This is a genomic window from Fictibacillus sp. Mic-4, assembly GCF_049843615.1.
In the GTDB taxonomy this organism is placed as follows: Bacteria; Bacillota; Bacilli; order Bacillales; family Fictibacillaceae; genus Fictibacillus_A; species Fictibacillus_A gelatini.
Genome location: NZ_JBBHZM010000011.1, coordinates 1 through 57,671, shown reverse-complemented (window position 1 = coordinate 57,671; position 57,671 = coordinate 1). Strand labels below are relative to the sequence as shown.

The 57,671-nt window shown below is 43.5% G+C and carries 43 protein-coding genes and 4 pseudogenes; 30 read left to right on the top strand and 17 right to left on the bottom strand.

The genetic code is table 11. The features are described from left to right. Nucleotides 1–238 precede the first annotated feature (238 nt). From WD019_RS09585 to hxlB, 7 genes are all read left to right on the top strand, one after another. Complete coding sequence (locus tag WD019_RS09585) at nt 239–868, top strand: bifunctional 2-keto-4-hydroxyglutarate aldolase/2-keto-3-deoxy-6-phosphogluconate aldolase (RefSeq protein WP_026678968.1); 630 nt, start codon at nt 239–241, stop codon at nt 866–868. Nucleotides 869–980: 112 nt separating this feature from the next. Beyond that, on the top strand, nt 981–1,988 hold the full coding sequence (locus tag WD019_RS09580) for a LacI family DNA-binding transcriptional regulator (RefSeq protein ID WP_026678969.1): 1,008 nt from the start codon (nt 981–983) through the stop codon (nt 1,986–1,988). Between the two features lie 139 nt (nt 1,989–2,127). Continuing rightward, nucleotides 2,128–2,871: a sugar phosphate isomerase/epimerase family protein gene (locus tag WD019_RS09575; RefSeq protein WP_425711337.1), complete on the top strand. Its 744-nt coding sequence runs from the start codon at nt 2,128–2,130 to the stop codon at nt 2,869–2,871. 18 nt (nt 2,872–2,889) lie between these two features. Then, nucleotides 2,890–3,855: a sugar kinase gene (locus tag WD019_RS09570; protein ID WP_425711336.1), complete on the top strand. Its 966-nt coding sequence runs from the start codon at nt 2,890–2,892 to the stop codon at nt 3,853–3,855. Continuing rightward, on the top strand, nt 3,848–5,137 hold the full coding sequence (locus tag WD019_RS09565; protein ID WP_425711335.1) for an MFS transporter: 1,290 nt from the start codon (nt 3,848–3,850) through the stop codon (nt 5,135–5,137). Before WD019_RS09570 ends, WD019_RS09565 begins: the two co-directional genes overlap by 8 nt. Continuing rightward, nucleotides 5,134–5,766, top strand: a complete 633-nt coding sequence (hxlA, locus tag WD019_RS09560; protein WP_425711334.1) for a 3-hexulose-6-phosphate synthase — start codon at nt 5,134–5,136, stop codon at nt 5,764–5,766. The genes WD019_RS09565 and hxlA overlap by 4 nt, the downstream gene beginning before the upstream one ends. 5 nt (nt 5,767–5,771) lie before the next feature. Further along, the gene (gene hxlB, locus WD019_RS09555) at nt 5,772–6,320 is read left to right on the top strand and encodes a 6-phospho-3-hexuloisomerase (RefSeq protein ID WP_425711333.1); all 549 of its coding nucleotides are present in this window, start codon (nt 5,772–5,774) and stop codon (nt 6,318–6,320) included. 133 nt (nt 6,321–6,453) lie between these two features. Here the strand turns inward: hxlB and WD019_RS09550 are convergent, their stop codons facing one another. Continuing rightward, nucleotides 6,454–7,101, bottom strand: coding sequence for a YpjP family protein (locus WD019_RS09550; RefSeq protein WP_425711332.1), 648 nt, complete (start codon nt 7,099–7,101; stop codon nt 6,454–6,456). Nucleotides 7,102–7,524: 423 nt separating this feature from the next. Here WD019_RS09550 and WD019_RS09545 point away from each other — a divergent pair, with 423 nt between their 5' ends. The 5 genes from WD019_RS09545 to WD019_RS09525 all read left to right on the top strand — a co-directional run bounded on the left by WD019_RS09545 (nt 7,525) and on the right by WD019_RS09525 (nt 12,158). Beyond that, nucleotides 7,525–8,886 (top strand): aspartate kinase, encoded by a 1,362-nt coding sequence (locus tag WD019_RS09545; protein WP_425711331.1) that lies wholly within the window; start codon nt 7,525–7,527, stop codon nt 8,884–8,886. Between the two features lie 148 nt (nt 8,887–9,034). Continuing rightward, a complete protein-coding gene (locus WD019_RS09540) occupies nt 9,035–9,490 on the top strand; it encodes a MarR family winged helix-turn-helix transcriptional regulator (protein ID WP_026678977.1) in 456 nt (151 codons plus the stop codon). Between the two features lie 94 nt (nt 9,491–9,584). After that, entirely contained in the window at nt 9,585–10,538 is a 954-nt protein-coding gene (locus WD019_RS09535) for a ring-cleaving dioxygenase (protein WP_425711330.1), read from the top strand. Next, nucleotides 10,535–11,155 (top strand): alpha/beta hydrolase, encoded by a 621-nt coding sequence (locus tag WD019_RS09530; RefSeq protein WP_425711329.1) that lies wholly within the window; start codon nt 10,535–10,537, stop codon nt 11,153–11,155. Before WD019_RS09535 ends, WD019_RS09530 begins: the two co-directional genes overlap by 4 nt. 25 nt (nt 11,156–11,180) lie before the next feature. Further along, nucleotides 11,181–12,158 carry a ring-cleaving dioxygenase gene (locus tag WD019_RS09525; RefSeq protein WP_425711328.1) on the top strand — a complete coding sequence of 326 codons (978 nt, stop codon included), beginning with the start codon at nt 11,181–11,183 and terminating at the stop codon, nt 12,156–12,158. Between the two features lie 50 nt (nt 12,159–12,208). Here WD019_RS09525 and WD019_RS09520 read toward each other — a convergent pair whose 3' ends face one another. The 3 genes from WD019_RS09520 to WD019_RS09510 form a co-directional block, all read right to left on the bottom strand. Beyond that, on the bottom strand, nt 12,209–12,385 hold the full coding sequence (locus tag WD019_RS09520; RefSeq protein WP_154658038.1) for a hypothetical protein: 177 nt from the start codon (nt 12,383–12,385) through the stop codon (nt 12,209–12,211). 139 nt (nt 12,386–12,524) lie between these two features. Beyond that, nucleotides 12,525–15,329, bottom strand: a complete 2,805-nt coding sequence (gene dacB, locus WD019_RS09515; protein ID WP_425711327.1) for a D-alanyl-D-alanine carboxypeptidase/D-alanyl-D-alanine endopeptidase — start codon at nt 15,327–15,329, stop codon at nt 12,525–12,527. Nucleotides 15,330–15,553: 224 nt separating this feature from the next. After that, entirely contained in the window at nt 15,554–16,267 is a 714-nt protein-coding gene (locus WD019_RS09510; protein WP_425711326.1) for a L,D-transpeptidase family protein, read from the bottom strand. A gap of 541 nt (nt 16,268–16,808) precedes the next feature. Between WD019_RS09510 and WD019_RS09505 the strand changes: the two genes are divergently transcribed. From WD019_RS09505 to WD019_RS09490, 4 genes and pseudogenes are all read left to right on the top strand, one after another. Further along, nucleotides 16,809–21,680, top strand: a complete 4,872-nt coding sequence (locus WD019_RS09505; protein WP_425711325.1) for a hypothetical protein — start codon at nt 16,809–16,811, stop codon at nt 21,678–21,680. 527 nt (nt 21,681–22,207) lie between these two features. Beyond that, nucleotides 22,208–26,602, top strand: coding sequence for an AAA domain-containing protein (locus tag WD019_RS09500; RefSeq protein WP_425711324.1), 4,395 nt, complete (start codon nt 22,208–22,210; stop codon nt 26,600–26,602). A 64-nt stretch (nt 26,603–26,666) separates the two neighbouring features. Beyond that, a pseudogene (locus tag WD019_RS09495) lies at nt 26,667–26,864 on the top strand (YdbC family protein); the annotation flags it as partial. A 395-nt stretch (nt 26,865–27,259) separates the two neighbouring features. After that, nucleotides 27,260–27,484 (top strand): YdbC family protein, encoded by a 225-nt coding sequence (locus tag WD019_RS09490; protein ID WP_425711323.1) that lies wholly within the window; start codon nt 27,260–27,262, stop codon nt 27,482–27,484. Nucleotides 27,485–27,870: 386 nt separating this feature from the next. Here the strand turns inward: WD019_RS09490 and WD019_RS09485 are convergent, their stop codons facing one another. The 6 genes and pseudogenes from WD019_RS09485 to WD019_RS09460 form a co-directional block, all read right to left on the bottom strand. Further along, nucleotides 27,871–28,023 carry a hypothetical protein gene (locus tag WD019_RS09485; RefSeq protein ID WP_425711322.1) on the bottom strand — a complete coding sequence of 51 codons (153 nt, stop codon included), beginning with the start codon at nt 28,021–28,023 and terminating at the stop codon, nt 27,871–27,873. A gap of 54 nt (nt 28,024–28,077) precedes the next feature. Further along, nucleotides 28,078–28,800, bottom strand: a complete 723-nt coding sequence (locus tag WD019_RS09480; protein WP_425711321.1) for a type II toxin-antitoxin system SpoIISA family toxin — start codon at nt 28,798–28,800, stop codon at nt 28,078–28,080. Continuing rightward, a pseudogene (locus tag WD019_RS09475) lies at nt 28,788–29,870 on the bottom strand (sulfate/molybdate ABC transporter ATP-binding protein). The gene WD019_RS09480 and the pseudogene WD019_RS09475 overlap by 13 nt, the downstream one beginning before the upstream one ends. Before the next feature lie 16 nt (nt 29,871–29,886). Next, complete coding sequence (gene cysW, locus WD019_RS09470) at nt 29,887–30,765, bottom strand: sulfate ABC transporter permease subunit CysW (protein WP_425711320.1); 879 nt, start codon at nt 30,763–30,765, stop codon at nt 29,887–29,889. Between the two features lie 13 nt (nt 30,766–30,778). Next, nucleotides 30,779–31,582: pseudogene (gene cysT / locus WD019_RS09465) on the bottom strand (sulfate ABC transporter permease subunit CysT); the annotation flags it as partial. Nucleotides 31,583–31,683: 101 nt separating this feature from the next. Then, nucleotides 31,684–32,746 (bottom strand): annotated as a pseudogene (locus tag WD019_RS09460) (sulfate ABC transporter substrate-binding protein). Between the two features lie 257 nt (nt 32,747–33,003). Here WD019_RS09460 and WD019_RS09455 point away from each other — a divergent pair. Further along, nucleotides 33,004–33,822, top strand: a complete 819-nt coding sequence (locus tag WD019_RS09455; protein ID WP_425711319.1) for an alpha/beta fold hydrolase — start codon at nt 33,004–33,006, stop codon at nt 33,820–33,822. 44 nt (nt 33,823–33,866) lie between these two features. Here the strand turns inward: WD019_RS09455 and WD019_RS09450 are convergent, their stop codons facing one another. The 5 genes from WD019_RS09450 to WD019_RS09430 form a co-directional block, all read right to left on the bottom strand. Continuing rightward, entirely contained in the window at nt 33,867–35,102 is a 1,236-nt protein-coding gene (locus WD019_RS09450; RefSeq protein ID WP_425711318.1) for a multidrug effflux MFS transporter, read from the bottom strand. A 150-nt stretch (nt 35,103–35,252) separates the two neighbouring features. Further along, complete coding sequence (locus WD019_RS09445) at nt 35,253–36,464, bottom strand: NAD(P)/FAD-dependent oxidoreductase (protein WP_425711317.1); 1,212 nt, start codon at nt 36,462–36,464, stop codon at nt 35,253–35,255. Beyond that, nucleotides 36,457–36,801: a (2Fe-2S)-binding protein gene (locus WD019_RS09440; protein ID WP_425711316.1), complete on the bottom strand. Its 345-nt coding sequence runs from the start codon at nt 36,799–36,801 to the stop codon at nt 36,457–36,459. Before WD019_RS09440 ends, WD019_RS09445 begins: the two co-directional genes overlap by 8 nt. Then, entirely contained in the window at nt 36,794–37,069 is a 276-nt protein-coding gene (locus WD019_RS09435; protein ID WP_425711315.1) for a (2Fe-2S)-binding protein, read from the bottom strand. The genes WD019_RS09440 and WD019_RS09435 overlap by 8 nt, the downstream gene beginning before the upstream one ends. Before the next feature lie 187 nt (nt 37,070–37,256). Continuing rightward, a complete protein-coding gene (locus tag WD019_RS09430) occupies nt 37,257–38,951 on the bottom strand; it encodes a sigma-54 interaction domain-containing protein (RefSeq protein WP_425711314.1) in 1,695 nt (564 codons plus the stop codon). A gap of 184 nt (nt 38,952–39,135) precedes the next feature. On the opposite strand from WD019_RS09430, the gene WD019_RS09425 reads away from it, so the two are divergent. The 7 genes from WD019_RS09425 (at nt 39,136) to WD019_RS09395 (ending at nt 46,954) form a co-directional block, all read left to right on the top strand. Continuing rightward, entirely contained in the window at nt 39,136–40,320 is a 1,185-nt protein-coding gene (locus WD019_RS09425; RefSeq protein WP_425711313.1) for an NAD(P)/FAD-dependent oxidoreductase, read from the top strand. Nucleotide 40,321: 1 nt separating this feature from the next. After that, entirely contained in the window at nt 40,322–41,344 is a 1,023-nt protein-coding gene (locus tag WD019_RS09420) for a proline racemase family protein (protein WP_425711312.1), read from the top strand. Between the two features lie 16 nt (nt 41,345–41,360). Continuing rightward, on the top strand, nt 41,361–42,356 hold the full coding sequence (locus tag WD019_RS09415) for a proline racemase family protein (protein ID WP_425711311.1): 996 nt from the start codon (nt 41,361–41,363) through the stop codon (nt 42,354–42,356). A 94-nt stretch (nt 42,357–42,450) separates the two neighbouring features. Continuing rightward, nucleotides 42,451–43,347 (top strand): 4-hydroxy-tetrahydrodipicolinate synthase, encoded by an 897-nt coding sequence (dapA, locus tag WD019_RS09410; protein WP_425711310.1) that lies wholly within the window; start codon nt 42,451–42,453, stop codon nt 43,345–43,347. A 23-nt stretch (nt 43,348–43,370) separates the two neighbouring features. Next, nucleotides 43,371–44,861 (top strand): aldehyde dehydrogenase family protein, encoded by a 1,491-nt coding sequence (locus tag WD019_RS09405; protein ID WP_425711309.1) that lies wholly within the window; start codon nt 43,371–43,373, stop codon nt 44,859–44,861. A 313-nt stretch (nt 44,862–45,174) separates the two neighbouring features. Then, entirely contained in the window at nt 45,175–45,375 is a 201-nt protein-coding gene (locus WD019_RS09400) for a hypothetical protein (protein WP_425711308.1), read from the top strand. Next, nucleotides 45,353–46,954, top strand: a complete 1,602-nt coding sequence (locus WD019_RS09395) for an APC family permease (RefSeq protein WP_425711307.1) — start codon at nt 45,353–45,355, stop codon at nt 46,952–46,954. The genes WD019_RS09400 and WD019_RS09395 overlap by 23 nt, the downstream gene beginning before the upstream one ends. Nucleotides 46,955–47,266: 312 nt before the next feature. Here WD019_RS09395 and WD019_RS09390 read toward each other — a convergent pair whose 3' ends face one another. Both WD019_RS09390 and WD019_RS09385 read right to left on the bottom strand, forming a co-directional pair. Continuing rightward, nucleotides 47,267–47,944, bottom strand: a complete 678-nt coding sequence (locus tag WD019_RS09390) for a YkyA family protein (RefSeq protein WP_425711306.1) — start codon at nt 47,942–47,944, stop codon at nt 47,267–47,269. Nucleotides 47,945–48,076: 132 nt separating this feature from the next. Further along, nucleotides 48,077–49,081, bottom strand: a complete 1,005-nt coding sequence (locus WD019_RS09385) for a polysaccharide deacetylase family protein (RefSeq protein WP_425711305.1) — start codon at nt 49,079–49,081, stop codon at nt 48,077–48,079. Nucleotides 49,082–49,282: 201 nt separating this feature from the next. Here WD019_RS09385 and WD019_RS09380 point away from each other — a divergent pair, with 201 nt between their 5' ends. The 6 genes from WD019_RS09380 (at nt 49,283) to WD019_RS09355 (ending at nt 57,275) form a co-directional block, all read left to right on the top strand. Continuing rightward, a complete protein-coding gene (locus tag WD019_RS09380; RefSeq protein WP_425711304.1) occupies nt 49,283–50,707 on the top strand; it encodes an N-acetylmuramoyl-L-alanine amidase in 1,425 nt (474 codons plus the stop codon). A gap of 460 nt (nt 50,708–51,167) precedes the next feature. Next, on the top strand, nt 51,168–52,385 hold the full coding sequence (locus WD019_RS09375) for a cytochrome P450 family protein (RefSeq protein WP_425711303.1): 1,218 nt from the start codon (nt 51,168–51,170) through the stop codon (nt 52,383–52,385). Nucleotides 52,386–52,556: 171 nt separating this feature from the next. Next, complete coding sequence (locus WD019_RS09370; RefSeq protein WP_425711302.1) at nt 52,557–53,546, top strand: LacI family DNA-binding transcriptional regulator; 990 nt, start codon at nt 52,557–52,559, stop codon at nt 53,544–53,546. Nucleotides 53,547–53,630: 84 nt separating this feature from the next. Then, complete coding sequence (locus WD019_RS09365) at nt 53,631–54,938, top strand: ABC transporter substrate-binding protein (protein WP_026679003.1); 1,308 nt, start codon at nt 53,631–53,633, stop codon at nt 54,936–54,938. 147 nt (nt 54,939–55,085) lie between these two features. Next, the gene (locus WD019_RS09360) at nt 55,086–56,435 is read left to right on the top strand and encodes a carbohydrate ABC transporter permease (protein ID WP_425711301.1); all 1,350 of its coding nucleotides are present in this window, start codon (nt 55,086–55,088) and stop codon (nt 56,433–56,435) included. A gap of 12 nt (nt 56,436–56,447) precedes the next feature. Further along, the gene (locus tag WD019_RS09355; RefSeq protein WP_026679005.1) at nt 56,448–57,275 is read left to right on the top strand and encodes a carbohydrate ABC transporter permease; all 828 of its coding nucleotides are present in this window, start codon (nt 56,448–56,450) and stop codon (nt 57,273–57,275) included. Nucleotides 57,276–57,671 lie beyond the last annotated feature (396 nt).

The following is a 57,671-nucleotide window of genomic DNA, read 5'->3' as shown; positions in this document are numbered from 1 at the left end:
TTTTTACAGGCGAAAATGGATTCTTGAAAATAAGAACTTTCTTAGCTGAAAGGGCACTAGTTAATAAATTTTCTTTTTTTATTTTCCCACTCCATTTCAGGAAAAATACTCCTGTCCTGCTGTTTTGATTTTGACAATTTAGCGAAAATTCATCTATAATTTTACTAAACCGATTTAGTAAAACGTTTATAAAATTTAGTAGAAAAGCTTTAATGTATTGGATTGAAAGGTGAGGGCAATGAATAGCAAATATAAAGTTTTAAAGCAATTAAAAAGGGCAAAGGTTGTAGCGGTCATCAGGGGGGAAGATGCCGATGAAGCTATTCAAGTGTCAAAAGCAGCTGTAAAAGGAGGCATTCAGGCAATTGAACTGACGTATACGACTCCTAATGTCGGCGAAGTTTTTCGTGAACTGGGGCTATCGGATGCCTTATTAGGGGCGGGTTCAATCCTGGATCCAGAAACGGCCAGATTCGCCATCCTCAACGGGGCAAAATTTATCGTCAGCCCTCATTTTAATAGAGAGGTTGCGACCCTTTGCAATCGCTACAGTGTCCCTTATTTGCCTGGATGCATGACCATTAGCGAAATGGTGCAGGCGCTTGAAGCCGGGTGTGATGTATTGAAATTATTTCCTGCAAGTAATTTTGAACCATCCTTCATTCGATCGATTAATGGCCCTCTTCCGAACGTAAGGATCATGCCGACGGGCGGGATCCATCTAAATAATCTTGAACAATGGCTGGAAGCCGGTGCAGTTGCTGCAGGTATCGGCAGTGATTTGAATAAAGCCTATCGAGCTGGCGGATATGAAGCGGTTGTCGAGCTGAGCCAGAAATATATGTCGAAATGTGCTGTGGTGAAATGAAAGTGTCTTTTCGGTGGTATGGCCTGGAACAATGCAGCACTCCGATTGGTCATAAAAAGCGAATATGATATAGTTTAAATAGTAACTTTTCGAATAAAGCAGGAGAACAAAAATGAAAAAAGTAACAATGGCGGATGTCGCTAAAAAAGCGAACGTTTCTAAGAGCACGGTTTCGCAATTTTTAAATAAGCGTTACCAATACATGGGCGAAGAGACGAAAAGAAACATTGAAGAGGCGATCAAAGAACTTGGCTATCAGCCTAATTTTATCGCGAGAAGCCTGAAACAGAAACGAACTTCCACAATCGGTATTATTGTTGCGAACATTATGCATCGCCTTTCGACGGAGGTCAGCAGGGCGATCGAGGATTTTTGCCGTTCCAATGAAATCAATACGATTGTCTGCAATGCGGATGATGATCCGATTAAGGAAAAAAAGTACATTGAAATGCTGAGGGCCAAACAAGTGGATGGCCTCATTATTTTTCCAACCGGCAAAAACCAGGAACTGTATAAAAATATGGTCGATCAACAATATCCGCTTGTTTTTATGGATCGGATTGTATCGGATGTAAAGGTCGACACGGTCGTCGTCAAAAATGAGGAATGGGCTTCAAGAGGCATTCAGCATTTAATCGATAACGGGCATGAAAGGATCGCAATGATTGCCCCGCCTTTAACGATCAGCCCGAGGATTGAACGAGCGGAAGGCTATAAGAAAACGCTGCGCAAAAATGGAATCGACTTGAACCCCCACTATTTCATTTCAACGGAGATAGGCACTGTGAAAAAGGAACTGGCCCGGCTGTTAGCGGGTGATAAGCCTCCTACGGCAATTTTTGCGGCGAATGATTTAGCCTTTCTACAAGTAGCGGAATACGTGAAGGAAAAAGCAATCCAGGTACCGGAGGAATTAAGCATCATTGTCTTTGACAACATTCCGTTTGCCCATATTTCAACCCCGACGATCACAACTATTGCCCAGCCTTCATTTGAAATGGGGAAAAAAGCTGCGGAATTGCTTTTATTGCAAATTGAAGGCGAAGGAACAAAGCCAAGAATCTATGCATTTGACGGGGACCTGATCATTCGTGAATCAAGTGAAAGCAAGAAGGCATGAGCGCCTCTTGCTTTTTTATTTGGAACGATAATGTTTTTGAAAATTCCAGAAAAAATAGATTGAAAAGCGCTTACATTTTGTTTATAATTTTAATAAATCGATTTAGTAAACCGATTTATTAATGAGAGGAGACAAATGGATGAGTGTTATTGTGGTGCCCACATCGGTATTTCATCATGAAGAAGTTCGTTCGCGTGGGCAAGAAGCATTTGCTTCATTAATCAAGCAGCATGGGGGAGCAGGCATTGAAATTCGCAGAGAACTGTTCGCAGATGGCGATTTTCGTTTGAAAGAGCTTAATGCAATCATAAAAAAACATCGATTATTTCCGATTTATTCAGCGCCAATTGAAATGTGGGACGGGAATGGCCAATTCAATCATACGCTTATCGAAGAAGTCATTTCAGAAGCGGAAACAGTTGGTGCCAAAATAATGAAAGTATCGCTCGGAAACTATCAAGCAGGCAAATCTGACCTGGCGGCTTTAAAGCAATTTACAGCCCGCCATGAAGAAATGCAACTAACGATCGAAAATGACCAGACCGCATATGGAGGATGTTTACAAACCATAAGAATCTTTTTTGAAAACGCTGTAAAAATGGGGATTCCCGTGAAGATGACATTTGATATAGGAAATTGGATCATCACCGGAGAAAACCCGATCGAAGCAGCCAAACAGCTTGCTGATTATGTCGTATATGTTCATTTAAAAAAAATGGAACAGCAAAACGGAAAATGGCGAACCTTACCCATCTCCGAAAAAGAGATGGAGTGGAGGAATCTATTAAACTGCTTTCCAAAAGGGGTTCTAAAGGCGATCGAATTCCCAATTGCACGATATGAAGAGACAAAACAGTATGTCAAACTGCTGCAGGATGCATAACGAAAGGGGAACGACAAGATGGTTGAATTGGACGTTGTTACATTTGGCGAGGCCATGGCGATGTTTGTCGCCGAGCAGCCAGGCCCGCTAAATAAAGTGGAGCAGTTTACAAGGCGGTTGGCCGGAGCTGAAACGAATGTAGCCATAGGGCTTGCAAGGCTTGGGCTCACTTCCGGCTGGGTGAGCAAAGTCGGAAAAGACGCTTTCGGCACTTACATTCTTGAAGCATTGAAAAGGCAAAACGTCGATCTCACCCGGGTGAAAATAGACGAGGAATATCCTACAGGGTTTCAATTAAAATCAAAGGTTTTTAAAGGAGATCCAGAAGTCCAATACTTTCGGAAAGGATCAGCCGCAAGCCGGATGGGGATCGAAGATTTTGACGCCGATTATTTTAAAAGTGCCAAACATCTCCATATGACAGGCATTCCGCTCGCGTTATCCGGAAAAACGAGAGATTTTGCGAACAACACTCTTTTAACAATGAAAAGAGCGGGGAGAACCGTTTCATTTGATCCCAATTTGCGGCCATCTTTATGGAGGAGCGAAGATGAGATGATCCGGGTCATTAATGAAACCGCTGCCAAAGCGGACTGGGTGCTTCCGGGCATAGCAGAGGGAGAAGTTTTAACCGGTTTCTCAAAACCTGAAGATATTGCCGCTTTTTACTTAGAAAAAGGTGTTGGTCTTGTCGTGGTGAAACTGGGCGCAAAAGGGGCTTTTTACCAGACTTCGACAGACAGAGGATTAATTGAAGGATTCCATGTTGAACACATTGTCGACACAGTGGGAGCCGGTGATGGGTTCGCAGTAGGCGTCATTAGCGCGCTGCTTGAAGGTTTGCCGATTAAAGAGGCTGTTATAAGAGGTAACGCCATCGGGGCGCTTGCCGTTCAATCGTCCGGTGACAGTGACGGGCTTCCATCAAGAGAGGAACTTGAACGTTTTTTAAATCTATGCAATGAGGTGAGAAAACATGGGTAACGTAAAATTGGCTGCCGCTCGCTGGTCTCGTTTAATTCCAATTGTTTTTATCACATATAGCCTTGCCTATTTAGACAGGGCAAATTACGGGTTTGGAGCAGCCGCCGGAATGGCGAAAGACTTGCATATTACCGCCGGCATTTCCTCGCTTTTAGGCGCGCTCTTTTTCTTAGGGTATTTCTTTTTCCAAATCCCCGGAGCCCATTATGCCGAAAGTAAAAGCGCGAAAAAATTAGTATTCTGGTCGTTGATTCTCTGGGGCGCTTTAGCATCGGCAACGGGGATGGTTACGAACATCAAATGGCTGATCGTCATCCGCTTCATGCTTGGCGTTGTTGAAAGCGCCGTCATGCCGGCCATGCTTGTATTTTTAAGCCACTGGTTTACAAAACAAGAGCGCTCGCGTGCCAATACGTTTTTAATACTTGGCAACCCGGTGACCGTTTTATGGATGTCGATCGTTTCGGGATATTTGCTCCATTCGTTCGGCTGGAGATGGATGTTCATCATTGAAGGAGTGCCGGCGATTATCTGGGCTTTTATCTGGTGGAAGCTTGTCAATGACGAACCGAAAGATGCAAAATGGCTGACGGATTCAGAAAAACGAGCGATCGATGAACAGTTACGCAAAGAACAATCGGGGCTCAAAGAAGTGAAAAATTACCGTGAAGCCTTTCAATCAAGAAAAGTCATCATTCTCAGTGCGCAATACTTTTTCTGGAGCATCGGCGTCTATGGTTTCGTCATGTGGCTCCCTTCGATTATTAAAGCGGCGCCGAACATGAATATCGTGTCAACAGGCTGGCTTTCATCAGTCCCGTATGTTTTGGCCGTCATTTTAATGCTTGTCGCTTCCTACTTTTCTGACAAACTGCTTAATCGAAAAGGTTTTGTTTGGCCGTTCTTGTTGGTCGGGGCCATTGCTTTTTACGCGTCTTATTTAATTGGAACGAGCAATTTCTGGCTGTCATTTACGCTATTAGTCATCGCCGGCGGAATGATGTATGCCCCTTATGGCCCGTTTTTCGCGATTATTCCGGAAATATTGCCACGTAATGTATCGGGTGGCGCGATGGCACTCATCAATAGCATGGGCGCATTAGGCTCTTTCGTTGGCGCGTATATTGTCGGCTATTTGAATGATGTAACAGGCGGATTTGGCGCGTCCTATATTTTTATGGCCGGTTCATTATTGCTTTCAGCGGTTTTGACGATGATGGTCGGAAGCGCACCAAAACGAGTGTTTAATGAAACAACGAGAGTAGGAGTGAATGAACGTTGAAAATTCAACTGGCGTTAGACCGGATGACAATTGATGAAGCGATAGAAATAGCCCGAAAAGTAGAAGAGCACATCGATTGGGTTGAAGTCGGCACCTCATTGATAAAAGAATTCGGGATGGAAAGCGTCCGCCTGATGAAGGAAGCCTTTCCGGGTAAAACCATTGTCGCTGACATGAAAACGATGGATAATGCGGTGTACGAATTTGAAATGTGCTATAAGGCCGGGGCAGATGTAGCGACGGTCATGGGAACAGCTCCCGATGTTTCGATTGAAGCCTGTTTGCAGGTTGCGGCGAAAATGAAAAAGCTTGTGATGATCGATTTATTAAATACGAAAGATGAACGGAAAGTGGGTCTTGCTCAATTGGATGAAGCGTTACTTTGTGTCCATGTGAGCAAAGATGAGCAAGAAAGCGGTCAAGCAAAACGATTGCTTGATCTTCCGGAAAGCCTGCTTCAAAACGAGCAAGTAAGAATAGCCGTTGCAGGCGGATTGACGTTCGAGACGTTGCGGGGACTTGAGGCAAGGCCGTCTGTTGCCATCATCGGGTCGGCCATTACGAAGGCGACTGATCCGATAAAAGCAGCGGCACAATTGAAAAAGTATGCTTCAGGCAAGGAGGAGTAGAGGAAATGAATAAAATAGAAACGATTCTTCATGAAATTGAGTCGGTTCTTGGGAAGATGGACGAGGCGAAATGGAGAGAGGCTGCTGAAATTCTTCTTGGCGGCAGGCGCGTATTTGTCGTCGGCGAAGGAAGGTCAGGCTTAATGGCTAAATCATTTGCAATGAGATTGATGCATCTGGGGGCTGAAAGCTATGTTGTCGGGGAAACGATCACTCCGGCAATTGGTGAAGGGGACTTGCTTGTCGCTATTTCGGGGTCAGGGACAACGAAACAAGTCATTTGGACGGCTGAAAAAGCAAAGGAAAAACACGCTAAGGTGATCGGGATCACAACAAATCCAGAGTCGCCGTTAGCCTCACTGGCATCTTTTCTTTTGCACGTCCCGGCTGCGACGAAATACCGCCTTGAAGCCGAAGTTAAGAGCATCCAGCCATTGGGGTCTTTATTCGACCAATGTGCGCACCTTCTATTTGATTCGATCTGTCTTTATTATGCTGAAAAAAAAGAGATTGACAATGAGAAAGCATTTTCGAAGCATAGCAACTTAGAGTAATCATTCGATAATGTACATTGCATTAAAGCAAATGTTCAATAAGCCGGGATGCTGTTTAACAGTGCCCTGGCTTTTATACGTTGCCAGGACAGAAGCAAATAAAAAAACAAAGCCGCCAGAAATGCAGCTTTGTTCATTGTGCCATCCAGTTCGGCGGCGTGTTTTTATCCCAGTAGAGCCTCCCTAATTCGTGGTGTTTTGCAAAGTTATCGTCTGCGGTATGGTAGTGGAAGCTAAACCAGTATCCCTGCTGTGGCGGATGTTCCCTCCGAACGTGAAAGCGGACAAGGTCCTTTTTCGTTCTTGCGTCATAAATATGAAAAATTCGTTCCCCGGTGCCCGCAGCCGGTCGGTCGGTGATGACAAGGTTCCGCAAATCGTCCGGGTCCATTTTTTTGCTTAACATTTGGATGACGTCTTCCATTTTAGGAAGAACTTGATTCATATAGTCGTCCCCAAGTTTTTGGCTGATTTTTGGCCCGAACTTTTCCATCGTTTGATAATTTGCTTGATAGACCGTATAATCGACAAATTGTGAACTTAACTGTTCGTTATCCTGAAGAGTCGCTGCCACTTCATGCCATGGCAACGAATACATATCCCTTGACGAAAGATCCTCGGTTTGTGGAGGTGTTTCGTTAGTGATCGGTTCTTGCTCAATGACATCCGATTTCGATTTCGCATCTGCATTAGTTGTTATTAAATAAGCCGGCGGAGTAACCGTACCTAGCGTAAAGACTGTTATTAAGACGACAAAGACTTTCTTTAACCAGTTCGGCATGAGACCCATCCCCTGATTACGATTTTCTGACTTAGAGAAAAGACAAGCTTTTCTAAAGCTATCATCTCACGAACCGGACATTTTGTTCAAATAAAAAGACAATTTTTTTTGCTTGCGTGATTCTTTAGAATTTACTACAAAGAAGAAAAAACTTGGTGTAGACATTGATACAATTTTAAAGGCTACTGGCCAAACTTTAGAGGAAATGGAAAGGCTTAAGAAATAATTTCTTAAAGGGCTGACATGAATGAATAATATGTTTATTAAAAAATAGAGAAGAGTAAAGAGTTAGAGTCAATTGTGTTCACCTAAAAAACACAATTGTTCACTCTGAAAAGATTTTTTTCTTGCTTCTTCTTCGAAAATGAGTAATAATAGAAACTAAAATTCAGCGGATTGTCTAAAACAGCGGAGGATGGAGAAATGAAAATCGTAAAGTTTGGCGGCAGTTCATTAGCATCAGGGGAACAAGTGGAGAAGGTATTTCATATCGTCGTATCCGATCCAGAACGAAAAATCGTGGTCGTTTCGGCACCAGGGAAACGATACACCGAAGATATTAAAGTAACCGATTTATTAATTGAGTGTGCAAATGCCTATTTAGCGCACGGAGAAGGGAAAGAACAGTTCGAGGCGATCATCAAGAGGTATGCAAGCATTGCGGATGATCTGGGCCTTTCAGAAAAAGTGATGCAAACTATTCATGACGATTTGCTTGAGCTATTGAATGGAGACCGGAGCCAGCCTGAAAAATATTTGGATGCGGTCAAGGCAAGTGGCGAAGATAATCATGCGAAACTGATCGCGGCTTATTTCCAGCATCAAGGAGTAGAGGCTTCTTACGTTAATCCGAAAGAAGCGGGTCTCATCGTCACTGACGAACCGGGAAATGCCCGGGTGTTGCCTGAGTCGTATGAGGCGTTATACAAGCTGCGAAATCGTCCGGGCATTTTGATTTTCCCGGGATTTTTCGGTTTTAATAAAAAAGGGGAAGTCGTTACATTTTCAAGGAGCGGATCCGACATTACCGGATCGATTCTTGCCAATGGCACGAAAGCGGATCTTTATGAAAACTTCACGGATGTGGATGCCGTTTATTCTGTCAATCCTATGATGGTTGATCGGCCAAAGGAACTGCGCGAACTGACCTATCGAGAAATGAGAGAATTGTCCTATGCCGGATTTTCCGTTTTTCATGACGAAGCATTGATGCCTGCGTTTCGGGCGGGAATACCGGTCAACATTAAAAACACGAACAACCCTCATAAGCCGGGAACGAGAATTGTGAACGAACGGGAAAACACGAATGGGCCTGTCATTGGCATCGCAAGCGATAACGGATTCTGCAGCATATATGTGAGCAAATATTTATTGAACAGGGAAATCGGTTTTGGCCGCAAATTGTTGCAAATTTTAGAGGATTACGGGTTGTCGTTTGAACATATGCCTTCAGGAATTGATGATATTTCAGTCATAGTAAGACAAGATGAAATGGACGCCAGACTTGAAAAGAAAATCGTCAATCGGATTAAGACCGAACTACAAGCTGATGATGTAAAAGTCGAGCACGACCTTGCTATCATCATGGTAGTTGGGGAAGGAATGCGCCATAATGTAGGGACGGCGGCAAAGGCCTCATTCGCCCTGGCACGCGCGGGAGTAAACATCGAAATGATCAACCAGGGATCTTCCGAAGTAAGCATGATGTTCGGCGTGAAGGAAGTCGATGAAAAAAGAGCCGTTCAAGCGCTCTATGAAGAATTTTTTGCAGCTGTTCCGGTTTAAAAAAGCAATAAAGCAGAACTCTAAGTTAAAAAGGGTTCTGTTTTTTTCCTTTTGGAAATGTCTCCTTTTTAAAGTATTTGACAAAACGTAATATTTATTTTAAAATTATCTCGAATTCGAGATAAAATGATGGAAAGGTCTGGAAGTCATGAGTAACGATCAGAAGCACAATGAAAATGACCTATCATTAAAATTGTTTGTTGTTTTGTCGCGGGCATACCGGTCCATCACCGATAGAGTGACGGAAGATATGAAAAGCTATGGGCTAAACCCGACAGAGTTTATGGTACTTGAATTGTTGTATCATAAAGGAGAACAGCCCATCCAGCATATCGGGAAAAAAATATTGCTTGCGAGCGGCAGCATGACGTACGTTGTTGATAAATTAGAATCAAAAAAGCTTTTAGAACGGAAAGCCTGCCCAGAAGATCGACGTGTAACGTTTGCATCGATTACGGAAGAGGGAAGAAAGCTAATGGATGAGATTTTTCCGAAGCACCGAAAAGTGATTCAAAACATTTTTGCTACATTAGATGTCAATGAGCAGGAAACGATGATTACATGTTTAAAGAAACTGGGCATTCACGCAGAAGAACTCATCTAAATTTTTTTACGCATTTATCTCGGATTCAAGATAAATGAAATAAAGATAATACTCGAGGGGAATATATATTATGCAGTTGGAAAGGAGTTTTACAATGGCCAGAAAAGAAACAGCGGGAATTCACCATATTACAGCGATTGTCGGAGATCCTCAGGAAAATGTTGATTTTTATGCAGGGATTCTTGGCCTCAGATTGGTTAAAAAGACCGTCAACTTTGATGATCCAGGAACGTATCACTTGTATTTTGGAAATAAAGGAGGAAAACCCGGAACGATCATGACATTCTTTCCATGGCCAGGTGCCTATAAAGGAAGAATCGGGGGCGGCCAGGTTGGCGTGACAACATTTGTCGTGCCTGAAAATGCGCTTGCGTTCTGGGAAGAGCGCTTTTCTAAATTCAATGTTTTCGCAAAAAAAGAAACGCGCTTTGGCGAAGAATTTCTTCAATTTGAGGATCCGCATGGCCTTCGACTTGAACTTGTCGCTAGAAGCGAAGGGCCAAAAAGTGAGTGGGAGTTTGATGGGATTACAGCAAATGAAGCGATTAAAGGATTTGGAGGCGCCATCCTGCTCTCGGCTTCTCCTTATCAAACGGCAGAATTGCTAGAGCGTGTCATGGGAATGGAACACGTCGGACAGGAAGACAGCTACCTCAGATTTCGTTCTACGGGGGAACTTGGCAATGTCATTGATATTTATTTGAATGCGAGCCCGCGGGGCACAATGGGAGTCGGTACCGTCCACCATATTGCCTGGCGTGCCAGAGATTTTGAAGATCATAAAGAATGGCAAAAACATATAGGGGAAAACGGCTACCATCCGACTGACATTCTTGACCGGCAGTATTTTAACGCGATTTATTTCCGTGAAGCAGGTGGCCTTCTCTTTGAAATTGCGACAGATCCTCCGGGATTTGACCGTGATGAGCCGGCGGATGTTATGGGTGAACAACTCATGTTGCCTCCATGGCTAGAGCCGCATCGTGAAAAAATTGAGGAAATTCTTCTTCCCGTGACCGTTCGCCAATTGAAAGGAGGGCAATCATGAAGCACTTTTTTCATAAAGGAAAGGACATAAATCAACCGACTTTCCTTCTATTGCATGGAACTGGAGGAACAGAAACGGATCTATTGCCAGTTGCAGGCATGATCGATGATTCTGCATCCGTCTTAGGGGTTCGGGGAAATGTAAGCGAGAATGGGATGCCACGCTTTTTTCGCAGATTGGCAGAAGGGGTTTTTGATGAAGAGGATCTTATTTTCCGAACCAGGGAATTAAACGAATTTATTGACCAGGCCGCTGTTTGCCATGGATTTGACCGGGACAATGTGATTGCTATCGGTTATTCAAATGGGGCGAACATTGCCGCAAGCCTTCTCTTTCATTATGAGCACGCTTTAGGCGGAGCCATTTTATTTCATCCGATGGTTCCCCGAAGAGGAATGGATCTGCCGAACTTAACAGGAACTCCCGTGTTTATCGGCGCCGGTACAAATGATCCGATTTGCAAGCCGGAAGAGACGAAGGAATTGGCGGAGCGATTGGAACGCGCCGGGGCAAGCGTTGACATCGGGTGGGAGAATTTTGGCCACCAATTGACGCATTCTGAAGTGCAAAAGGCGGCTGCCTGGTATGCCCGGCTTTTCAAAGGGGAATTGAAATAATTATAAAACGTTTGGAGGGAAATATATGGAATTAAAAGGAATTCACCACGTATCCGCATTAACGGCCAACGCCCAAAAAAATGTTGATTTTTATACAAAAACGCTCGGGCTTCGATTGGTGAAGAAAACGGTCAATCAAGACGATACTTCCGTTTACCATCTATTTTATGGAGATGAAAAAGGGAATCCCGGGACGGAATTGACGTTTTTTGAAATTCCGATGGCTGCTAGAAACCATGAGGGCGCAAGCAGCATATCCGCGACCTCATTGCGTGTCGCAAACGAAGAAGCCATCCATTATTGGAAAACGCGCTTTGAAGAACTCCATGTAGAGCATGGAGAAATCACCGATGTGTCGGGACGTTTAACTCTATCCTTCAACGATTTTGAAGGGCAACGGCTTATACTCGTATCTGATGAAACGAATAAAGGAGTAGAAAGCGGGACTCCATGGGAGAAAAGCCCGATCCCGAAAGCCTTTGGAATCCGCGGATTAGGGCCGGTTAAATTAACGGTACGTTATGCGGACAAAACGATAAATGTATTAACGAAGATGATGGGATTCCGTGAAAAGGGCCACTATCCGTCCTCAGTTCCGGGCCAACCCGATATTCTCGTGCTGGAAACGGGCGAAGGCGGGACCGGTGCTGAAATTCACGTTGAAGAAAGAAAAGATTTGCCGGCTGAAAGGCTTGGCCGGGGCGGTGTCCATCACGTCGCCTTTCGGGTCGACAACAAAGAAGAATTGCGCAGATGGGTGGAAAACATTCAAAACGCAGGATTTCAAAACTCAGGGCTTGTTGACCGTTTCTATTTCCAATCCCTCTATTTCCGGGAACCCAATGGCATTCTCTTCGAATTAGCGACGGATGGCCCCGGTTTTGATACGGATGAGGATATTGAACATTTAGGCGAAAAGCTTGCCCTGCCGCCGTTTCTTGAACCACATCGAGAGGAAATTGAAGCAAAATTGAAGCCGTTAAATACAAAAGCGGATAAGTAAGGAAGTTCCACATTTCAGCCGGTCTATCAACGGGTCGGCTTAATTGCTTTTTAGGATGCCCGCAATGGTTCGGATTGAATCAACTTGCACTCTTTTGACAAACGATGGCTTCCTTGTTGAACTTCGATAATAATTTCATTCAACGTTTCACCACAAGTTAAGCACTCGGTGTGAAACAGATCTTGAATGGTGCAGCATCCGGCACAATAACTCCTCTGATTTTTCATCGATGATCTCCTCCTTTTTTACTCATTATAATTGTGAAATCAGTAATGTTCTATTAGCTTGTAAGGAAATCTGACATTGTTTATTTGAGGCTTTGTTCAATAAGAGTAGTTTGAGGGGGAAATGCCCCCTCGGGCACTATTAGTTCCGCGCCAATTCCTTAAGGATTTTTTGTTCTGTTTCTTCCATGACACGTTCATTTTCAACCCAACCGTTCATCAAGATCGAGACGGCATATGTTTCGCCTGATTTTCCAGTGACGTAGCCTGTCCAGCAGCCAAGGCTCGAGAGCGTTTCGGCGATTCCGCTGCCGGTCGCTTTTTCTGGCAAAGATGAACGAAAGCCTGGATGGTTTTTCATCAGGCCGAGCGTCGCGTTAAGCTGATTGGCGCTCACCTGGTTATAACGCGTGGCACCGGAACCGTCATACAGATCGAATGTGGTGTTGATACCTTTGGCTTTCAGCAAGTCATACATTTTAGCGACGCCGTCACTTGTCCCGGCGACAGCCGCGTTATCTTCTTGCCCTTTTCCAATCGTTTTCGTCAGCATTTCCGCATAAAAGTGGTCGTTCGTTTTGTTCATCGTTGAGATTAACTCGTTTAACGGTTTCGAGCGTACCGCTTCAATTTTTTCGGCATGTTCAGGAACCGAACCGATTTTCACCTTGCTTTTCGGATCAACGTGAATTCCGGCTTCTTTCAATTTGGCTTTAAAGACATAGCCAGTGTAAAGAGCGGGCTGTTCGATTGCGATCGCGATCCGTTTCTTTTTCGCGTTCAATGGCAGTTGTCCCCGTACGGTAATGATATTTTTTCCGCGTTCCCGGTAGGCGGAAAGCGTCTCTTTTCCGCCAGAAGGGACGGTAATGGCTTCATTGACGATTTGGACATCCTCCGTTTTTGGTTCTTGTGATACGACAACTGGTTTTCCTGTATGTTTTCCTGGTTGAATGTTGATGGCGACCGTTCCCCGGTTTACGCTTAATGCGCTTATTTGCGGATATGCGCTATTGTCTTCTTCATCCCACGTCCAGCCGAGCGGATAGCGTTCACTGTCGAAAGCACTTTCGTCAACAACGATATCGCCTTTCACTTTTTTGATTTTTACTTTCTTTAAGGCCAGGGCGAATCGCTTAATCTGTTCCGTTGTCAAAGAAGGGTCGCCACTGCCTTTTAAGATGACATCCCCATTCAGTACTCCAGAACGTCCAGCGTTCTTCGATACATACAAATCAGTTTCGTAGCGGAAATCCGGTCCAAAGTATTCGAGTCCCGCAAGCGTTGGCCAAATTTTTACGGCTGAACCGGGCGTCAGCAGCTTGTCTTCATTTTGCGCATAAAGCACGTTATTTTGCCGAAGCGATTGGATGATGATTCCCATCGTCACCCCTTTTAAACGGGGATCATGAATAATCGGGCCGATCTTTTCTGAAAGTGGGTAGGCAGGGCTTTTCGGCTGAAAATTGGTTTCCGGCGCTTTTAGATCCGGGTATTTGGCGAGCAAGACCCCGACTTTGTCCTGGAAGTCGATCGCATATTTTGATTTATAAATGCCGTTCATCAAGATAGCGAATGCAATCTGGTCGCCATTTTTAGCCTTCACGAACCCGACCATGTTGTTGACGCCTGACATGGAACCGGTTTTAGCTTGAAGATTGTTTTCCGCTTCTGTTTTCTTCATCCGGTTTTTCAACGTTCCGTCCACACCTGCAATAGGAAGAGACTTTTCAACGAAAGGCCAATAGCTTTGTTTTTTGACATAGCGCAAAAAGGCGAGCATGTTGTTCGGTGACACGAAATTTAAACGGGAAAGCCCGGAGCCGTCGACCTGGCTATAGTCGCCTTTCAGTCCCGCTTGTTTTAACAGATCTCCCACGACCTGAACACCTGCCTGAAAACTCCCTTTATTTTCAATTTCTTTGCCGACGGTTTTTAAAAACATTTCCGCGTAAAAGTTATCGCTTTCTTTATTCAAATGGGTAACGAGGTCGCATAGCGGTTTGGAGTAGTGGACGGCATCGGGCCTTTGTTTTTTCGTGACAGTCTTTTTCACTGCTGTTTGGGCGGATAGATGGATATGATGCTTCTCGGTAAGCTGTTTGACGACATTTCCGGCAAATAAAGCGGGATCTTCGATTGTGATGCTTTCGCTTGCAGGATCACTGTCTTTTCCGATCGTTCCGCTAATTGTAATGATATTTTCCGTGCGCTGGCGATTAAATGTCACATCGTCTTTCGATCCATCGACGACGTGTGCCTCATTGACGATTTTTACATTATCGCTCTCCGGTGAGACGCTTACTTCAGGACGTTGGCCGATAGCTTTCCCGCGAGCCGAAACTTCCAGATCGACAACGTTTTCATTGACAGATAAGGCGCTAATTTGTGCACTGTAATACCACGGTTCGTCATCCCACATCCATCCTTTGCCGAGCCGTACATTATCAAAGCGGCTTTCATCGACAAGGATGTTTCCCTTTATCCGTTTCAATCCTTTTTCCTTCTGCAATTGTTCGATCATGCCATCGAGATCTTCTGTTGTAAGGGAAGGGTCGCCGTAGCCTTTAATGATAAGATTGCCATGAAGGGTGCCATTCTGTGACAGCTTGCCATCCAAATAAGCTTCTGTTTTAAATCGATAGTCTGGTTTCAAACGATCGAGAGCGGTCGCTGCGACGAAAAGCTTAAGCGTGGAGGCGGGGACAAACGATTTTTCAGCATTGTGCGAGTAGAGCAGCTCATTTTTTGACAAATTGTATATGGTAACTCCCGCCTGGATGCCTTTGCTGTTTTCGTCATTTTCGAGCTTCAGCAAAAGTTGGTCGATATTGTCCGTTAATAGATGTCCGTCAGACCCAGCAGCCATTGAAGGCACGGCCAAAAGCTGAAGCACGAAGCTGAGCATAATCACAGGAAACAGTGCCAGCCGAACATTCCTTTTCATAATTTTCCTCCCATCTACTATATGTATCACAATATAATCGTTTAATTATTCTACAATAATCGTGTGGTTCCTTTGAAAATTTGGAAATCGGGTAAACAAAAAAAGCAGAGAACAACAGTTCCCTGCTTTTTTAAGTACATATTATTGTGCGGAATAGCCTCCGTCAATGAGCAGGCTTGCATCTGTTAGCCTGTAATATACGAAACCAGACAGCTTCAATTCGCTTATTTGCTCAATGTTGTTAATTGGTCAGCCGTGCCCTGAATGATGACAGGCTTTTTTTCGGGGTCCATCCACTTCAGCAATTTTACAATATTCTCTTCGGATACGGCCGTGCATCCGGCGGTCGGGCTGTTTGGCTCCGGCCAGATGTGAAAGAAGATCGCACTTCCTTTTCCTTTGACAATCGGGTCTTCGTTGTAACGGATAACGGCCGCGTATTTATAAAGCGGAATGTGCAGCTGTTCAAACGACTTCCACTTTTTGTGCGGATCTCCTGTGTAAACTTTCCACTGATTATAATCTTTCGAAGTTACATCATCAACCCAGTAATCGTGTTCCGTCGTCTGTTGATAGGGAAGCTTCATGCCAGAAGGCTTCGCTGCCGTCCCGAAGCTCCGATCAATAAAATAAATGCCGGCTGGAGACTTCATTCCGCCTTCATGCATATCAAACGTAATCCCCTTTTTCCCGATCACAGCAGGCATCGAATACACCTTTTCCCATTTCCCGCTCCGGTATTCGTAAGCGACTAACGAGGCGTGAAACCCGGTTTCCGACTTTGCCGTCACAATGATCGCCTGAGTGGCTTTTTTATCTTTCCGCACCTTTTCCAACAGCCGCTTTTCAACAGCCGGCTTGCCGGATGCTTTAACGATTGGAACAATAATGCCAATAATCAAGATCAACATTACAACCAACGCCATAAAATTCCGCAAAAAAATCCCTCCCTCAACTACTAATAGTATACCAGTCTAAGAGAAGTAGAATGATTCATCTTAAAAATAAAGATTCACAACAAAAGAAATAGGTCTATTTACCTATAAAAAGAGGTTGAAAAAATGGATCTGTTTCTAAAAAACGGATATTTTTTTAAAAAAACTATTAAATATTGACAAAAAGTGTCGATATAAGTGGTGTAACAAAGAAAACGGGAGCTATCTAGCGGGATAAAATGCCTATTTTTATAGAAGTATTTACTAAGATATAGAAAAATATAACTTAAAAATGACGAAAAAAGCTGGCGTTTTATCAGTTTTTGTTATATTATATGAAATGTATTCCAAAGTTACTAGTAAATTACTATTTTTAAATAGTATTTTCCTAGTATAAAAGAACTAGCAACATACAAAGAAATGGTTATGAAAATTGTTGGAAATCCATGTAGTACATACCATATGGCGATTTTGTCCATTGAAATCATGGTAATCTAACAATTTTTACAAAATAACTTCACACAAATGGAAGGGGATTTGAAAAATGGACAAAAAGAAAGCACTGAAGATCGCAACAGCGACTTCCGTAGCAGCAGGTGCATTCGTTTCTGCGGCTCCAGCATCCTTTGCGGCATCTTCTCAATATAAAAAAGCAGACGCTGCCGTTAAGACTGCAGAAAAAGAGGCTGCAAAATTAAAAGAGAAGTATTATCCAAAGTCGAAGAAGTTTAGCTTCACAAAAATTAGCACTACAGCTACTGAGTCTGCTTACTCAAAAGCATACAAAGAAGTGAAAAAGCTAAGCTCAAAAGACGAAAAGAAATTTGAGAAGCGTCTTGCAGGGATTAAGAGCAACATCACTTACGCTAAAGGCTACAACACTGCAATTGACAAAGGTTCTGCACTAGATAAAGCAACTAAAGCTGCTAATGACCTTGTGAAAAAGTATGATGCGAAAAAAGCAGATGCTACATTAAAATCTTTGAAATCGGCAATCGACGCTTTCAAAGGCGCTGTGGCAAAAGGGAAAGTTTACGGCATCCCTACTCGCGATGCATTCAACAAAAAGTACCTGACTCCAGCTGACAGCGCATATAAAGCGTTAGACAAGAAGATTAAAGATGAAAAAGCAAAAGCGGAATATGCGAAAAAATATGCTGCAGCTAAATCTGCAGTAGAAAAGTTAGAAAAAGCAACGGCAGATCTTTCTACTCATAAAAAGGTAGAAGAGGCACAAGCATTGGTAAAACCAGCTAGAACTGCTGTGAAAGAGCTTAATAAAACAGATGCAGCTGCTTTTACAAAAAGAATTGATGCAGCAGAATCTTTGATTAAAGTTGCTCAAGCCGACTACGATACAAAAGTTGCTCACGCTAATGAAGCAGTAAAAGCATTGGAAGAAGCCGCAGCAGATCTTTCCACGAAAGAAAAAATTGATGCGGCTGACGCTCTGATTGGAAATGCTAAAAATGCAGTTAAGCTTCTTGACGAAGACGATGCTGCTGATTTAACAAAGAGAATCGGAGTTGCTGAAGAGAAAGTGAAAGCGGCTAAAGAAGCCTATGCTACTAAACTTGCTAATGCTCAAAAAGCTGTAAAAGCATTAGAAGATGCAACAGCTGATCTTACTTCAAAAGACAAAGTAAAAGCTGCAAAAGATTTAGTAGAACCAGCTAAAAATTCGCTTAAAGATCTAAGTGAAAAAGATGCGGCTGATCTTACGGCTAAAATTGATGCTGCAGTAGAAAAAATCAAGACAGCCGAAGTAACGTTGCTTGTTAATGATGCAGTAAAGGCTGTAAATGAGCTTGAAGCGGCAACAAAAGAATTAAAAACTCAAGAAGCGGTAGATGCAGCAAAAGCAAAAGTTCAACCGGCTAAAGACGCAATTAAAGCATTGCCAGAAGGTAACGAAAACATTGCTACTTTAACAGAAAAAGTTACAAAAGCAGAAGAAGCCATTCAAAAAGCAGAAGCATGGTTAGCTCTACCTGTAGTAGACTCCGCTTCATCTATTAATACCAATACTGTTGAATTAAAAGTCGGTTCTTTACTGACTGAAAAAGATCTTCTAATGAAAAAAGTGTCACTTAAATCCGAAGATAAAACAGTAACCGCAACATATGTAGCAGGAAGCCTTGCTGAAGGAAAAGCGAAGTTCCAATTAGATAATTTTGCTTCTCTAACAGATGCAGCGACTTATACTGTAAGTGCTGATTGGGCTCGTTTCACTAACGCTGACTTTGTTGCGAAAGTAGCAGCTCAATATGCAAAGACATTTGAAAAGCAAACTTCCGAAGTAGTTGCACAAAAAGGTTTGACAAAAGTATACATTGCAGCTAAAAACCAATATGGTGAACCGATTACGCTTGATAGTGCGAACGCAAAAGAGGTTACTGTTAAAGCAACTCTAAACGGAATGCCATTAACTGTTGGAGCAGATAAAGAAGTTAGTTATACTGCAGGGGATGATTATGTAACAGTTAATCATGATTTAGCAGTTAATGACCAACTTGTAATTACGCTTGTTAGCAACAAAGTTGAATCCGTTCTTTCCTATACAGTTGTAAAAGCTCCTGAAAGCGGACTTGTGGCATCAAGCTTACAATTATCCGCTGAAAAGACATCTATCGCATCCGGAAACAGCACGAATGTGAAAGTTACTGTAAAAGACCAATACAATAACCCGGTTGCCGTCGGTAAAGGGGACATTCGCTGGTTTGTTGATGGTGTAGAAGATACGAAACAAACTGGGGCTACCTTTAAGTTTGATAAGACTGCTTCAAAACAATATAAAGTACAAGCATTTTACGCAAAAAATACAAAACTTAGTCAGTCTGTTACGATTAATGTTGGGGCCGCTGAATTGAAATCACTAACAGTTTCTCCAGTTGGTGGGGCAACTGTATATAACAAAGAAGCGGTTAATGCATTTACAGTAACACAAAATGAAGGTGCGCTCTTAACACCATCCGATTTAAAATATGTTGTAACTGCTAAGCCGGAGGGCGCTAAAGATTCTGATGTTGCTGTAACTTTTGCATATGGTTCTACGGATAACCCTGATACTCCGAATGTTGACGAAACCAAAGTTATTTACGCTAACGTGAAATCAGAAGTTGCAGGAACTTATAAATTTAAAGTTTATACCGGATCTGCAGTTGACGCTAAAGACGGTATAGTTTCCGTTGAACAATCCTTTACTTCTTCAGTTCGCCAAGATGTAACGGATATTAATGTTGAAGAATTTGGAACAAATGAACTTACTGCTGAAAAACAAGTGGTAAAACCAATTAAATTCACCAATAAACATGGTGAGGAAGTAAATGTCACAGCTGATCAACTTCAATTAGCAAGTACATCTAACATGACTGTTAAACTTCTTAACAAAGATAAAGAAGTAATCACAACGGATTCTACTGATAAAGTAGTTAAGTATATCTCCTTTACAGGAGCGAGAGAAGGTAAAGATACTGTTACTTTAGTAAAAGGATCTGTATCTAAGCAAATTACTACAACTACACTTGCGAAATCTGCTGTAAGCCGAATTGACGCTTCAGACTTAACTGGCAATAATGCAATTATATCTGGAGATTCCGATGTAAAATATATTGATCTAAATGTGACGGATCAATATAACGTTAAATTATTGGACAAAGATTTACTCAAAGTTGAAGTAAAAGCTCCAGGAGATGATGCATTTGCTACTTCTGATTTAGCTACTTTAGTTTACTTAGATAAAGACAATGAAGTAACAACAGATCAAACAAAAGCGGTAAAAGTTGCTGTTAAAGTTGATCCTTCAAAAGCAACGGTTAAAGCGGGGCTTAAATCTGAAGATTACACAGTAAAAGTTTCTGACAAAGCAACTGGAAAAGTTTCGAAAGAAGTAACAGTTACTGCAAAAGAAGCTCGTAAACTTGACTCTATTACAGCAACTGTAACCAATGCACAATTTGCATTAGGATCAAACGGACAAATTAAGTTTGAAACAAAAGACCAATATGGTCAATTAATTGAACTAAAAGATGCCGATCTTAATAATGTTACAGTTAAATCCGATGAAAGTGGTTCTGGAGTACTAGAAGGAATTACAAAAGATGAAAGTAAAGCTCAGCTTGTTAAAGTAACTAAGAATGGCAAATTCGCAGGATACTCTTATAATGTAACTGCCGCTTCAAAAGGTAATGCGACAATCACCTTTACGATTGGTGGTAAGTCAGTACCTGTAAATGTAAAAGTGGATTCTGTAGGTTCATTAGTAGATAGCGTGAAACTTTCTACTGCTGACGCTCAAAAACCACTATATTCTTCCAAAGGTGAAGTTACGCTTAAAGCTACTGCTTTCACAGCGAGCGGAAGTGAAGTTCCTGTGAGCAATGCTGATTTAAATTGGTCTGTTGATTCAATTAACGGGACTGTATTAGAAAATGGTAAAGAAGTTGCAGCATCTAAAGATTCTGTAACCGTAAATGACGGAAAAGTAGATGTACCAGATAGCTTTAAAGGAAAAGTAACAGTTAAGGTTACAACAGCAAATCTTAAATCTGCTACTCTTGAGCTGAACTTTGATAACGCTCAAGCGGCTCCTGTAAAAGGTTCAACCAAAGTGACTGAAACGGTTGCAAAAGCCCTGGATGCAGATACAGCGACTGCTGGAATCCAGGTTGCACTTGATGGTAAAGGTGAGGTAGACCATGAAGCCAACGGTGCGGTTTCATTCACTTTAGATGCTATTGACCAATACGGCGAAATATTTGATGTTCGGGAGTCTGATGCTATTGTTACAACTGACGATTCTTCCGTATTAACACTCAATAAAGCTGCCGATAAAGTCACCGTAACTGCTAAAGGTGAAGGAAAAGCAAATGTATACGTTCAATACAACGGAGATACGATTGTTTTAAACTTTACTGTAAACAAAGATGCGCTAACTTCCGCTAAAGATTTCGATGCAGCATCTTCTGTAACAAAGCTAATTGAAGCTTTACCAGCGGTTAATCAATTGAAACTAAGTGACGAACAAGCTGTAAATGATGCAAACGCTGCATTTAATAAGTTAACTGATTCTCAGAAACAATTAGTATCTAAAGAGAATCAAAACAAATTAAAAGCAGCAATGCAAAAAATTGATGATCTAAAAGCACAAGCCACTGTAAATGCTGAAGCTGCGAAAATTAATTCTGTGCAAGCTCCAACTCAAGGTGATACGAAGTTAACAATGCCTGAAGTTGCTGAAGGTTTTACAGTAGTAATTAAGTCATCAAGTGATGAAAATATAATTGCTAAGGATGGAACGATTAAAGCTCCAGATGAAAATACTGATGTAACGTTAGTATTCACGGTAACCGATTCTAAAACGGGTAAATCAGCTGATTCAACACCAATTAAAGTAACGGTACCTGTAAATAGTTAACGAAACATTTTTTAAAAAAACTAGTCCTCTTTTCAAAAGAGTTTAAATTTGCACTACTGGATTGTCCGATAAGTCCCAAAAATAAAACCAGTGAAAAAAACGAGTCGTTTTTCTTCACTGGTTTTTCTATTTTTACGATTTTTCTTTGAAAGTAACTGGCGGATACATGTTACTTTCAGTATGTTGTGGGATCATGCTACAATTCCAAACTTGACATGCACCTTACCATAAAAGTTGTGTCTTTATCCGTTTTCCGAATAGCTGTTACGGTCGCCAGAGTTTTCATTTTGTTCTTTATATTTAGCCATCCGTGGTAGGAAGACTTTTTTTCTTTTTCTGGAAGAAGTGTTATAATTGACACACATAAAAGCGTCCTTTCTTTAAAATGTTGTGTGGAAACTCGATCTTAATTTAAGGTCGATTTTTTTGAATAGGTTCTTATTTAACCAACATTTCCCGTTATTATAAAAATTGTACATATGATAAAATCATTATTGTAATTGAGAAAATAGCTAGAGGTGTGTTCAGTGGCATTATCAATAGAAGTATTACCTGAAAAAGAAAAAGCCATAAGACTTTTTACATATTTACGGGAGTTCAAACAGTTGTCCATGGTCTCTGTGAAACATTGGAAAAACTATGAAAATATACTTTGGCTACATTCCATAACAAATGAAAATTATAGCTATACCTTTATCGACCAAAAAAATAGTGTAAATAACGATACGTTAGTTTTGCAAATGAGAAAGCCGATTGCTCCAAAACGCCCTGATCTTCCGGAACAACTTGAAGATTGGATTTATTGGGAATTGACAGAGACTGAGACTGAACCTATTTTGTTGTCAAAACGCTTAGTCAGTGACGCGATGGAAAATGAAGCGGAAGCGGAGAAAAATTATATTTATCTATTAAAAAATCATGCTCATGTTAAGAAAATATGGAATGATTACATAGAAAATGATTGGTCCCCGTGGTATGAAGAGTATAAAGAATATTTAAAAGCTCAAAAAGCCTATTCACAATTATTTGGCGTTTATCAAAAAGTAAAGAAATTAGGGGAAGAATATGAGACGGTATTAGGACTCGGGCTGCTCAATTGGGAACCTGTAAAAAAGAATATAATTTCCAGACATTTATTAACGCATCCTGTAACAATCGAGCTTGAGCCGGAAGATGGGGAGATTTCTGTTGCACTCAATAATGTAGAAGAATCTTCCTTTTCGCTCGAACAGGATATGCTGGACGTTCATGAACGTCCAAATCAGGAGTCTTTGGGAGATATTCATCGGATGATTCGGGAAAATGGCTCAACAATTTCAGATATAGAACCGCTTGTATTAGTACTAAAAAGCTGGATTCAAACGGTTTCAGCTGATGGATATTATGAAAATGCAATTGAATTAATAGATCGCCAACAACCGAACCCGATTGTATCTTTTAGTCCAGCTCTTATATTACGCAAAAGATCTGACCGGAATTTTATTAAAACATATGACACGATCATTCAGCAGCTAAAAGAAGACGAGACGACTTTACCTGAAGGAATTCACCGGATTGTCGAGATCATGGATGACATGGGAAAAGGCGAAAATGCTCTTCAAGCTCAATCAAATCCCAATTTTTTCGAAGGAAAAGAATATTATATGCCTCTTGCCGCGAACGAGGAACAAATGAAAATTGTCGATCAGATCGAATCACGAAATGGGGTAATCGTTCAAGGGCCACCCGGTACCGGGAAAAGTCATACGATTGCGAATTTAATGTCCCATCTTCTCGCAACCGGCAAGAAAATTTTAGTAACAAGCCAGACGCCAAGGGCTCTAAAGGTTTTGAAAAACAAACTGCCTGAAGAACTTCAGCATTTATGTGTGAGTTTACTTGGGAACGATAAAGATGCATTAAGAGATATGGAAAACGTTGTTCAGGGGATAATTGGGAAACAACAATTTTATTCAGAAGATAGAACCAAAAGAGAAATCAAGACTACTGAAGATAAGATAAAGGATTTAAGAAAGAAGAAAGCCGGACTCGAAAAAGATTTGCTCCATCTCATTGAAAAAGAAACATACGAACATCATTTATGTGGAGGAACATACATTGGAACTCTTCAGGAGATTGCTAAAGTTATAAATAAAGAAAGCAGCGAATACCAATGGATGGATGTAGAGCTAAATGAAAATGCAAATTGCCCGCTTTCAAATGATGAAGCTTTAGAGTTTTTAAAGTTAAGAAGGCTATTCCATCCTTTAAAAGAAAGACAAGTGAAACAGGATATCCCTGCTATTGATAAGCTTATGGATGAGGAGCAGTTTCAAAAATTAGTAGAAGAAGAACGTATCCTGGAACAACAATTAGCCAGCTTACAATTGGCCAGTGCAGATGAATGTTTTACTTATTTAAGCGATAAAAACGGTTCAATTGTTCAGGAACTACACCAGCAGCTTGATCGATTAATTAAACAGAAAGAGTCTCTTTCAACAGAAGGTACATGGGTCCAACAGGCGGGAGAAGATATAGTAAACAATCAGCATCATTTATGGATCCAGCTGTATTCAGATTGGCAAGAAAAGCTTGCAACGATAGAACATTATGCAAAAGACATTGGGGATAATGAGATTGAACTTCCTGCAGGTAAAACGAGAAAAAATGTATTAGATGATGCAAGAAAGCTTTATGAGTATTTCAAAGATAAAGGATGGAAGACCGGGATCCCGGGTTTTAGGCCGCAGGTGGTACGTGAACATTGGTATTTCTTAAAAGAAGTTAAATTGAACGGATCAGCTCCTAAATCGATCGATCAATTGGAAATATTGATTCAGACGTTAGATTTTGATTTTAAAGTGGAAAAGATGTGTTCTTCTTTTCAAGAATTAACTCATCAACCTATCCTAATAAAAGAAAATCGATTATTTACTTTAACGGAATTAAAAGTAAAGTTCGAGAGGATGGAAGCTGTTTATCAGTTTTATAGTCAGTTAGAAAAAAAGAATAATCTTCTTCAAGAGCTGAATTTGCCATCTACTGTTTTGCAAAGGAAAGATTTCAGTCTTTTACGGGATGTTTGTGCTGCCGTATTGCTGAATAGGAGAATGCTTGAAGTTCAGAAATGCCTTCAAGCGATCGATGAGCTCATTGCAAAGGGAATGTCTCTTGAGAATAAACACCCAATCTATTATGCACTTGACCGGGCTTATCGAAACCGGGATTACCAGTTATACTTATCTGTTATAGAAGAACTTAAGAATTTGGAAAAATTAAAAGTGGATTATGCGAGGCTCTCTTACTTAGAAGAAAGCTTAAAGAAAGAAATTTCAACTATTGTGGAAGAATGCAAACGGAATCCTTATGATGATTGGGATAAACGGTTCGCTTCATTGAATCAAGCATGGAAATGGGCGCAGGCAAAAACCTGGCTTAAGGAGTTTTTAGCAAAAGATGTTGATCAAGTGAAAAAGGATCTGGCAAAAACAGAGGATTCTATTCGAAAGCATTTGAATCAAGTTATTGCCGATAAAGCATGGAGCTATTGTTTTGAACGGTTAACAGAGAAAGAGCGCCAGCACCTTCTTGCCTGGACAACATCAATGAGAAAAATCGGAAAAGGGACAGGGAAAAATGCCGAACGCTATCGTAGAGATGCAAGAAGCCATATGGACGAATGCAGAACGGCGATCCCGGCGTGGATTATGCCACTGTATCAAGTGGTAGACACCATTATTCCGAGTCAGGAATTATTTGATGTGGTCATTATCGATGAAGCTAGTCAATCAGGCCCGGATGCTTTGTTTTTAATGTATATTGCGAAAAAAATTATTGTAGTTGGAGATGATAAGCAAATTAGCCCGGAATTTGTCGGGCTTAATAGAGACGATGTTTTCGCGCTTAACCAACAATACATTCATGATATTCCTCATCGAGATAACATTAGTGTCGATAGCTCTTTCTTTGATCTAGCGAATATCTTATTCGGAGGGCGAATCGTTCTTCGTGAACACTTCAGATGTATGCCGGAGATTATCGGGTTTTCGAATATGATCAGTTATCCAAATACACCCCTTATTCCGTTAAGGCCATTCCACTCTGACAGGTTGGAGCCAATTGTACCGGTTTATGTAAAAGAAGGGTATCGTGAAGGATCAGGACAAAATGTACGAAATGAGCCGGAAGCGGATCAAATTGTTTCAAAAATAGAAGAATGCCTGAAAGATCCGAAATATAACGGCAAATCATTTGGAGTTATCAGCATGCAAGGAAAGGGTCAGGCAGCATTAATAGAAAAGAAGTTGCTTGAGAGAATTGGCATTAAAGAAATTGAAGAAAGAAAGATTATTTGCGGTGATGCCTATGCATTCCAGGGAGATGAACGGGATGTTATTTTCTTAAGTCTCGTTGTTGCACCTGGAGAAACAAGAATTACCGCTTTAGTAAAAGAAAATGATCGAAGGCGTTTTAATGTTGCGATGAGTAGGGCGAAAGATCAAGTATTCCTTTTCCACTCGGTTTCTTTAGACGACCTCCGCAATAAAGAATGTTTGCGTTATCAATTACTTTCTTATTGCTATCAACCGGTTCAAGAGATGTTAGAAGCAGGAAGGGAAAAGTGCGAAAGCCAATTTGAATTTGATGTCTTTGACCGTATCTCTTCAAGAGGATATCGAATCATTCCTCAATATGAAGTAGCTGGATACCGAATTGATTTTGTCATTGAAGGAGAGAATGGCCGTCTAGCGGTCGAATGCGATGGTGATAAGTGGCATGGATTGGACCGCTATGAAGAGGATATGAAACGACAAAGAACGCTAGAGAGACTCGGATGGGTGTTTTGGAGAGTGCGCGGCAGCGAATTTTATTTTAACCCTGACAGAGCGATGCTTCCACTCTGGGAAAAACTTAAGGAAATGAAGATTAAACCGCTTATTTAAGCTTAATAAAGTTAAAGGCTATCGCGTGCTGATAGCCTTTTCAACATAAGGAAGGTGGGGCAAGTTGGAGCCATTTTCATTTGAAATCATAAAGCACCTTGCCGTCTTATCTGAAACACGGCCCGGTTGGAGAAAGGAATTGAACATTATTAGTTGGAATGGGTATCAACCTAAGTATGATATTAGAGAATGGAACACTACACATGAAAAAATGAGTAAGGGAGTCACCTTATCAAGTGAAGAGGCAAACCTTTTGGTAAAGGCAGCATCATCGATATTTAATGAAGAATATCTTCCTTATATGGCCGAATCATCTGATAAGAAAATTGAAAATAACTTTAAGCAACAATTGGAAGATAAATGGTTAACAAAAATGCCAGATCTATGGAGTGAAGTAACGGAGATAATACAGTACGCAGAATTTTATAATAAAAATATAATTGCATTAATGGAAATGAAATGTCCTACGAAACAGCCCAGCAGATTGGACACCATAGATTTAGCCATCATTGAGCAGATGGATCAATTGTCGTTTTGTTTTGCCGAACATTTTGCTGAATTAGTCAATGACTTGAAACAGTGTGAGAAAAATATCAATACCGTTAAAGAAGATTCAATTATAAGTACGCAGAAATAAACATAAGAACGGAGGACAATGTGGCTGAATTTAAATATGAAATTATCCAAGAAATTGTAGTTTTATCGGTAAATAAAAACGGATGGCGTAAAGAGCTGAATCTCATCAGCTGGAACGGAAAAGAGCCTAAATATGATATAAGAGAATGGTCGCCAACCCGTGAAAAAATGGGAAAAGGGGTGACGCTAACAAAAGAAGAATTAATGATGCTTGTAAAAGCATTAACTGAGAGTGCTAAAGAATAAGCCAGAGTCCGAATTTATCCCGGCTCTGGCTTTCAAGTGAATAATGAAATATGTTTCAATAAAAACTCGTTAATGTAAAGACCCTTCTGTTTTCCGGCATTTTTATATTAATCTGAAATTTCCCTTTTTTCACATATTAAGAGCGTCCCATAACACTCTTCCCAATGAAAACCTTATTTTGACAATTTTTTGATAAGCGATTGGCTTTCTTTTACTGCTTTGTGTTCGAATTTCGCTGTCGTTACTTTTTTGGGGTTTTGCGGCGTTAACCGTCTGGGCTGTTGATCCATATTCTTTCCTCCGCTTGTTACGTGGTACTATCCTATCCATATGCAGAGGAGTTCAAACATGGAACAAAAAGAAGCATTTCTCCCTTAAATAACAGGCTAAAACTTTGTAGCTAACCGCTTTCGAAGTTTCCTATTTTGATCCAATAATGATTTGGTTGATGCAAACTGAGGAACAGTGGTGATACGAGCCTTTGTTTTCGTTTCAGCATCTTTTTGCTGCTCTTTTTGGGAATGCTTTAATAAACTCATAACGGTTTCTCCTTCCCCATTGGTTACTCTAATTTTATCATAATTTTTGCCTTTTTACGCTTGCCAATTATAAATTGTTGTCAGGCTAATCACATGCTGGGTGTCAATCTCCATAATCGGCTCGGCTTTAGCTGATAAGACAATCAAAATATTAAACCGGGTCCCATAGATAGGGATAATCGCATATCGGTCTTCTTCCAATGAGCAAACTTGAGCTTGTTGAAGATCCATTGCTACATTCTTTTTATCTGGCATGTCAACGTTGTAGAGATTTTCTATCCGATGTAAGACATTTAAAATGCACCCTTGCAATTCTTCTTCATTCTCCATGCCCTCTATTTGATAGATATTAGCTTCAATGCCAAATTCATTTGTATACTGAACAAGGGTTTGAAGCAATCCTTGCCGGTAGTGGTCGAAATCGAAAGAAGAAGGTTTACTGGCAAAAAGCTCTTCCCCGCTTTGCAGAAGAATGGAAAACACACTTGCTTTTTTGCGCATAAATTGTATCGTTTTCACATTCTGTTTCAGCGTTTTAACAATCTTGTCGCCTTCTCGAAATTCAGCCGACCAGATTTTCACAATGTGGGGCGTTTGATAAATGGCCAGGTCTACAAAAACAACTAACCCGGCAAGTTGAAGAAGAAACTTCCAGTCTTTAAAATCGATCGCTTCTAAAACAAAGCCCATTAATAGTCCCGCTACAAAAATAGTATACAATGCTTTTCTCAGCAATCCAGAGTGCTCTTCAAATCGTTCCTCTTTTATCCAATACAAACAAAAAGTGAACAAAATATAAAAGAAAAATAGAATGGAAAAAATAGTAAAACATGTTCGCCTGTATGCACTTGAAGGGACCGATAACGTTCTTTCGTAATTTCTGCCTCTAAATATTCGGATGTATCTTCCCTGTACAATTCAAGGTGAACGGTGGGTCCTACCATATGGATATGGCTGATTGTTGCGGCGACGCTGTCTTTTCCCTGTTCTTCCCTCGTTATGCTAATGTCATGGGGCCGCACATAACCAACCGCCTGTCGATTCGTTTCCAATTGGAATTCAGGCGCGTCCAGCTCAATGGACCCGTGTTTCAATTTGCCGTTATCGAGCCTGCCGTGGAATAAGTTGACATTGCCTAAAAAATCGTACACAAAAGGGCTTTTAGGATGATCGTAAACTTCTTCGGGGCTTCCGATTTGCTCGATTTTCCCTTTGTTCATGACCACAATCCGGTCCGCCACATCCAGTGCCTACTCCTGGTCATGGGTGACGAAAATGCTTGTCACTTGAAAGTCGTCATGAAGCCTTCTTAGCCAGCGGCGCAAGTCTTTTCTCACCTTTGCATCCAATGCTCCGAACGGCTCATCTAAGAGAAGCACTTTTGGTTCAACCGCGAGTGCCCGGGCCAGCGCCACCCGCTGTCTCTGTCCGCCGGATAGCTGCGAAGGGTAGCGGTTTTCCAGCTCTTTTAGCTTCACAAGCTCCAATAATTCATGAACTTTTCTCTCGATTTCTTTTTTTGATGGCCGCTGTTTCCGGGGGCGCACTTTTAGCCCGTAAGCTACATTTTCAAAAACCGTCATATGCCTGAATAGCGCATAATGCTGAAAAACAAGGCCGACTTTTCTTTCTTTCGCGTGAATCGCCGTTATATCTTCATTACCAAAGTAAATGGAGCCTTGATCCGCCGCTTCCAGGCCGGCAATGATCCGGAGGAGGGAAGTTTTCCCCGAGCCGGAAGGCCCAAGCAAAGCCACTAATTCACCGGTCTTTATATCGATATTGATATCGTCAAGGGCATGAAAGTCGCCAAATGATTTCGAGACATTTTTTATCGTTATGCTCATTTGTTACATACTCCTTTTAATTGCTGAGTCTATTGATTTGTTTTTTCGTTACCCACTCAAGAATGCTTTTAAGGACGAGAGTAAGGATAGCGAGCAGCGACATGAGTGATGCGACAGAGAATGCCGCTGCAAATTGATATTCGCCGTACAGAATTTCGATATGAAGAGGCATCGTATTCGTCAGTCCGCGGATATGGCCAGAAACGACAGACACTGCGCCAAATTCTCCAATCGCCCTGGCATTGCACAAGATCATTCCGTACAATAGCCCCCATTTTATATTTGGAAGGGTGACGCGCCAAAACGTTTTCCACCCGCTCGCGCCGAGCGTCAGTGAAGCTTCTTCTTCACTGGATCCTTGCGCCTGCATTAACGGGATTAACTCCCTTGCGACAAAAGGGAAAGTGACGAACAGGGTGGCAAGGACAATTCCAGGCAAAGCGAAAATTATTTTTACATTATGTTCGGAAAGCCACTCTCCGAACAAGCCGTTTGTGCTGAATAGCAAAACGAAAACGAGCCCCGCGATCACCGGGGATATTGCAAAAGGGAGGTCGATGACCGTGATCAATACGTTCTTCCCCTTGAAATGAAATTTGGTAATGGCCCAGGCGGCGGCAATCCCGAACGCGTTCAGCGGCACGGCAATCGCGGTGACAGTCAAGGTCAGCTTGACAGCGGACATCGTTTCCGGATCGGTGATCGCTTTTATATAGACGTCTATCCCTTTCTCAAATGCTTGAAGGAATATTGTGATCAGCGGCAAAACGAGAAATAAAAGTAAAAAAATAAGAGCAATGGCAATCAATAGCCACCGTATCCATGGTGATTCGGCTGAAGCTTTCGAATGCTTCAAAGGTATATTTGTATATTGAATCGGTACATTTCCAGCCAAAAAAACTACCTCCTTAGCTTGCGGCAAATTTCCGGTTTGTCCACCATTGCAGCCCATTAATCAGCAATAGAAGGATGAAGGATGTCACTAACATGACGGCGGCGATGGCTGTTGCTCCGGCATAATCATATTGTTCAAGTTTTGTCATGATTAAAAGGGAAGTGATTTCCGTCTTCATTGGCATATTTCCGGCAATAAAGACAACGGAGCCATATTCGCCGAGCGATCGGGCAAACGCCAGGGCAAATCCGCCAAGCGCCGCCGGAAGAAGCTGAGGAAAAATCACCTTTCTAAATGTTTGAAAACGGCTTGCCCCGAGGCTCGCTGAAGCTTCTTCCACTTCGCTTTCAAGATTTTGCAGAACCGGCTGGACCATCCGGACGACAAACGGCAGCCCGATGAAAACGAGGGCGACGACGATGCCGAGTGGAGTAAAAGCGACTTTAAAGCCGAGTAGGCGGCCGATCCACCCGTTCGGGGCGTACAAAGTCGTTAAAGCGATGCCCGCTACGGCTGTAGGCAGGGCAAACGGCAAGTCGACAAGTCCATCGATGATACTTTTGCAGGGAAAGTTATACCGGACGAGCACCCAGGCGAGAAGCACGCCGAAAAAAACGTTGATCAGTCCGGCTGCAAATGATGCCCCGAAGCTCAGCTTGTAAGAAGCGATGACCCGCGGATCTAAAACCGTCCCCCAGAATTTTGGCCATCCCATTTTGGCCGTGTGAATAAAAATCATCGATAAAGGCAAGAGGACGAGAATGCTTACATAAAGCATCGTATACCCGAGGGATAAACTGAACCCGGGCAGCACGCTATATTGCTTGTTGCTTGAATCCTTTTCGTTTCATATTTCACCTCTAACAGTTATGAAGCTGCAATTCTTCCTACTGAAAGAATTGCAGCGGGAAAGTGTATTTATTTCGGTTGATAGATTTGGTCAAATGTTCCCCCGTCAGTAAAAATGCGTTTTCTGGGCTTTTTCCCATCCGCCGAAATCTTTGTCGATCGTCACTAGATTAATAGCAGGGAACTGGCTCGCGTATTTTTTGAGAACTTCTTTGTTTCTTGGGCGATAGTAGTTTTTAGCAGCGATCTCTTGCCCTTTTTCAGAATAAAGGTAGTTCAAGTAAGCTTTTGCCACTTTCGCCGTTCCTTTTTTCTCTGCTACTTTATCGACGACGGCAACCGGCGGTTCGGCAAGGATGCTGAGTGAAGGGTAAACAATCTCAAACTTGTCTTTGCCTAATTTCTTTGTCGATAAGTACGCTTCATTTTCCTACGCGATTAAAACATCGCCGATTCCTCGCTGGACGAATGTGTTGGTCGAATCACGAGCGCCCGAGTCAAGCACTTCAACATTTTGATACAGCTTTTTCATAAAATTTTTAATCTCTTTTTCGTTGCCATGATATTTTTTATCGGCATAGGACCACGCGGCAAGATAATTCCAGCGCGCCCCGCCGGATGTCTTCGGATTCGGGGTAATGACGGAAACCCCTTTTCTCGCAAGGTCATCCCAATCTTTGATCTTTTTTGGATTTCCTTTTCTTACAAGAAACACGATGGTAGACGTATAAGGCGATGAATTGTCATCAAATCGCGATTGCCAATCCTTTGAAATGATGCCCCGTTTCTTGCTGATTTCGTCAATGTCATATGCGAGTGCAAGTGTCACGACATCGGCTTCAAGGCCATCAGTCACCGCCCGAGCCTGTTTCCCGGACCCGCCGTGAGACTGTTTAATGGTAACCTGTTGCCCCGTTTTGTTTTTCCAATATTCAGAGAAGGAAGCGTTGAACTCTTGATAAAGCTCCCGTGTAGGATCATAGGAAACATTCAGCAGCTCTACTGATTTTTTTGAATCGTCGCTTTCTTTTGCTTCTCCGCTCGTCTTCTCGTTGCCGCAGCCGCTGAGAACGAGCGACAGAGCTGTAAAAACGAGCAAAACAATAGAAATTGATTCCCTTAGTTTTTTCATTTTGATCTCTCCATTTCTCTTTTTTTATAAATCAAAAGGCTGCGTCTTAAGTTAAGACGCAGCCTTCAGTTTATCTGATCAGCACCGCATTTGATTTTTTTTGGAAAGCCAATATTTGATTTTCTTTACATTATACTCATTTATCCGATTGGTCAACTAGGTTTTAAAAATTTTTAAATTTGTTTCGAAAATTCCACGCAGGGAATGTATGTTCTGGTATAATAGAGGTAATATAAAATAGTTAGGAGGAAAAGGATATGGAATGTTCGCTTGGGGATGTAACTATTCATTATAAAACGCGTGGAACTGGCCGTCCGATACTTATGATCCACGGATTTACGCCTGACCATCGGCTTATGACCGGCTGCATGGAACCTATCTTTAAGGAGAGGGAAGGCTGGAAGCGGATCTACATCGATCTTCCGGGAATGGGGCAAACAAAGGGATATCCGCAAATTGAGAGCAGTGATGATATGCTCGATGTCGTGTTGCGGTTTATTGATGCCGTCATTCCGAACGAATCTTTTTTAGTGGCCGGCGAGTCATATGGCGGATACATCGCACGGGGCATTATAAGCGAAAGGAAGGAATACATAGATGGGGCAGCCTTCATTTGCCCACTGATTATACCTGAAAATGAAAAAAGGACGCTTCCTGCTCATCACGTTCTTTACTGCGATGAGGATTTTCTCGCAAAGTTTAGCAAGGAAGAAAAAGAGGAATTCACTTCAATATCCGTCGTGCATGACGAGTATAATTGGAGCAGGTATCGCGATGAAGTTGCATCGGGATGCAGCATCGCGAACGAAGAATTTTTGGCGAAAATCCAAAAGCGATACGGATATTCTTTTCCGGTCGATGAGCGGATTTCTTCCTTCGACAAGCCCAGCCTGTTTCTGTTCGGGCGTCAGGATTCGATCGTAGGATTTAAAGACGGATGGTCGCTTCTTGATAAATTCCCGCGGGCAACTTTTGCGGTGTTAGACCGTGCGGGGCACAACCTGCAAATTGAGCAATCCACTATGTTTACGTTATTTATTCACGAATGGCTGGATCGTGTGGAAGAATCGAAATAAAAAAACAGCGATCGTATTGCAAAACGATCGCTGTTAAGAAGAGATTAGGCGCTTGTTTTATTCCGTTTCACCAGGAAGAAAAAGCACGAAATGGCGGCAACTTCGGCAGCGGCGATGACAATGCCCATCGGAAGGGCGGTGTGGCTGCCCCCAAGCCCGACGAGCGGTGCGGCGAGCGCGCCAAAGATGAAAGGCAGCAAGCCGAGCAAGGCCGAGGCGCTTCCGGCTGTCTTTTCCTGGCTTTGCATCGCCAGCGAGAAGCTCGTCGTCGAAACGATGCCGACACTCGAAACAACAACAAACAAGGGAATGACGACCCCGATCAGCCCGCCACCGGCTAGAATCATTGTAAAAAGAATAAGCCCTCCGAGTGTCGCAATGCCGAGGCCGGTAAAAAGAAGCCTTGATTCCCTTATCCTCCCCGCCAGCTTGCCAGTTAATTGGCTGGCAATGATGATGCCAATTCCATTGACTGCGAAAAATAGGCTGAACCCTTGAGGCGACACGCCAAAAATATCTTGGAGGACGAATGGCGATCCGGATATATAGGCAAACATGGCGGCCATCACCAGTGCCTGCGACCAGGCGTACCCCATAAAAACGCGGTCCTTAATCAAGTCACGGAAGGTCGACAGCGTATTTTTTATGCCACCCGCCGCTCGCCGTTCCACTGGCAATGTTTCTTTTAAACCGAAAATGACGGCAGCAAGCATCACTGCGCCAATGAGGCAAAGAACGACAAAAACCCCTTGCCATGGGACAATTTTCAATAACTGGCCGCCCACAATCGGTGCCAGGATCGGAGCCACTCCGTTAATAAGCATTAAAAGTGAAAAGAATTTCGTCAATTCCGTTCCAGAATAAAGATCCCGGACGATAGCACGGGAAATGACGATGCCAGCGGCTCCGCATACCCCCTGGACAAACCGGAGGACGATCAGTACCCAGATGGATGGACCGATCGCGCAAAGCAATGAGGAGGCAGCATATAAGGCAAGCGAAATAATGAGCGGTTTTCGCCGCCCGCGAACATCGCTCACCGGCCCGACGACAATCTGGCCAAGCGCAAGCCCTAACAGGCAGGCGGTCAAACTAAGCTGGGCAAGCGAGGTTGTCGTATGCAAGTCTTTTGTCAATGTCGGCAATGAAGGAAGATACATATCGATGGAAAGTGGTCCGAATGCCGACAAAGAGCCGAGAATGAGGGCGATCCACAATCGGCGTGAACGTGACATGTTATGCGTATATGCTTCTTTTGATTGGCGCAATACGTTGTTCATCTATCATTTCAGTCCTTCCCCATGTTTATTTCAATAAAAATTTCTAACTATTATACTACAACTATAAATTAATTAGTTAATTTTTTTATAATTTCCGAGATCGTAACTTCTGGAAACGTCAGAGGACCTTCAAAAGTGAAGGTCCTCCCATTAAGAAAATTGTTCCTTATATATGCTTTCCATTTTGTTGCGGCCGGCATGGATGTCCTGGTGAAACTGAATGGCCGCATTGCTGCGAATTTTTCTTACCTCGTCTAAGGCGTTTTCAAGATGTTTGTCAATCGCCGAATCCGCCGATTGGATCGTTTCTTTTGCGATCGACAAACCTGCGACAAACCCTTGCGCTCTGGCGACTTTGGCGCTTTCAATGCCTGTAATGTTTCCGGCGACGTATAGTCCTTCAAGCGGTGTTTTCATCCGTTCATTATGGACAGGCACATGGCCGCCGAGTTCTGGAAAATAATGAAATGGACAGCCGGCGACAGCCGCAAGTTCAGCAAGCGGATAAAGCCCTCCGGCAATACAGACAAAGTCGACATCCATCGTTTGCTTGCTCCCTTCGATCCTTTTTCCATCGGGAGTGACGCTGCAAATAGTGACGGATTCTACTTCTTTCTCTCCATTAATTTGAACTGCCACCTTCCGGAGATGGATAGGGATGCCCCACATTTTTACCCCGCTTTTCGGATAAAAAGTGAGAGCGAGGTTTTGCATCCAATTGGCTCTGGCGAGTTTGCCTCCCATTCTTAGAAATGCGGATGGCGCCAGATGGGAAATACGCAATATTGATTGCATGACTTTGCGGGGATTCCCGGCATCTTTAGTTATCGGGTTAACAGGGGGCAACACCATTCCGGCAACGTCGACGCCCGCCAGCTGAAGTTCACGGGTAATCGCCGCTGACAGCACATTGATGCCAATAACGATCCCTTTCTTTCCAGGGCGGACACGGTGCACATTCGTCATGACCTGGGCGGCTCCGATTGACATGACGCCTGGAAGCGTCCAGCCCGGAACGGGTGCGGGGGTCTCAGCGGCACCGGTCGCAAGCAGGAGCTTAGGCGTGTCGATCCGCTCTTTATTCGTGTGGACACGCCAGCCTTGTCCCGCTTCTTCAATATGATGGACGGATACACCACACCATATGTCGACACCGAGTGCTCTTGCCTGTTCCACTAAAATGTTTGCTTCCTTGATTCCATTCCACCACGTGCCATCGGGCTCCTGGTGAAGCTGGCCAAGAAGGCGGCCGCCCGGTTTCATGAATTCATCGATGACAACGACTTGCAAGTTCCATTTCGCGCAGGCGATCGCAGCGGATAATCCGGCTGGCCCTGCGCCGATTATAACGGCATCATACATGGCGGGCAGCCTCCTTTCGTTTTAAAGGAGTAGGTTGGCGTTTTCCGCTTTCAATTACCATGCCGTCTTTAATTTCTGTCAAACAACTGCGGACGCCGGGTTGCCCGTTGACCGTCACGCGGCATTCGAAGCAATGGCCGATATTGCAATAGATCCCGCGCGGCGTTCCTATTTCTTCGTGGACGCGAAGCGTTCGGACACCGCTGGCTAAAAGGGCGGCGGCGATCGTTTCTCCTTCAAATCCTTTATACGTTTTCCCGTCGAACGTAAAATGAACGGTATTTCGTTCAGGCATCGTCCCGAGAACCGGATGATGGAGAATGCGGCGATCAGTCATGGCATCCGCCTCCTAACGTTTGGAATGAAACCGGCCGGACGGGTGGCTGGTATTTCAAAGGCATCTGATCTGGCGTTTGATTTCCCGTCGCCTCCATTACAATGGCATCGATCGCAAAACGGCACGTCCGTCCGCCACAATAGCCCATTCCCGCTCTAGTGCGCAATTTTAGCTCCCGGGCCGAACATTTATATTTTTTTGCCGTATTCGCTAATTCTTCAAGGGTAACTTCTTCACACCGGCAAATAACGATTGCTGAATCTTTCATTAAAAAATCCTCCTTCATTGATGGCTTAAGGGCTTCATTCGCTTCTAATGAAAGTAAGCATGCAAGAATTAAGCCAACTTGAAGGAAGAAGAAGTTGCAACATGGCGGGGTTCTTCATTCGATAAGTAGAGGTTATCTTCGGCAAATATTCAAGCTTCTTTATTCGGTAAGTAGAAGTCATCTTCGGCTAAATGCCAAGTTTTTTCATTCGATTGTAAAGAGTGGCCCGGGTGATGCCGAGCTGGGTGGCCGCCGCTTGTTTATTTCCATTTTGTTTTTTCAACGTTTCCAAAATGATTTTCTTCTCATAGTGGCCAAGCTGTTTGCTTAGCGTCAAGGATGGATCGACCGTTATTTTTTCTTCGAAATACAAGGAGGATTCCGGACTGATTTGCGGTTCAGGCGTAAATGGCAAATCTTCTCGTTTAATATGGCCATCTGTCGCAAAGACGACAAGCCGTTCAATGGCATTTCTCAGTTCGCGTATGTTGCCGGGCCAATCGTAAGCTAGCAAATCTTGCATGATATTTTGCGAGATTCCATGCAATGGTCGATTATAGCGAACGGAAAATTCATAAAAAAAGTAATGGCTCAGCTCAATGACATCTTCATACCGCTTACGCAAAGGAGGGACTTGGATGTTGACAATATTCAATCGGTAATACAAGTCTTCGCGGAACTTATTTTCGCTTACCATTTTCTCTATATTTTTATTTGTGGCGGCAATGATGCGGAAGTCGGCGTCAATTTCTTTCGTCCCGCCGACGGCAAAGTATTTTTTCTCTTGCAATACCCGAAGGAGCTTCACTTGCATATCTAAAGGCATTTCCCCGATTTCATCCAAAAAGAGCGTGCCTCCTCTGGCCAATTCGATTTTCCCTTTCTTGCCACGTGTATCCGCCCCGGAAAACGCCCCTTTTTCGTAACCAAATAATTCGCTTTCAAATAGGGAGGCCGGAATTGCCCCGCAATTGATCGGGATAAACGGGCTGCCGGCTGCTTCCCGCGTTTCATGAATCGCTTTGGCGAACAGCTCCTTGCCGACGCCGCTTTCCCCGAGGATCAAAACAGGGACCTCCGTCGTACACACTTTTTTTGCCCGCTCAATCGTTTCTTTAATAGCCTTGCTGCTTCCCCTGATCATTTGAAACGGGTCTTTGGAAGGGCTTAATTTGGACACTTTTTCCTCTAATTGAAGCATTTTTGCCGAGACGTTAAACAGTTCCTGGTTAAGGCGGACTTGTCTCGTAATGTCTGTTTCGGAAACGACGGCTCCGACAATTTCATCATGCAAATAGACGGGGGCTGAATTGATAAGCACGGTCACATCTTCGTGCGGTTGGTGATGATGCTTGTTCAACGTTTTACCCGTTTTCAGTGTTTGCATAATTTCCAGATGGTCGATTGTAAAAAAGTCCGTAATCGGCTTTCCGACGATTTCGTTTTGTTTATAGGAAAAAATCCGTTCCGCCCCTTCCGTCCATACTTTAACGATACCATCTTTATCGATCGCCGTGACGGAGGCATCGATCGTATTGAGAATAGTTTTGAAAAAAACTTCGCCATATTGAAGCGCATGAAATAAATGCTGTATCACATTGTAGGCCGACAGGTAGCCCGCGATGCCGCCGTCTTGCTGTTTCACGATAATGATGTTGTTCTCTTTAAATAATGGGAGAATTTTCTCCACGGATTCATTCTCGTTAATCGCGGCACACGGTATCCAGCTTCTTTTTGACCGGTCAAAATAGGAAGGTTCATCGCAAAGCGCCAGGAACATGTTGCGGGAATCTTCTTTTAAGATCGGTTCATCTTTCGTTGTCAGCAAAAGAAAATCCGTTTCCATCCATTCATGAAGAGAAGGCAAGTAACTGAACATCATTCATCCTCCCCTGAAGAAGTGTCAAATTTTTTATACGCTATAAAAAATATTTTACACTTTTAATAAGAAAATACAAATAATTTTGACACTTTATAAACAGGTGGGAGAATGGGCAGTTCTAGCGGTTGATCACTCTTTTGGCATAGATTTTGCAATTTTAATGGCGAGGGAAAGGGGGAGAAGTATGACCGCGAAGCAGCATGCGGAGGTTGCCATTATTGGCGGAGGAATTATCGGCAGTGCGATAGCGTATTACATTTCAAAAGCTGGCCTTGATTGCCTCGTTCTTGAAAAAGGCGAGCTTGTAAGTGGCACATCGTCCAGGTGTGATGGCAACATATTGGCGATTGACAAAGATCCGGGCTTTGACAGCCAGATGTCGTTAAAAAGCCAGGAGCTCGTAGGTGAATTAAGCCGTGAGCTTGATTTGCCGTTTGAATATCGGGCGCCGGGGAGTATTTTAGTGTGTGAATCAGAAGAAGAGATGGCGGCGGCGGAAAAATGGGTCGCTCGCCAAAAAGAAGCGGGATTGCGCTTTCGGATGTTGGACCGCTCCGATATTCGCCAGGAATCTCCTTATTTTGCCGACGATTTGCCTGGAGGATTGGAGTGCGAGACGGATTCAACCGTCAATCCTTATTTAATGACCTATTCCTTGTTTGATAAAGCGCAAAAATATGGCGCGCGCATTGTAACTCACACCGAAGTTAAGTCAATTATAAAGAACGGAAATTTTTCAATTGAAACAACGAATGGAACGTTTACGGCGAAAAAGGTTGTCAATGCTGCCGGAGTCTGGTCGCCGATGATCGGCAAAATGGTCGATGTTAACGTGCCTATAAAGCCGAGAAAAGGCCACATCGTTGTCGCTTCGAGACAGCAGCCTGTCGGATTGCGGAAAGTAATGGAGTTCGGCTACCTTATCTCAAAGTTCGGCGGCAAGCGGCAAGTAGATGAAGAAACGAAAGAATATGGCGTCGCACTCGTTTTTGAGCCGACCGAAAGCCAGAATTTCTTAATCGGGAGCAGCCGGCAGTTCGTTGGATTCGAAACGGCGGTTGATATGACCGTTATTAAATGTATGGCGCGCCGGGCGCTTCGATTTTATCCGAAAATCGCCGACTTTACGCTCATTCGCACATATGCGGGCCTTCGTCCATGGACGGAAGATCATTTGCCGATTGTTTCCCACGTAGAAGAAGTTCCCGGGTTTTACATTGCAGCGGGGCATGAAGGGGACGGGATCAGCCTGGCGGCGGTCACAGGGAAACTCATCGAAGAACTTATCCGCGAGAAGGCCGAAACGATCATCCCATATGAGCCGCTTCGCCACGACCGCTTTTCCTTTTTGACAGAAGGGGTGACATAAAGTGAAAGCGACAAAAGTGTTCCAGGCGATTGATACACATACAGGTGGAAACCCAACGAGGACCATCATTAACGGAATGCCGCCATTAAAAGGAAAGACGATGTCGGAAAAAATGCTTCATATGAAAGAAGAGTATGACTGGGTCCGGACGTTTTTAATGTATGAGCCGCGCGGGCATGAAGTTATGTCCGGGGCGATTCTGACTGAACCATGCGACCCGCGGGCGGACTTCGGCGTCGTTTACATTGAGACGGGCGGGTATTTGCCGATGTGCGGGCATGACACAATCGGTGTTTCGACGGCGCTCGTTGAAGCGGGGATCGTTGATATCCAAGAACCAATGACGAAACTGAGGTTCGACACGCCAGCCGGTTTAGTTGAAGTATCCATTCGTATCGAGAACGGAAAAGCGAAGGAAGTGACGTTTTGCAATGTTCCTGCGTTTTTATTAAAACGTGTTGAAGTAAATGTTCCAGAGCTTGGCATGGTCGAATGCGACATTGCGTATGGCGGAAATTTCTACGCCATTGCCGATGCGCGAAAGCTCGGGCTCGACTTAGTTCCTGCAAACGCTTTAGCGATTGTATCGACTGCTGTCCGCATTCGGGATGCGATTAATCGGTCAGTCGAGGTCGTTCATCCGGAAGCCCCATTTATCCGCGGGTTAACGCATGTCGAATTTTACACTGACCCGACGAACGAACAGGCCGATGTGAAAAATACGGTCGTTGTTCCCCCCGGAGGAATCGACCGCTCGCCATGCGGGACGGGGACGTGCGCAAAGATGGCAACATTGTATGCACATAATGAACTGAACGTCGGCCAGTCCTTCGTCCATGAAAGCATCGTCGGCTCGTTATTTAAAGGGAAAATTGTGAAGACGACGAAGGTTGGCGAGCTTGACGCCGTCGCCTGTGAAATTACGGGCTCGGCATGGGTGATGGGGATGCATCAATTTTTCTACCAGCCCGAAGATGAATTAAATGACGGCTTTCTTTTAATTCCGCCGATGAAAGACCATTAGAAAGGGGGATGTGGGAATGCAATTCAGCGGGCACTTTTCAACGATTGACGCGCATACGGCGGGGGAACCGCTACGAATCATCACAAGCGGCATCCCTTTTTTAAAAGGCGAAACGATGTTAGAAAAAAGAATGCAGTTTGCAGAGCATTTTGATCATATCCGGCAACAATTAATGTACGAGCCGAGGGGACATCACGGCATGTATGGATGTGTCGTGACGCCGCCAGTGAGCAGCAATGCTAATTTTGGTGTTTTATTCATGCATAATGAAGGCTTTAGCACGATGTGTGGCCATGGGATCATTGCTGTTGTAACCGCGCTCGTTGAAACGGGCCAGCTCCATGTGAAGGGAGCGGAGGAGCCAATCATTATCGATTCGCCTGCCGGACAGATCGTTGCTTATGCAGATTGCACTGGAAGTGAAGTGAAATCCGTTACGTTTAACAATGTCCCTTCGATTGTTTTTGAAAAGGAGCATGTACTCGAGTCGAACGTAAAAGCGGAAATCGCCTATGGCGGGGCGTTTTATGTCATCGTTGACGCGAAAGCCTTCGATGTACGCATCGAAATTGAACAACTGGCAAAAATCCAGCAAATCGCCAAACAAGTTAAGGAAGAAATCGAAAGAAAAGTAATTGTCCAGCATCCGCTCGAAAAGGAAATCAACGGCATTTACGGGGTTATTTTTACAGATGAACCGCAAAAAGAAAATTCGGATATGCGCAGTGTTACGATTTTTGCGGATCAGCAAATCGACCGCTCGCCGTGTGGTACAGGAACGTCAGCTCTCCTGGCCAGCCTCTATGAAAATGGGAAACTACAAGAGGCGACCCCGTTTGTCAATGAAAGCGTCATCGGGAGCCAATTTGTCGGAACGATAACTGGGACCGCGAGAGTGGGCGATTTCGAAGCCGTTATCCCACAAATTAAAGGCCGCGCGTTCATCACGGGACTTCATCAATTTTTCATCGATCCAGATGATCCGCTTAGTGCGGGGTTTTTATTAAAGTAAGCTGATCAATAAAGTTGATCGATCATTTCTAGTTATTTATCGATCAATTTTGGTAACTTATCAATCAATTCAACTATTAAAAAGGAGGATGGATATGTATACAAAATTTAAAGGCGCTTATCCTGTCATCGTTACACCGATGAACGAAAAGGAAGAAATCAACTGGGCGGGGTTGAAAAATAACATCGAATATTTTGTAGGTGAAGGCGTGGCAGGCCTAGTCGTAAATGGAAGTACAGGGGAATTTGTCAGCTTAACGAAAGAGGAACGGTTTCAAGTCGTTGAAACCGCCGTCAAACAAATCAATGGCAGAATTCCTCTTCTCGTCGGAACGGCCGCAGAAACGACAAAAGAAGCGATCGAGTATACCCAGCAAGCGGAAGCAGCCGGCGCTAGCGGGGCGCTATTGATCAACTCGTATTACGCTCACCCGAAAGAAGAAGAAATTTATGAACATTTTAGAGCGGTCGCCGAATCGGTCAGCTTTCCAATCATGATTTACAACAACCCCTTTACGTCAGGCGTCAATATAAGCACGGAAACGATTCTCCGTGTAGGCCGTGACACCGAAAACATTACCCATGTAAAAGAATCAAGCGGCGATATTCGCAAAGTCAGGGACATTTCAAGACAAGGAAAAGGGCATATTGAAACGTTCGCTGGAGCGGATGATTTAGTATTGGAATCACTGCTTGTCGGGGCGACAGGGTGGATTTCGGTAGCCGGGAACGCCGCGCCCAAAATCGTGACAGAACTCTTTGACGCTGTACAAACGAACGAAATGGAAAAAGCATGGGAACTGTACGACCGAATATTGCCGCTTTGCAGCTTTATCGAAGAGTCAGGAAAATATGTGCAAATCATTAAACGGGTCATGGACGTAAAAGGATTGGCAGGCGGGCCGTCCCGTAAACCGCGTTTGCCGCTAACTGCCGAAGAAGATGCAAAGCTGCAAGCAATTTTAGATGACCTATTCGTCTCGCAAAAATAATTTAAAAAATGGAGGGAATCGCGATGTTAACGACAGAAATGAGCTTAAAGCCAAAAGTGAAAGCGTTTTTAGAAGGAAAATTGGAGCTTTTTATCGATGGCCAATTTGTGCCGTCCGTTTGCGGGAAAACCTTTGAAACATTAAATCCAGCGACGGAAGAAGTGCTTGCGGCCGTAAGTGAAGCGCAGGCAGAGGATATTGATCTGGCCGTTAAAGCTGCCCGAAAGGCATTAGAAGATGGTCCGTGGCCTAAATTAAGCACGGCTGAACGGGCCCACCTTATTTATAAGCTCGCGGATTTAATTGATGAAAACAAAGAAGAACTCGCCCAGCTTGAGGCGTTAGATAACGGTAAGCCGTACGAGCTGGCGCTTAGTGACGACATTCCAGGAACGGTCGAGCATTTCCGGTATTTTGCCGGATGGGCGACGAAAGTGCTCGGGCAAACGATTCCGATTTCCCCCGACTATTTAAATTACACTCGTCATGAACCGGTCGGCGTCGTTGGGCAAATCATCCCGTGGAACTATCCGCTGCTAATGGCGGCATGGAAATTAGGGGCCGCACTTGCGACAGGCTGCACCGTTGTATTAAAGCCAGCAGAACAAACGCCGCTTTCTTTGCTTTATACAGCGAATTTGTTTAAAGAAGCGGGCTTTCCGGACGGCGTCGTCAATTTTGTCCCAGGCCTTGGCCAAACAGCGGGAGCCGCGCTTGTCAATCATAATGATGTCGATAAAGTTGCCTTTACAGGTTCGACCGTCGTCGGCAAGTCAATCATGCGCCAGGCGGCCGACTCGGTAAAGCATGTGACGCTAGAACTTGGCGGAAAATCACCGAACATTATTTTAGAAGACGCCAATTTGGATAACGCAATCAAAGGTGCATTCAATGGCATCATGTATAATCACGGACAAAATTGCAGCGCCGGTTCACGTGTGTTCGTCCATCGAAAGCATTATGACGATGTCGTTAAGAAGCTGACGGAGATGGCGAACAACGTTAAATTGGGACCTGGGCTCGACTCCTCTACGGAAATGGGGCCACTCGTCTCTAAAGAGCAACAAGAACGCGTCCTGCGCTACATTGAAAAAGGAAAAGCTGAAGGGGCAAGGGTTGCGGCAGGCGGCGAAAAGGCATTTGAAAAAGGGTACTTCGTCAAGCCGACCGTTTTTGCCGATGTGACGGATGAGATGACGATTGCGAAAGAAGAAATTTTCGGCCCGGTCGTCGCCGTTCTCCCGTTTGATGATGTCGAAGAAGTCATCAAGAGGGCGAACAATACGCCGTATGGACTTGCGGCCGGTGTGTGGACAGAAAACATTAAAACGGCGCACTATATTGCCAATAAGCTAAAAGCAGGAACGGTATGGATCAACGACTACAACTTAGAAAATGCAGCTTCCCCATTTGGCGGCTTTAAGCAATCTGGAATCGGCCGGGAAATGGGATCGTATGCGCTCGATAATTATACTGAAGTGAAAAGCATCTGGGTGAACTTAATGCAGGACTGATTTCGTCACGTATTTTGCCTCCAGTCCTCATTTTTGTTCTTTTGATTGGTTCTATGGGACAATTTTCGTCTCTGGACCGCATTTTTGTCTTAGAGACAGGTTCTGCCGGACAAATTTTTGCCTCGGAACGAGGTCACTGAAAAAGTCCAAGAAATTTTCAAAAATGCTTTTTCCTAAAAAATACATCCCCACTTTGGTAAGCGAAATGCATTGTAAACACGATGCTATCCCCCACTTCCTAAGTGAAAAATACTGTTTTTTTGGGTTTTGGTTTTTCAAAAATTTTAGTTTTTTATTAAAAGGAACTTTTTCAGTGGCTTCCCTCGGAACCGTATTTTTGTCCATGAGCTGGGTTTTATTGGACATGTTTTCTTCTCCACACCGTATTTTTGTCTTTACATCGGTTCTATTGGACCAAACGATCGGCGGGGGGATCCCCGTTGGTCACGATAACAATCGGACCATTCCGATTCTCAGGAGAGTGATGCTTAATGCCAGCACAAGGGAAATTTAAACGTCAACTTTCATTGTCGGACCTAACGTTCATAGGATTTGGCGCGATATTCGGTTCGGGATGGCTTTTTTCAGCCAGCCATGTCGGAGAGCTGGCGGGGCCTTCAGGAATACTGTCATGGGTTATTGGCGGTTTTGCGATCCTATTATTGGGCCTTGTTTACTGTGAGCTTGGCGCTGCCATTCCACGGGCCGGAGGGGTTGTTCGCTATCCAGTATATTCTCATGGGCCGCTCATCGGATACCTGATCGGATTTATAACATTGATTGCCTATTCAAGCTTGATCGCCATAGAAGTGGAAGCGGCCCGGCAATATGCGGCGGCGTGGTGGCCGGCCCTGACGCAAAAAGGCACGAGCCTGCCGACACTTACCGGATGGCTTGTCCAATTTGCTCTATTGGTCGTTTTTTTCTTGCTTAATTATTGGAGCATCAAGACGTTTGCGAAGTCGAATACGATTGTGACGATTTTCAAATTTTTCGTTCCGGCCCTTACGATTATTGTTTTGCTAACCCAGCTGAAGTCGGCTAACTTTTCCATTCACGGGTTTGCCCCATCCGGCTTTTTCGGAATCGAGTCGGCCATTTCAACAGGAGGCGTTATTTTTGCCTATTTAGGGTTGACACCGATCGTTTCCGTTGCAAGCGAAGCGAAAAATCCACAGCGCACCATTCCGATTGCCCTTATTTTGTCCGTTGTTCTCTCAACGATCGTCTATGTGCTTTTGCAAGTTGCTTTCCTCGGAAGCATTCCGACAGACATGCTCACGAGGGGATGGGCCGGTGTCGGAAAGGAATTCAGCCTTCCTTTTAAAGATATCGCTGCTGTGCTTGGCATCGGCTGGCTCGCTTTTATTATCGTATCCGATGCCATTATTTCGCCAAGCGGAACTGGGAACATCTATATGTCGACAACGCCAAGGGTCGTTTATGGCTGGGCCCGCAGTGGAACCTTATTTGAAATTTTTGCAAGAGTAGACGAAAAGTCGGGCATTCCCCGTCCGGCCGTGTGGTTGTCGTTCATCATGTCGGTTTTCTGGACGTTGCCATTTCCGTCATGGGAAGCGTTAATCAGCGTCGTTTCTGCAGCGCTCGTGTTAAGTTATGCGATTGCCCCGATTGCAGCAGGAGCATTTCGCCACAATGCTCCTGACTTGCCGCGTCCGTTTCGTTTAAAAGGAATGGCCATTTTCGGTCCGCTTTCCTTCATCATCGCTTCCTTTATTGTCTACTGGTCGGGCTGGAATACGATTTCCTGGCTGCTCGGTTCGCAGCTTGTCATGTTTGTTATTTATGTATTGTTTAAAAAATGGGTGCCGGCAGACGTCGTAAGTTTTGCCCAACAAGTGAAATCTTCCTGGTGGCTCGTCTTTTATTATGGGGCGATGATCGCCATCTCGTACTTTGGGCTTTTCGGAGGGACGAAGGCGCTTGGCCACCCATGGGACTTAATTATCGTTACGGTCGTTTCGCTTGTCACGTATTACTGGGGGAGCCGTACCGGTTTGCCAGAGGCCGTTTTTGACGATGACGATGTAGAACAGCTTGAACATGTCCAATCGACAAAAAATGTTGGATAATAGGTCTTTATAGGAACGCTTGACCTTGATGACTCGTTATATGATGAGGAGAATAATGCGGACAGAGGGAGTCGGAAAAGAGGAAGAGTCCCATTAAAATAAGCCGGAAATTATTCGGTACAGCAAAGGGGAAATTGAACGGTTGAGCGATTCCGTTGCAATTAAACTAAATGGGGAAGAATTTGCCATGATGGATAGCTTATTGATTTTACATGATTTACGAGAACCATTAAGAAACCCCTGGAGGACATTTCTTCCAGGGGTTCGGGCTGTTTTCACGGAGCACAAGCGCCCTACAGCGCTTGGTTTTATTCATGAGGATTTATATGAAACGTCAAGATTGCCGGCTTCATAAAAAGCGATTTTTGATTGGTTGTATTCTTTCGTATAGCGGTTAAAGGTTTTGTTAAGATTTGTTATTTCTTTGTACTTTTCGTTTATCTGGTCAATATGGCTTTTGTAATCTTTCGTATTTAAGTCTTTTTCTTTAAAAAGGCTGTATAACGATTCATTTAATTCAATCGCGTCTTTATACGTATCGTACATTTTATTGTACGTTTTGTACCTGAGGTTCATAGACGAAGTGACCTTTTTCGCTTTTTGTTGAAGTTTTTGATCGTCGAGATCCGGAACGATTTCATTGATTTTTTTAAATTCCTTATATGATTTGCCGAACGCTTTCTTTTCTTTCTGAAGGAGCTGTTTTTGCTTATCGGCCAATTCGTCAGCTTCTTTAAGCAAGAAATCCATTTTCTCGTTATTGATTGAAAGCGAAAGGAGCTCGTTATATAGTGATCGTTCTTTTTGATGCAGCTTCATCAGCGATTGTTGCTGTTTCACAAGGTCCTTTTCTATCGTTGCGGATTTTTCAAGGTGAATATAAACCCGGGCAACGCTTTTATCTGTCGATCCGCAGCCTGATAGAATAAAAGCAACCATTGTTACAAGCGAAATAGCAAAAAGGACTGTTTTAGCGGATTGCGGCTTCATGCTGTTAAATACTTCCTTTCTTTTAAACGGTAGTTCAAAACGTCCGGAAAAAATTCCGACGAATCGAATCAAAGGCTTGCTTTTATGCTTTCACGTATTTATTTCATACGCTGTTGCACCTGCATCTACAAGCTATGCTTCGTAGACGGCTTCCTTGGTGCAAGGCAGCAAAGAAGTAAATCGTGTGGTAGTCTTGCTCAAAGCTACCCCGCCTTGATCTTCTTGGCGCTTTTTGTCCTCCTTTTTGGACTTTTTAATAGGGCTAGAACCGTACGCATGGCAACGATCATTGCACTGGAAAGTGAAGGGAGCTTGTGAATCATCAATTTTCTTCATAGCGTATCCGTTTTGTTTTAAATAGGCTAATAGCTTTGGCAAATATTGAATCGTCTGGCCCCGGTCATGCAATAAAATAACAGGAACTTCCCCTGCGCTTCTTTTTAATTCAATCGACCGAATGACGTGTGTGACATAAGCCGGGCTATTTAATTCCCAGTCCCGGCTATCAATGTTCCAGTCCCATAGTTTTAACCCGTGTACGTTTACAGCAGAGCGGTAAGAATCGAGAAAATACGGAATGCTGCCGTACGGGGAACGGATCAAGTGAGATTTAACGCCCGTAATTTGCTCTAAAATCTTCTGATCATCCAGCATTTCTTGCAGTGCACTATCTTTCGAACGATAAAATTGGCGGGGATCATGGGTCATCCCATGTAGTCCAACACCAAAGCCTTCTTCTACCATTCGTTTCACCGCTTCAGGCCGTTCTTTCATATGTGGACCTAACATGAAAAAAGTAGCCTTTGCCCCGTATTTATCTAATGTATTAAGCAGTTCCTCGACATCTGCCGAAGGGCCGTCATCGAATGTTAAATATACTACTTTTTCATTCAGTTGCCTGGCTGCTAATTCTTGCTTTTCAACCTGGATGGAATGAGCGATGGCTGTTCCTTCTAGATCTTTTTTCGGCTGAACGATTGGCTGAAAGGTTGCTGCTTTTTCAGGCGGACCCTGTTTTTCAATCACTTTGGCAGCTGCGGCATCATCGTAATGGCTAAACCCGAAGTAAACAGCAAATGAGACCAAAAACGCAAATGTTGCGATGGGTACAATTATGCGGATTTTTTTCTTTTTCATTTCGATCACCTTCATTTTCTTCTTCCAGTTTAAGTATAAGGGGTAAAACTTTCAAAGGGGTAACAAAAAGGTTACAAGCTTCTACATATTTCTGCTTCTTTTGACCTACATTGTTTAAAAGAATGGTTTGTTTAAAGTTTAATAGACCTGTCCATACTGATGATAGATTATGAGACTATTAAGCTTTTGGAGGGGACAGAGATGAAGAAGCGAATCGCTATTGGAATCGTTGTAGCTTTTGTACTAACTTTTGCACAGCTTCCATTCGCTGAAGCTATCGCTAAAACGAATCATCAAGTGGTTGTAACCGCAGATGTATTAAATGTGCGCCTTGGTCCAGGGGAAAATTATAAAGTAATTGGCCATTTGAAAATGGGGTCAAATGTGAAGGTGATTTCAGAAAAAGGAATGTGGGCGCAAATTTTATATAAAAAGAAGCCAGCCTGGATTGCAACAGGATACGTACGAAATGCTGTTGACAAACCGGTAAGCAAAAGGGTAGGGGTAGTAAGTGCTTCCTCCTTAAATGTCAGGAATAAGCCCAGTTTAAATAGTAAGGTGTTAACGGCGCTAACAAGCGGGACGAGAGTAACGATCCTGCAAGAACAAGGAAATTGGTTCATGGTAGAAACCGGTCATCCTATAAAAGGATGGGTAGCAAAATCGTATGTATCCTTTCAAAAAGGAGTAGCCACAGTTTCTGATTTAAATGTACGCACCCTTCCTGGAATTGGGCATCGCATTCTCGAAAAACTATCGAAAGGCGCAACTGTTACGATTTTAACGGAAAAACAGGGCTGGTCGAAAGTAAAAACGAAGGCGGGAACGGTTGGCTGGGTTGCGAACCGTTACCTTCAAGCAGGGGAAAGCAAGCAGGCAACTGAACAAAAACGGTCGGCAAGCAATGAGCAGCAAACGCCAGCGGCAAACAAGCGGCCATTTGAACAACAAAAACTGGGGAGAGCAGATGGGGCACAAAAAAAAGCAGAACAAACGAGAGAGCGGCAAAATCTTTTAAATCAACGATCATCTATAGCAAAAGCAAAAGCACCAGAAAGCAACTCAGCAGAAACGTTAAAAGGAAAGACGATCGTGCTCGACCCGGGGCATGGCGGGCGTGACAGCGGAGCGATTGGAGATAAGTATAAAACGTATGAAAAAGACATTACGCTTTCTACGGCTAAATTAACAGCCGAACAATTGAAAGAAGCCGGGGCCCATGTTGCGATGACGCGGGACTCAGACAAGTATATCCCGCTGCATGAACGGGCGATGAAGAGTGTTCGTGCAAGTGCAGATGCGTTTGTTAGCATCCATTATAATTTCTGTGAAAAAAATGCCTGTCACGGGTTAATGTCGTTTTATTATTCAAAAACGAAAGATATGCCGCTCGCCCGGTCGATCCAACAGCAAATCACCCAGTCAACCGATCTGACTAATTTGCACGTTCAATTTGGCGACTTACAAGTATTAAGAGATAATCGAAAGCCGGCCGTTTTAGTCGAATTGGGCTTTTTATCCAATCCATCCGAAGAAAGGGTCATTCGCTCAAGATCCTATCAAGAAAAAGCCGCATCTGGCATTGTTCAGGGGTTGAAGGCTTATTTCCAGAGCGGGAAAAACTAGAGAAGCATGAAGATGGAGCCCTGATTCATCTTGAAAATAAGGTTAGGCAGAAGGCTGTTGCTATAGGATATCGATGGCAACAGTCTTTTTTTAATGGATTATTCGATTCCATCCCGAAGATAAATACGGAATGGGCTGGCTATGTTATGAGAAATGTACTGTATCCATATAACGAAGCTGGAATTTAAAGGAGCAATGACCGCCGCAGGGGATAGGTTAATTAAAGGTAAAAGCAAGAGAATAATAGGAAAAAATTGACTTGCGAGAGATTACATTTTATTCTAAATAGTGTGAAACAAGCAGATCAATAAGAAAGCATGCCCGTCAACCTGGTTGGCGGAATGGCCAGATGAAGAAAGGAGGCGGCTTATGAATGGAGAAAATGCCGATTGATTGAAAGATGGCTACCTATGGCTCTTCATATTTCGTCGATGAACATTGAAACGGAGGGAACTTTAGGATGACGATGACAAAAGTATTTCATCTTTTTTCGCCCGAATATAAATCTGATCCTTATGGAACACTGGCGTATTATCGGGAACATGACCCTGTCCATGCCTTTCAGCTTGAGCGCTTTGACCGCCCCGCCTGGCTTATTACCCGCTATTCTGATGCCGTTGCCTTATTGAAAGACACCCGTGTGACAAAAGATTTTCGCAAATTGATGTCAGAAGAACAATTGAATGAATTTAACTCAATTCCAGAAATGGAGTTGATCTCTAATCATATGCTGGCAAAAGATCCTCCAGATCATACCCGTTTGCGGACATTGGTCCATAAAGCCTTCACTCCTAAAATGATCAGTGATTTGCGCGGCCGTATTCAGGAAATTGCGAACGAATTGCTTGATAAGATGGCAATGAAACAAGAAGTGGACCTTCTAAATGAATATGCCTTCCCCCTCCCCATGACCGTCATCTCAGAAATGCTTGGAATTCCGGAGAAGGACCGGGAGCAATTCAGAATGTGGTCCAATGTAATCATCGACGTTTCCAACAAAGAAGAACAGCAGGAAGCAAATCCGTATATTAAAGAATTTGTAAATTATTTAGAAAAACTGATTGAAGAGAGAAAAGAACGTCCTCAAAGCGATTTGGTCAGCGGGCTGGCTTTAGTTGAGGAAGAAGGAGAGAAGCTGACAAAAAATGAGCTGTATTCTATGATTTTCTTGCTGATCATAGCCGGTCATGAAACGACAGTCAATTTGATTGGGAATGGAACACTAGCGCTCCTTGAGCATCCAGACCAGCTTGAGAAATTGCGCGCGCAACCGGAACTCATACAAACGGGGGTAGAAGAGCTTTTGCGGTACACCAATCCAGTTGAATTCGCCACTTTCAGGATGGCTAATGAAGACTTTGACCTGCACGGCAAAAAAATAAAAAAAGGCGACGCGATCATGATCGGAATCGCTTCTGCCAACCGTGACCCTTCATGCTTTGAAAATCCCGATTCCCTTGACCTTACAAGAAAAAGCAACCAACATATCGCATTTGGATTCGGCATTCACTATTGCCTGGGGGCACCGCTCGCACGGCTGGAGGGCCAAATTGCTATCAATTCTCTGATTCAGCGATTCCCGGAGATGTGCCTGAATGCATCCATTGAAGAGTTGAAATGGCGCAGCTCTCTCATTCTTCGTGGCCTGGTCGAATTGCCAGTTAAATTATGGGGTTAATCCTTAAAGACATTGACCGTTCATTCAAAATCGCTGATAAGGCGGTTTTTTTTTATCTAAAAATTTAAAAATACTATTGATGAAATTTTCGGAATTGTATAAACTAAAATTGAAATCGATTTCAAGTTCTCACCAATCAAACTAGTTTAGGAGCTTGGAAAGGAGGATGACTTGGCAACAATAGCTGATGTGGCAAAATTAACTGGTTTGTCGCGTTCCACCGTATCCCGGGTCATTAATCATTATCCTCATGTATCAGAAGAGAAAATACGGCTCGTTCGCGATGCGATGGAACAACTCAACTACTACCCCAATGCTTCAGCACAAAAGTTAAGAAATCAAAAAACGGATACGATCGCTGTGCTTGTCCCGCTCTTAACCAATCCTTTTTTTGCATATTTACTTGAAGGGATTGATTCGGTCGCGACAAAATATAACCTCCAGCTGCTCGTTTGCCAGACGAAACATGACCGTGAAAAAGAATGGAAGTTTTTAAGCCTTCTTAAAACGAAACAAGTGGATGGGGTGATTTTAACAGCGATTGAAAATGAATGGGACAAGCTGACTGAATTTATTGAGGACGGGCCGATCGTCCTATGCAATGAATACGAAAAGAATGCCCATGTGCCAACGGTCGGGCTTGACCAGGTTTACGGAGGCTACATAGGTACAAAGCATTTAATTGAGAAAGGCCATCAACATATCGCCCATTGTCGCGGAAGAATGATAAGCGAGCTTTCTTCAGACAGGGAAGCTGGTTTCCGCAAAGCGTTAAATGAACATGGCTTAGCAGCACGTAAAGAATGGATGTTTGGCGATGTGAGTGACATCGAAGGCGGAAAGCGGGCTGTAAGGGAAATACTTGCGATGAAAGAACGCCCAACGGCAGTATTCACCGGCAGTGACCAGGCCGCTGCAGGCATGATTTCAGAAGCAAAACGCCACGGCTTGCGTATTCCGGAAGATCTCGCGGTGCTCGGTTTTGACGACCAGCAAATTGCCACAATAACAGACCCGCCTCTTACGACCATTAAACAGCCGATTGAAGAGATCGGGCAAAAAGCGATGGAACTGATGATTGACATCATTATCTATAAAAAAGATGTAAAAGCTCCTAAGATTAGGCTTCCTTTTAAATTGATAGAAAGAGGTTCAACTTGAATTGAGAACGATTTCAATGCTGCGGCCAATTTGGAGACAGGCTGCCAATATAGTTGAACCAACTACACGCTAAGGAGGAAAACAATGAAGACGTTTAAGAAAGCAACACTATTGCCGCTAGTTATGTCTCTTTCACTCGCTCTAAGTGCATGCAGCTCAAATGATTCGGATAAGAAGGCGGATGGTGACAGTGGCAATAAAGGGGACAATAAAAAAGTAACGATTGTCTATGCCCGCGGAAAAGATGTGACAAAAGGCACGGCGAAAATGGTTGAAGCATTTGAAAAATCTCACCCGAACATTGATGTGAAGTTTCGCGAAATGCCTTCCGACACCGGTCAGCAGCATGATGCGTATGTGACCGCTTTTAATGCGAAATCTTCTGAAATCGATGTCATTGACATGGACGTCATCTGGCCGGCAGAATTTGCCCAGGCAGGTTACGTCATGCCGCTTGATCGCTTTATCCAGCAAGATGGCATTAAGCTCGACGAATACAATCAGGGAGCGTTAGCCGCCGCTCAGTTTAACGGGAAACAGTGGGCGCTTCCTAAGTTCATCGATGCTGGCCTTCTCTACTATCGAAAAGACCTCGTAAAGGACGATCAAGTTCCGAAAACGTGGGACGATTTATTAAAGCAGGCTAAGGAGCTGAAAGGAAAGGGCGGCACAAAGTTTGGCTACGTCATGCAGGCGAAGCAATATGAAGGGCTCGTATGTAATGCGATCGAATTCGTTGCCGCTTACGGAGGCAAGTTTATCGATGAAAAAGGCGAAGTCGCCGTTAACAGCCCTGAAACGATTAAAGGATTAAAGAAATTGGTTGAAGTTGCAAAGTCAAATGCTGTTCCAGGGAATGTGACAACGTTTACCGAAATTGAATCGGATACGGCATTTATTGAGGGACAAACGGTATTCTTGCGAAATTGGCCATATGAATACGCCAGCGCCAATGACAAGGAAAAATCAAAAATTGCTGGCAAAGTCGGCGTCGCTCCGCTTCCTGCCGGAGATAAAGGTTCAGCTGCAGCGCTCGGCGGCTGGATGGCCGGCATTAACAAAAATACAAAGCATCCGAAAGAAGCCTGGGAATTCTTAAAGTTCATGACCGGAGCCGAAGGGCAGAAGATTGATGCCATTTACGGCGGGCATGCGCCAACCATCACGAAGCTTTATGATGATCAAGACGTCATTAAGGCGAACCCTACATTCGGCAATAAAAACTTCCAAAAAGGGTTAGAGGCTGCTGTACCACGTCCGGTTGCGCCAAACTATCCGGAAATTTCCGAAATCATCCAAATTCATGTATCGAACGCCATTGCCGGAAAAGAAACGGTAGAGCAGGCTGTGAAAGCGATGGACAAAGAAATGAAAGAAAAGCTAAAGAAATAATCAACCCGGGTGTCAGCTTATAAACCGACAGGGAAGACTGGAATCGGCGAATCGCCGATTCCGACATCCGCTTTCGTACAAAAATTTTTTTAGCAAGTTGGTCTAAAAGGCTGACACCTTTTTTTAGAAAATGGAAGGAGTGGGGAAATGAAAAGCGACATCCAGCCAGGCCGCGATCCGATTCACTCTGTAAAGACAAACACCTCGAAAAGAAAAAAACGATCTGATAAGCTTGCTGCTTATTTACTCGTTCTGCCTGCCCTTATTTTAATTCTTGTCATAGCGATATGGCCTGTTTTGCAATCATTTTATTTTAGTTTATTTGACTTGAGGCTGAATAATCCGACGAAATCGTCTACCCACATTAATTACAGCCTCGATTTGGATCGTTATTTAAACAACTATCCGTTTTTAATCGGAACGATCGATAGTGAAATCCGAAGCGGAAATGCTCCCGATCAACTGCAGAAAATAAAAGAAAGGCTACAGCAAGTGGACCGCGAGATTCAGCAAGATCCTACTGTGAAAAAAAGCTACAATGCGGTCAATGAGAAGCTGATGAATTTTCAGCAAGTACCGTCTGATCTAAGTATTGTAGACGTCGATCGTGACACGGCAAAAAAACTGATGAAAGAGGTCACGGCGATTGCAAATGAAGTGTCCGCCCTGACAAAAGAAACAACGTTCAAGCAAGGGAACAAGCTTAAAGGACTTGCTTCTGGCCTGGATGATTCCTTCGTCGAGCCGAATTACATAGGCTTTAAGCATTATACGGAAAACCTTTCAGGGAACAGAATGTGGAAAGCCATCAGCAATACGGTCATTTTCACGGTTATATCTGTATTTATTGAATTGGCCATTGGCCTTGCCATTGCATTGTTGATCAATAAAGCGTTTTTCGGGCGCGGGCTCGTCCGGGCGAGCATTTTAATCCCATGGGCGATTCCAACGGCCGTCTCGGCATTAATGTGGAAATATTTATATGACGGGCAAAACGGGGTCGTTGCGAAGTTGTTTGAGAAGGTCGGACTCGTCGATCATATGACGAACCTTCTGACAACTGAAACCGGATCATTTTTTTCCGTTATCTTTGCGGATGTATGGAAAACAACACCGTATATGGCGTTACTGCTGCTCGCTGGACTGCAAACGATTCCGGCGTCGATGTATGAGGCCGCAGCGATTGATGGAGCGGGAAAATGGAAGCAATTTTTGACGATTACCCTGCCGCTTTTAAAATCCAGCATATTAGTCGCCCTTTTGTTCCGCACGCTGGATGCATTCCGCGTGTTCGACCTCATTTTCGTATTGACCGGCGGGGGTCCGGCGAACTCGACGGAGACCATTTCCGTCCTTGCCTACAAAGTAATGTTCTCACAAACTAATTTCGGAGAAGGGTCGGCATTGTCGGTGATCGTCTTCATTTGTGTTGCCATCATCTCTATGATCTATATTAAATTTCTCGGAAAGGATTTGCTTCAGGATGGGGCGAAATAAGGGGGTGTACGGATGAAAAAGAAAGCAGGTGTGCCATTTTATATCTTTCTTGTTGTCTTCGTCTTTGTCGTCATGTTCCCTTTTTTATGGGTGCTGGCGAGTTCCATTAAACCGGCGACTGAATTGTTTGGGGACAAAGCTTTTACGCCATTTACAGACCACCCGACATTTAAAAACTATGTATCTGTATTTGCGAATCACCCATTTTTACGCTATATGTGGAACAGTTTTGTCGTTGCCTTTATTACGACGGTTTATACCGTGTTTGTCGCCTCGCTCGCTTCATATGCAATCGCCAGGCTCGATTTTAAAGGGAAAACCGTCATTCTCGGGCTCGTCCTGTCGGTTTCGATGTTTCCGCAAATCGCGACCATATCCCCGATTTATATTTTCTTGAAAAATGTCGGCCTTACGAATTCTTATATGGGCTTGATTATTCCGTATACGACCTTTGCCTTGCCGTTATCGATTTGGATTCTCGTCACCTTTTTCCGCAAGATTCCGTTTGATCTTGAAGAAGCGGCAAAAATGGACGGAGCGTCATTAATGCAAACATATTGGAAAGTCATTATGCCACTGGCAGTTCCAGGCATTTTCACGACAGCGATCCTCGTCTTTATCGCATGCTGGAATGAGTTTCTCTTTGCTCTGACCATCAATACGGAAGAAAAGTTCAAAACCGTGCCGGTCGGAATCGCCATGTTCCAGGGACAATTTACAGTTCCATGGGGCGAAATATCGGCTGCAACCATTATTGTCACGATTCCGCTCGTCATCCTCGTCCTTTTGTTCCAGCGCCGCATCATTTCTGGCCTGACCTCAGGAGCGGTGAAAGAATAAAAAAACAATGGGTAAGCCTGCTCCACTTAGCGGGCTTACCCTATTTTTTTAAAAGTTCCCCTTTAGCTAAGAAAATTATAGAAAGAAAAAATTTCCCATTATTTTCGGACAATAAACTTTGCATTTTGGGTAACAAACGTTCACAAATACATAAATCAAATAAGTATGATATTTTACTAGGTTACTGATCGACTTGTCTTTCTTTTCCTACCAGGTAGCACAGCGCCATCCAGAAACGATAATTTTAGTAAGAACGTCTTAACACAAATAATTGTATAGGTAGAAAGAATCATTTTGTCCTATAACCATACGCATAGAAAAACATTTTGCTATAATTAGGAAAAAGTAAAAGTTTCCCTATTTTACACGGCAGGTGTACATATATGATCGATAATG

Coding starts and splice junctions, on each gene's coding strand:
- WD019_RS09585 (WP_026678968.1), top strand. CDS start 239: ATGAATAGCAAATATAAAGTTTTAAAGCAATTAAAAAGGGCAAAGGTT.
- WD019_RS09580 (WP_026678969.1), top strand. CDS start 981: ATGAAAAAAGTAACAATGGCGGATGTCGCTAAAAAAGCGAACGTTTCT.
- WD019_RS09575 (WP_425711337.1), top strand. CDS start 2,128: ATGAGTGTTATTGTGGTGCCCACATCGGTATTTCATCATGAAGAAGTT.
- WD019_RS09570 (WP_425711336.1), top strand. CDS start 2,890: ATGGTTGAATTGGACGTTGTTACATTTGGCGAGGCCATGGCGATGTTT.
- WD019_RS09565 (WP_425711335.1), top strand. CDS start 3,848: ATGGGTAACGTAAAATTGGCTGCCGCTCGCTGGTCTCGTTTAATTCCA.
- hxlB (WP_425711333.1), top strand. CDS start 5,772: ATGAATAAAATAGAAACGATTCTTCATGAAATTGAGTCGGTTCTTGGG.
- WD019_RS09550 (WP_425711332.1), bottom strand. CDS start 7,101: ATGCCGAACTGGTTAAAGAAAGTCTTTGTCGTCTTAATAACAGTCTTT.
- WD019_RS09545 (WP_425711331.1), top strand. CDS start 7,525: ATGAAAATCGTAAAGTTTGGCGGCAGTTCATTAGCATCAGGGGAACAA.
- WD019_RS09540 (WP_026678977.1), top strand. CDS start 9,035: ATGAGTAACGATCAGAAGCACAATGAAAATGACCTATCATTAAAATTG.
- WD019_RS09535 (WP_425711330.1), top strand. CDS start 9,585: ATGGCCAGAAAAGAAACAGCGGGAATTCACCATATTACAGCGATTGTC.
- WD019_RS09530 (WP_425711329.1), top strand. CDS start 10,535: ATGAAGCACTTTTTTCATAAAGGAAAGGACATAAATCAACCGACTTTC.
- WD019_RS09525 (WP_425711328.1), top strand. CDS start 11,181: ATGGAATTAAAAGGAATTCACCACGTATCCGCATTAACGGCCAACGCC.
- WD019_RS09520 (WP_154658038.1), bottom strand. CDS start 12,385: ATGAAAAATCAGAGGAGTTATTGTGCCGGATGCTGCACCATTCAAGAT.
- dacB (WP_425711327.1), bottom strand. CDS start 15,329: ATGAAAAGGAATGTTCGGCTGGCACTGTTTCCTGTGATTATGCTCAGC.
- WD019_RS09505 (WP_425711325.1), top strand. CDS start 16,809: ATGGACAAAAAGAAAGCACTGAAGATCGCAACAGCGACTTCCGTAGCA.
- WD019_RS09485 (WP_425711322.1), bottom strand. CDS start 28,023: ATGAGTTTATTAAAGCATTCCCAAAAAGAGCAGCAAAAAGATGCTGAA.
- WD019_RS09455 (WP_425711319.1), top strand. CDS start 33,004: ATGGAATGTTCGCTTGGGGATGTAACTATTCATTATAAAACGCGTGGA.
- WD019_RS09450 (WP_425711318.1), bottom strand. CDS start 35,102: ATGAACAACGTATTGCGCCAATCAAAAGAAGCATATACGCATAACATG.
- WD019_RS09445 (WP_425711317.1), bottom strand. CDS start 36,464: ATGTATGATGCCGTTATAATCGGCGCAGGGCCAGCCGGATTATCCGCT.
- WD019_RS09440 (WP_425711316.1), bottom strand. CDS start 36,801: ATGACTGATCGCCGCATTCTCCATCATCCGGTTCTCGGGACGATGCCT.
- WD019_RS09435 (WP_425711315.1), bottom strand. CDS start 37,069: ATGAAAGATTCAGCAATCGTTATTTGCCGGTGTGAAGAAGTTACCCTT.
- WD019_RS09430 (WP_425711314.1), bottom strand. CDS start 38,951: ATGATGTTCAGTTACTTGCCTTCTCTTCATGAATGGATGGAAACGGAT.
- WD019_RS09425 (WP_425711313.1), top strand. CDS start 39,136: ATGACCGCGAAGCAGCATGCGGAGGTTGCCATTATTGGCGGAGGAATT.
- WD019_RS09415 (WP_425711311.1), top strand. CDS start 41,361: ATGCAATTCAGCGGGCACTTTTCAACGATTGACGCGCATACGGCGGGG.
- dapA (WP_425711310.1), top strand. CDS start 42,451: ATGTATACAAAATTTAAAGGCGCTTATCCTGTCATCGTTACACCGATG.
- WD019_RS09405 (WP_425711309.1), top strand. CDS start 43,371: ATGTTAACGACAGAAATGAGCTTAAAGCCAAAAGTGAAAGCGTTTTTA.
- WD019_RS09395 (WP_425711307.1), top strand. CDS start 45,353: ATGCCAGCACAAGGGAAATTTAAACGTCAACTTTCATTGTCGGACCTA.
- WD019_RS09390 (WP_425711306.1), bottom strand. CDS start 47,944: ATGAAGCCGCAATCCGCTAAAACAGTCCTTTTTGCTATTTCGCTTGTA.
- WD019_RS09385 (WP_425711305.1), bottom strand. CDS start 49,081: ATGAAAAAGAAAAAAATCCGCATAATTGTACCCATCGCAACATTTGCG.
- WD019_RS09380 (WP_425711304.1), top strand. CDS start 49,283: ATGAAGAAGCGAATCGCTATTGGAATCGTTGTAGCTTTTGTACTAACT.
- WD019_RS09375 (WP_425711303.1), top strand. CDS start 51,168: ATGACGATGACAAAAGTATTTCATCTTTTTTCGCCCGAATATAAATCT.
- WD019_RS09365 (WP_026679003.1), top strand. CDS start 53,631: ATGAAGACGTTTAAGAAAGCAACACTATTGCCGCTAGTTATGTCTCTT.
- WD019_RS09360 (WP_425711301.1), top strand. CDS start 55,086: ATGAAAAGCGACATCCAGCCAGGCCGCGATCCGATTCACTCTGTAAAG.
- WD019_RS09355 (WP_026679005.1), top strand. CDS start 56,448: ATGAAAAAGAAAGCAGGTGTGCCATTTTATATCTTTCTTGTTGTCTTC.